Here is a 55,143-nt window from a genome sequence, read left to right as displayed (position 1 = left end):
GGCGCGGGAGGTGGCGGCCGTATGTCGCTGATCGACACCCTCGCCCGTCTGGAGGCCGTGGGCAGCGGGCGGGCCCAGCCCGTCGCGACCGTGCGGCACCGGCATCTGTCCGCCCGCCCCCTGGTGTTCGTGCCGCTCACCACCGCGGGCGAGGCCGGCGCCCCGCTCGGCGCGCTGGTCGGCACCGACCGGGAGGCCCCCCGGCTGCTGGTCGTGCCGCAGCCCCGGGACCGCGATCTGCGCTTCACGTTCCTCGCCGAGCTGGCCGACGTGATCCTGCCGTACATCGACTCCTACGCCACCGAGGTGGAGGCGGCCGAGCGCACCGAGACCGACCCGGAGACCGGCAAGCGGGTCAAGGTCGAGACGGAGCTGTGCGCGGACGCGCCCCAGCTGATCGTGCCGAGCCGGGCGGGCCTGGCGTTCGTCCGGCTGCTGGGCCGCTCCATGCGGTTCCGCCGCACCGCCGAACAGGACCCGCAGGCGCCCTATCCGGCGCCGCCCCGGGTCCCGCTGCTCGGGCGCTGGCTCACCCACTACGGGGAGCGCTCCCGGGTCCCCGGCTCCGCGCTGCTGCTCGCCCTCACCGATGTGCTCTCCCGGCACTGGGCGACCGGCCAGTCGGGTCTTGAGGACCAGCATCTGGGCGCGCTGCTGGCCTGGCTCGATTTCCCGGCGGGCAGCAGCGGCGCCGAGGCCGCGCGGGCCGCCGAGCTGGACCGGGACCCGGCCGGACAGCTGCGGTGCCCGCCCGCAGGACCGGCCACCGACCCGGCGTTCGACAACAAGCTGCTGGCCCCGGCGATCGAGCGGTACGACCGGGCGCGGACCGCCCTCGCCGCCGCCGAGGACCCGCTGGAGGCCGACGACCGGCTGGCCGCGCTCAGCCGGGCCGAGCGGGAGATCCGGGAGCTGATCGAGAGCCGGACCCGGCCCACCTGGGACGCGGTGTGGCGGGGCCTGGACCTGCTGCGGGCGCTGCCGGAGGGCGGGCGGGCCGAGGAGCGCTGGATCCGGGACCGCTGGTCGTTCACCGGGCACCGGGACCGGGTGCTGGCCGGGGAACCCCCGCAGCCGCGCCGGGACGACGCGGTGACGGCGGCGAACAAACTGGCCACCCGGGAGCGGGAACAGGCCCGTCTGGAGGCGCAGGAGGCGCTGGACGATCCGCTGGTGATGGCGGGGCGGCGGCTGGCCGGGGAGGCGTTCGCGGGCGAGGTGACCGAGGTCGTCATGGCGTACAGCGAGGGCAAACGGCCCAGTCCGCGCCCGCTGGTGACGGTCCGCACCGACGACCGGCCGCGGCTCGCGGAGCGGGTGAAGGTGTACCGCTCGCCGGCCGGCCGGCCGCAGTCGGCGGAGTTCGTGGAGCAGGCGGCCGAGGACGTGGTCGTGCTGCGGATCCTCGACAAGATGGGCCGCGGCAAGGAGCCGGAGCCGGGCTCGGTGCCGGAGAAGGGCGACCGGGTCTGCTTCACCCTCTTCGAGCACGAGCAGCGCGGTGGGGCGAAGCTGCCCGACCCGGAGGAGACCCCGTGGACGCACGGCGGGCCGCCCGGCGAGGGGGCGGCGGAGGCCGCCGATCCGGTCACCGAGGAGGATGTGCTGTGACGACCGTGGACATCGACCCCGGGGCCGCCGCCGCCCGCGCCACGGACGCGATCCTCCGCGACACGCTGGCCGCCACCGAGCGGGGCGTGGTGGTCGACTCGCCGCCCGGCGCGGGCAAGTCGACCCTGGTGGTGCGGGCGGCGCTCGAACTCGCGGACGCGGGGCGCCCGTTGATGGTGGTGGCGCAGACCAATGCCCAGGTGGACGACCTGGTGCTGCGCCTCGCCGAGAAGAACCCCGAGCTGCCGGTGGGCCGGCTGCACAGCAGCGACGCCGAGGCGTACGACAAGGCGCTGGACGAGCTGCCCCAGGTGCGTACGTCGGCGAAGGCGGCCGACCTCGCCGGGCTGCCGGTGGTGCTGTCCACGGCGGCGAAGTGGGCGCATGTGAAGGTGGACGAGCCCTGGCGGCACGCGATCGTGGACGAGGCGTACCAGATGCGCTCGGACTCGCTGCTCGCGGTGGCCGGTCTGTTCGAGCGGGCGCTGTTCGTGGGCGACCCCGGTCAGCTGGACCCGTTCGCGATCGTCGGCAGCGAGCAGTGGGCGGGGCTGTCGTACGACCCCTCGGCCTCCGCCGTCACCACGCTGCTCGCCCACAACCCCGGGCTGCCGCAGCACCGGCTGCCGGTCTCCTGGCGGCTGCCCGCGTCCGCGGCGCCCCTGGTCTCGGCCGCGTTCTACCCGTACACCCCGTTCCGCAGCGGCACCGGGCCCGGTGACCGCCGGCTCGCCTTCGCCGTGCCCGGCGACGGCTCGGGCCCGGACCGGGTGATCGACGAGGCGGCCGTCACCGGCTGGGGCCTGCTGGAGCTGCCCGCCCGGCACACCCCGCGCACGGACCCGGAGGCGGTGCGCGCGGTGGCCGCGGTGGTCCGCCGCCTGCTGGACCGGGGCGGCGCGGCGGTGTCCGAGCGCTCCCCCGACCCGGCTCCCCTGACCGCCGCCCGGATCGCCGTCGGCACCGCCCATCGCGACCAGGCGGCCGCGGTCCGCTCCGCGCTGGCCGACCTGGGCGTCTTCGAGGTGACGGTCGACACGGCGAACCGGCTCCAGGGCCGCGAGTACGACATCACGGTCGTCCTGCACCCGCTCTCCGGCCGCCCCGACGCCACCGCCTTCCATCTGGAGACCGGCCGCCTGTGCGTCCTCGCCTCCCGGCACCGGCACGCCTGCATCGTGGTCTGCCGCGAGGGCGTGAGCGACCTCCTGGACGACTACCCCTCCACCGAACCGGTCCAACTGGGCACCCTGGTCAAGTTTCCGGACGGCTGGGAGGCGAATCACGCGGTGCTGGCACATCTGGCCGAGCACCGGGTGCGCTGGCGACCATGACCGACACCCCGGAGCCATGGCAGCCGACGCCACCGCAGTTCCCCAGGGGCGCGGGGAACTGCGCGACCAGCCACGGCGGACCCGCGGAACACGACGGCGGGTGGCAGGCGGCGGGCGGCGCAACGGTTCCGGCGCGGCAGCGCCCTTGCGCACGCGCGAGACAATGGACGGTGGCCCGGCAGACCCGCGGGGTCCGGTTGTCAGAGCCGTACGAGGAGGAGATGAAGACATGGCGGAGCCCACGCCGCGTCGGAACGAACCGCGGCTACGCCCCGCGCCCCTGATCTTCGAGCCCGCGGAAGCGGCCGCCGATCCCGAGCACTTCTTCCAGCTGGAGTCCATCGAGGATCCCCGGGCGCTGCTGTCCCGGGCGACGGAGCTGACCCAGGCGTTCCGCGCCGCCGCCGACCGTGCCGTGGAGTTCCAGGCCATCGCCGCGGCCCAGCTCGCCGATCCGCGCAGGTTCGACCGGCTGACCACCGCCGACATCGCCGAGCGCGCGGAGTGGACCGAGGACTATGCCAAGCGGATGGTCGAGTTCGGGCGGGATCTGATGCGCGGGAGCAGCGAGGGCCGTACCACCGCCGATCCCGTGTGACCCCGCGCGTGATCCCGGTGCGATAAACCGACGTGATCGTCATCTGGCATATGCCAGGCGGGCAAGATACCCCCTCCCCTCTCCCCCTGTCCCGGTTTTCCGCAACTCAGCAGAACCGGTTGCTCACCGCCGGTAGACCTGATCGGCATGAGCGGTACTCCGAACGTCACCCGCGTCACCTCCGACGGCGCCGCCTGGCTCGCCTCGGCCGGGCCGTACCCGCGGCGCGCGCCCGCCCCGGCCGTCCTGCCCTGCGGGGGCGTCTTCGACGTGGTGAGCGCCCCGGTCGTCTTCGGACGCCGGATGCTGGACCGGCTCTGGGACAACGGCCCCGGCTCAGGCCCGGTCGCGATGTCCCGTGGCCGGATGCTGCTGTTCTGCGCCCCCGGCACCGCCCACCGGCTGCCCTCGCTGCTGGCCTGGGAGGAGTGGGGCTCGCACCGGGCGGCGGCCGTACCGCCCCTGCTGTGCCACGGCACGGGCGACGCGGTGACCGTCCCCGCGCCGGACGGCGACCCCTCGGCCGATCCCCGCTGGCTGGTCGCCCCGGACACGCGTCACCCCTGGTTACCGGGCCCGGAGGTGCTGCTGTGGGCGGCGGTGCGGGCGGCCAGGGCGGCGGTGCGGATATCGATTTTTCCTCCTGCCGACCAGGATGCTAAGGTCTACGACGTCAGCAGGCGCCGCTAGCTCAGTTGGTTAGAGCAGCTGACTCTTAATCAGCGGGTCCGGGGTTCGAGTCCCTGGCGGCGCACGCGCAAGAGGACGGCGGGTCCGATTCGAAAGAATCGAACCCGCCGTTTTCGCATGCACTCAAAGGGGTCACACACCCCCGAACCGGACCGGTCAGCCCCTGATCTTCTGCGTGATCCGCACCGTCCACGCCCCCGAAGCCGTCCTGTCCTCCACCTCGACCTTCACGCCCTCCCCCGGCACGGTGAAGCTCTCCCCCAGGGCGACCGGGGCGTCGGCCAGCGGCGGGTAGACGGAGTCGTCGGGGCAGGCCGAGGTGTGCGGATGGGCGTCGACGACCTCGATGGGGCCGCCGCCCGACTCCGCGCCGCTGCGCACCCGGTAGACGAGGATGCCCTCGCGGCAGGTCGCCCGGTCGTTGCCGGCGGCGGTACGCGCCTCGAAGGCGAGCGCGCTGTCGGGGCCGGTGCGCACCACCGCCAGCTTCACCCCGTCGCCGAGCCCGAAGGCGGGCGCCCCGCCGGTGCCCTGCACGGGCACGCCCGGCCCCGCGGCGAGGGGTTCCAGGGTGATCCGGGTCGGACCAGCGCCCCGTACGCACGTCACCTGGCGCGGGTCCAGCCACCCCAGCCGCCACTTGTGCCAGGCGAACAGGTCGGGTGAGAGCCCGAACTGGCTGCCCATCAGGTCCCAGTCGCCGACGTACGTGTCCCAGTCGCCCTTGCCGTCGGCCGGACGGTGGTACAGGTCGGGCAGATCGAAGACATGGCCGCTCTCATGGGCGAGAACCAGCCGATCCGGCGGATGCTTCTCGAACACCGTGACGACCCGTCGTACATCAGTGCCGTCCACATGGAGGGGCGTATCGAGGTTGACGACTTTGGTGGCGTCGGAGTCCACGCCGGGCGCGTCCGGATCGGCGACGAGGTACACCACCTGATAGCGGGAGAAATCCACCACCTTGTCGGCCACTTTGAAGGCGTCGTTCAGATATGCGGCCCGGTCCTCGGCGGCCCAGTCCCGCCGTATGGCGTACGCCGTCGACGGACGGGGCATACGCAGCCAGTGCGTCAGTGGATGCGGGTGGACGGTGAATCTGCCGTAGGAGGCCTGCTCGAAGTAGCGGCTGGTCTCCGGGAAGTGATCGGCGGTCAGTTCCGCCGGGGTGGTGCGCGGGGTGCCGTCCGGGAAGGACAGGAAGATCATCACCGCGTCCAGCGTCCGGGTGGGGCGCGTGTAGTCGGAGTTCCAGGTGTCGACGCCCTCGGAGTGGTGGGCCTCGGTGCGGTGCAGGGCGCACGGGGCGGTGGAGAAGGGCTCGGCGACCGACGGGCCGGTGAAGATCGAGGTCGCGGCCAGCGCCGACAGCGTGGTGCACACGGCGGCGGTGCTGCGCAGCAGGGGCACGGACATGACCTCCGGACGCGGTTCGACAGACCCGCACCCAGATTGCTGGTTTTCGCCACTCGATGCCCTGTTTGTCTGCACCAGAAGGGTGAGCGCTCCCCATTTGGGCGCCGGCGCACTACGGCGCTCGACACCCCCGATTCACTCACGGAACGTCACAACTGGTCGATGGGCTCAATAACCCGTCCAGGTGCGGGCAGAAACGATCTGTCAGAAAGTCTGTCCGGTCCGGGACACTGGACGATGGCTGGAAGGGCCCGGGGCCAGCCTCTATGATCGGCACACTTTCCGGCACGGACAGAGATCGAGTGCACTGCGGGAGCGAGCGGTGAGCGGAACGTCCGAAGGGCCGACGCCCGCGGCAGACCTCGACCGGTCAGCCGTCACAGACAGTGATCACAACACCTACGACCGTGTCTTCGGAGCGGCGCCGCTCGCCATGGCCGTCGTGGATCGCGAGGGATTCGTCCTGCGCGCGAACCCGGCCTTCGGCGAGCTGCTCGGCACCGACTGCGACACACTCTCCGGCCGGTCAGCCGCCGATCTGGTGGACCTGACCGCCGACGCGCGTTCCTGGCACGCCTATCGGGAGGTGCTGTGCGGGCGGCAGTCCAGGCTGCGCTGCACCCGCAGACTGAAGCATCCGGGGGGCACCTCGGTGTGGGTACAGCTCACCGTGGTCCCACTGGCCGACGGCGAGGCGGGCGTGCTGCTGTCCGTCGCCGACATCAGCGCCCGCCGTGAACTCCAGGCCCGGCTGCGGCACTTGCAGATGCACGACCCGGTGACCCGGCTGCCCAACCGCACCCTGTTCTTCGAGCGCCTCTCGGCCGCGCTGGAGGCGGAGTCGTACGAGCAGAGCGGCACCGGCCGGATCGGGCTGTGCTATCTGGACCTCGACGGGTTCAAGGCGGTCAACGACACTCTCGGCCATCGTGTCGGGGACCGGCTGCTCGCGGCCGTGGCCGAGCGGCTGACCAGGGTCGCCGACGAGGCCGGGTACGCGCGCGCCGCGACTCCCCTGGTGGCCCGGCTCGGCGGGGACGAGTTCGCGCTGCTGGTGGAGGACTCCACCGGCACCGAACAGCTCGCCGATCTGGCCGAGTCGGCGCTGGGGGCGCTCCAGGAGCCCTTCGAGCTGGCCGGGCAGCGGCTGTCGCTGACGGCGTCCATCGGGGTCGTGGAGCGCCATGCGGCGGGCACCACGGCGACCGGTCTGATGCAGGCGGCGGACACGACGCTCTACTGGGCGAAGGCCGACGGCAAGGGCCGCTGGACGCTGTTCGACCCCGAGCGCAACGCGCACCGGATGACCCGGCAGGCGCTGTCGTCCACGCTGCGGCCCGCCATCGAACGGGGCGAATTCGCCCTGGAGTACCAGCCGTTGGTGGGCATGGAGGACGGCCGGCTGTCCGGGGTGGAGGCGCTGGTGCGCTGGCATCATCCGCAGTTCGGCACGCTGACGCCGAATCGGTTCATCGGGCTGGCCGAGGAGGACGGCTCGATCGTGCAGCTCGGCCGCTGGGCGCTGGTCACCGCGTGCCGGCAGGCCCGCCGCTGGCAGTTGGCGCATCCCGGCGAGCCGCCGATCTTCGTCAGCGTGAACGTGGCCGTGCGCCAGGTGTGGGACTCCGACCTGGTGGCCGATGTGGCTCAGACCCTGGCGGACACCGGACTGGCCCCGCATCTGCTGCAGTTGGAGCTGACCGAGTCCGCGGTGATGGGCTCGGCGGGCCGCCCGCTCCAGGCGTTGCAGGCCCTCAGCGACATGGGGGTGCGCATCGCCATCGACGACTTCGGCACCGGCTACTCCAACCTCGCCTATCTCAGCCGGCTCCCGGTCTCGGCACTGAAGCTGGACGGCTCCTTCGTCCGCGGCTTCCAGTACGAGGAGGCGTCCAAGGGGGCCGCGCCCAACCCCGCCGACGAGGTGATCGTGGAGGCGATGATCCAACTCGCCCACCGGCTGGGCCTCACGGTCACCGCCGAGTGCGTGGAGACCTCCGCGCAGGCCACCCGGCTGCGCCGCATCGGCTGCGACACCGGGCAGGGCTGGCTGTACTCCCGGCCGGTCCCGCCGGACCGCATCTCCGAGCTGCTGGGGGCGCGGGCGTACACGGCGACGACGTGAGGCGGGCCCCGCGCCGGGACGGGTGACGCCTGCCTCCCGTCCGCCGTCGCGGGCCCACGTCGGGTGACCGCCGCGCCCCGCCGCCCGGCGGTTACCCGGCCGTCGGCAACTCGTAGGCGTCCGCGATGAGTTCGTACGAGCGGACCCGGACCTCGCCACGATGGGCGTGCGTGGTGAGCATCAACTCGTCGGCGCCGGTGCGCTTCTGGAGGTCGTTCAGGCCGGAGCGCACCTCGTCGGCGGTGCCGTGGACCACGTTGGCGGACCAGGAGGCGATGAACTCCTCCTCCATGGCGCCGAGTTCCGCCTGTTCGGCCTCGGCGGGGTCGGGGAAGAGGCCGGGGCGGCCCATCCGCAGGCGGAGCATGTTGAGGGCCATCGCGCGGGTCTGGCGGCGGGCCTCGCGCTCCTCGTCGGTGGCGAGGGCGGAGACGCCGATGAGGGCGTACGGCTCGGCGAGCACCGGGGAGGGGCGGAAGGTCTGGCGGTACAGGTCCAGCGCGGGGACGGTGTTCTGCGCCGAGAAGTGGTGCGCGAAGGCGAACGGCAGGCCGAGCATTCCGGCCAGCTGGGCGCTGAAGCCGGAGGAGCCGAGCAGCCAGACCGGCGGTCGGTGCGCGGACTGGACGCCGCCGGGGGCGCTGCCCTGCACCGGGCCGGGGATCGCGTGGATGCGCCGGTAGGGGTGGCCGTCGGGGAAGTCGTCGTCCAGGAAGCGGATCAGCTCGGCGAGCTGCTCGGGGAAGTCGTCGGCGCCCTCGTTCAGGGTGTCGCTGCGGCGCAGGGCGGCGGCCGTGGCCCCGTCGGTGCCGGGGGCGCGGCCGAGGCCGAGGTCGATCCGGTGCGGTGCCAGCGCCTCCAGCGTGCCGAACTGCTCGGCGATCACCAGCGGGGCGTGGTTGGGCAGCATGACGCCGCCGGAGCCGAGCCGGATGCGCTCCGTGTGGGCGGCGAGGTGCGCGAGGATCACGGCGGGCGAGGAGGAGGCGACGCCCGGCATGGAGTGGTGTTCGGCCACCCAGTACCGGTGGAAGCCGCGGGCCTCGGTACGGCGGGACAGCTCGACGCTGGTGCGCAGCGCGTCGGTGGCGGTGCGGCCCGCGCCGACGGTCACCAGGTCCAGGACGGAGAGCGGGACGGGTGCGGTGCCGTGCGCCGTACCCCGGATGCCGTCCGCGGCCTCGCGGTTCTCGTGTGTCTGAGCTGCCTCGTCTGCCGACACGGTGGGGGCCTCCTGTTTCCGGCGTGAGCTGTGCCGGAGTGTCGTAACAGGTGGCTCTCCCCGCTTATTCCACGGCTTCCACCGCGCTCCCCCTCATCGCACTCATCCCGTCCCGTCCCTCAGACCTGGACGAGCGGCTCCCTGGTGAACAGCGCCCCCAGCTCCGGCGCGTTCACCCGGCGGTCGGCGAGCCGCAGCCCCTCCCACACGGTGACCTGGTTCGCGGTGAGGACGGGCTTGGACAGGGACTTCTCCAGCAGGCCGAGGTGGGCGGCCGTGTGCAGGGCGGTGTCCGGCAGCAGCACCGCCTCCGCGTCCGCGTCGTCCGCGGCCCGCGCCAGCGTCAGTACGTCCTCCTCGCCCCAGCCCGCGGCCTCGGCGGCCGTACCGACCCCCGAGGAGCGCGTCCCGGTCACCTCCAGGCCCCCGGCCCGCAGGAAGTCCGCGAACAGCGCGGTGATCTCCTCGGGGTAGGTGGCGCCGACGGCGACCCGTCGCACCCCCAGCTCACGGGCCGCGTGCACAAAGCCGAAGGACGTCGAGGAGGCCGGCATCCCGGCCAGCCGGGCCAGGGTGCGCACCTGGTCCTGGGCGCCCTGCCAGCCGTGCACGAAGCCGCCGCCGGTGCACGCCCACACCACGGTCTCGGCACCGGCGAGCCGCAGCCGCTCCATGCCCGCGCCGAGCCGCTCGGCGGAACCCGTCCCGCGCAGCGTCTCGACCCGGAGCGCGTCCTCGCCGATCTCGGTGTGGACCAGGTCCACCCGGATGTCGCTGCCCAGAAGCTGCTCGATGCGCGGATAGTCGTCCTCGGCGAAGTGGCCCGGATAGAGGAATCCGAGTGCGGTCATGTCCAGCCTTCCTGCGTGCGATCGGGCGGTACGGGACGCCCGCGCGCCGCCGTGGCAGCGGCGCCCGGTACGGCCCCGAGGGCCCGAGTACCCAGCCTTCGCGAGGCAGCCCGCCTCCTGACCTGATCGGCCGAGGCCGCCGCTCGCGGGCGGGGCGGGCGATGGCGGACCCGGCCGTGTTGACGCCGGTGGTTCCGGGTGCGAGCGTGGGCGATCCGTGCATCCCGGGCGGTCGGAGGGCACCTCCGGGGCGTCTCGGAAGCACCCGCCACGGATCGCCGGGAGCCGCGCATGTCGGACGTCGGGAGCCGTTCCGCCGGACGCCGGGAGCCGCCCCGCACGGGGAGCGTCCCCACCCTGCTCGTGCTGGACGCCGAGCCGCCGCCCCGGCTCGGCCGGCTGACCGGGCGGGCCCGGATCGTGCACACCGACGCGGCGCACCTGGCCGAGCGGCTGCCGGGCGCGGACGCGCTGCTGGTGTGGGACTTCACCTCGACCGCGGTGCGCGAGGCATGGCCCGGCGCGGGGCCCCGGCCGCGCTGGGTGCACACGGCGAGCGCGGGCGTGGACCATCTGCTGTGCCCGGAGCTGGCCGCGTCCGCCACGGTGGTCACCAACGCGCGCGGGATCTTCGACCAGCCGGTCGCCGAGTACGTGGCGGCGCTGGTGCTGGCCGTGGCCAAGGATCTGCCGCGCACCCTGGAGCAGCAGCGGGAGCGGGTGTGGCGGCACCGGGAGAGCCGGCGGGTGGCCGGTACCCGTGCCTGTGTGGTCGGGTCGGGGCCCGTCGGGCGGGCGATCATGCGGCTGCTGAAGGCGCTCGGTGTGACGACGGCGCTGGTCGGGCGGGTGCCGCGGACCGGCGTGTACGGTCCGGCCGACCTGGACCGGCTGGTCTCCCGCGCGGACTGGGTGATCGCGGCGGCGCCGCTGACGGAGGCGACGTACCGCATGTTCGATGCCCATGTCTTCGGGGTGATGCAGCCCTCGGCGTTCTTCGTGAACGTGGGGCGCGGCGATCTGGTGGACGAGGACGCGCTCGCCCGCGCCCTGACCCGGCGCTGGATCGCGGGCGCCGCCCTGGACGTGTTCGCCGCCGAACCGCTGCCGCCCGGCAGCCCGCTGTGGGACCTCCCCGGTCTGATCGTCTCCCCGCACATGAGCGGGGACACGGTGGGCCGGCGGGACGAACTCGGGCGGCAGTTCGTGGAGTTGTACGAGCGCTGGGCGGCGGGCAGACCCCTGGTGAACGTGGTCGACAAGAGACGCGGGTACGTGCCCGGCCACTGACCCGGCAGGGCCCCGGCAGCTCTTCACCAGGTTCACCCGTGGGAGTTGTGTGGAGGTACGGGGCGGGAAGCGGGGATGCGTCGTCCGGCCGGAAAAGCGGGGCGCATACCTCGGATCGGCCTGGGTAGCGGCGCCGCCATGGCTCCACCACATGGGAACGACGGACACAGTTTTCGGCCAGAACTCAGACCCAGCCGACGGATGTTGCTCGGCTCGATCGCGGCGCTCGGGGCACTGGGCGCCGCGGGCTGTACCCGGGTGGCCGCCGCGAGCGGGAACGGCGGCGAACTGCTCGACCGGCTCCGCGCGCAGGGCGTCGTACGCCTCGGGATCGCGGGCGAGATCCCCTTCGGGTACATCGACAAGGACGGCCGTCTCACCGGTGAGGCACCGGAGTTGGCGAAGGCGGTGTTCAAGCGGCTCGGCGTCGACCGGGTGCAGCCGGTGCCGACCGAGTTCGGCTCGCTCATACCCGGCCTGAATTCACAGCAGTTCGATGTCGTCGCGGCCGGTATGTACGTCAACGCCGACCGCTGCGAACAGGTCATCTTCGCGGACCCCGACTACCAGATGCTGGATTCGTTCATCGTCCGCAAGGGGAACCCGAAGGGGTTGCACTCCTACAAGGACGTCGTCGCGAAGAAGGCGAAGTTCGCGACCGGCACCGGCTACGCCGAGATCCAGTACGCCGTGGAGGCGGGCTACAAGCAGAGCGACATCCTGATCGTGCCGGACCAGGTGGCCGGTCTGAACGCGGTCGAGGCGGGCCGGGTCGATGTGTTCGCCGGTACGGCGCTCACCACCCGCGAGGTCGTGAAGAAGTCGGCCAAGGCGGAGGCGACCACGCCGTTCGCGCCGCTGGTGAAGGGCGAACGGCACGTCGACGGCGGGGCGTTCGCGTTCCGGCCGACCGAGACCCGGCTGCGGGACGCGTTCAACACGGAGCTGCACCAGCTCAAGCGGACCGGTGAACTGTTCCGGATCCTGCGGCCGTTCGGCTTCACCGAGGCCGAGATGACGGACCTGACCGCGAAGGAGCTGTGCGGGCAATGACCTCGGGGCTCTGGGAACTGGTACTCAAGGGCGTCTGGACCACCGTCCAACTGCTGCTGTTCAGCGCGCTGCTGGCCGCCGCGGTGTCCTTCGTGGTCGGCCTGGCGCGCACCCACCGCCGGTGGATCGTGCGCTTCGTGGCCGGCGTCTACACCGAGATCTTCCGCGGCACCTCCGCGCTGGTGATGATCTTCTGGGTGTTCTTCGTGCTGCCGATCGCCTTCGGCTGGCAGCTGGTGCCGATGTGGGCGGGCACGCTGGCGCTCGGCCTGACGTACGGCGCGTACGGCTCCGAGATCGTGCGCGGCGCGCTGAACTCGGTGGACCCGGCGCAGAAGGAGGGCGGGATCGCGCTGAGCTTCACCCCGGCGCAGCGGATGCGGCTGATCGTGCTGCCGCAAGCGGTGCCGGAGATGATCCCCTCCTTCTGCAATCTGCTGATCGAGCTGCTCAAGGGCACCGCGCTGGTGTCGGTGATGGGCATGGGCGATCTGACGTTCAGCGCCAACCTGGTGCGCCTCGCGCTCCAGCAGAGCGCGGAGATCTACACGTATGTGCTGGTCATCTACTTCGTGATCGCCTTCGTGCTGACCCGGCTGATGCGCGGCCTGGAGAAGCGGCTGAAGGCCGGGCTCGGCCGGGACCCCGGCACGGAGACGGCGGCACATGAGCCGAAGCGGGCGCGGACGACCGGGGTGGGCGGTGGTGTCGTATGACATGGGACTGGCACGCGGTGAGCGACTTCATGCCGCACTTCTGGGACGGCCTGCTGGTCACCCTTCAGGCGCTGGCCCTCGGTTCGCTGCTGTCCTTCACCCTCGGCCTGGTGTGGACGCTGCTGATGCGGGCGCCGACCCGGTGGGTGCGCTGGCCGGTCGGGGTGGTCACGGAGTTCGTGCGCAACACCCCGCTGCTGGTGCAGCTGTTCTTCCTCTTCTACGTGCTGCCGGAGTGGGGCCTGACCTTCTCCGCGCTGTCCACCGGGGTCTTCGCGATCGGGCTGCACTACTCGACGTACACCATGCAGGTCTACCGGGCCGGCATCGAGGCGGTGCCCGTCGGCCAGTGGGAGGCGGCGACCGCGCTGAACCTGCCCAGGCGACGGACCTGGACCGCGGTGATCCTGCCGCAGGCGATCCGCCGGGTGATCCCGGCGCTCGGCAACTACGTGATCTCCATGCTCAAGGACACACCGATGCTGATGGTGATCACCGTGCTGGAGATGCTGGGCCAGGCCCGGCTCTTCTCCCAGCAGCGCTTCCAGTTCACCGAGCCGCTCACCGTGATCGGCGTGGCCTTCATCCTCATCTCCTACCTGGCCTCCCTTCTCCTGCGAGCCCTGGAGCGACGCCTTGTCCGTTGAGACCCGTACCGAGCCCTCCGCCACCGCCGCCCAGCCGGCCGATCTGATCCGTCTGGAACAGGTCACCAAGCGGTTCGGCGCCCACACCGTGCTCGACCACCTGGACTTCGCGGTCCGGCCGGGCAGGCACGTGACCCTGATCGGGCCCTCCGGCTCCGGCAAGACCACGATCCTCAGACTTCTGATGACCCTGACGAAACCGGACGAGGGGACCATCACCGTCGACGGCGAACCGCTGTTCCCGGCGCCGGAGAAGCAGGTCCGGGAGGTGCGCAAGAAGATCGGGATGGTGTTCCAGCACTTCAACCTGTTCCCGAACATGTCGGTGCTGCGCAATCTCACCGAGGCGCCGGTGCAGGTCCTCGGTCTGTCCAAGGACGAGGCGGAGGAGCGGGCGCGGGAGCTGCTGGAGCTGGTGGGTCTCGCCGACAAGTGCGGGGCGCGCCCGGCGCAGCTGTCCGGCGGGCAGCAGCAGCGGGTGGCGATCGCGCGGGCGCTGGCGATGCGGCCGCGGGTGCTGCTGCTGGACGAGGTGACGTCCGCGCTCGACCCGGAGCTGGTCGCGGGCGTGCTCGATCTGCTGCGGGACATCGCACGCAGCACCGACATCACGATGCTCTGCGTGACCCATGAGATGGGCTTCGCCCGGGACATCTCCGACCAGGTACTGATGTTCGACGGCGGCCGGGTGATCGAGTCCGGCACCCCGGAGAAGATCTTCAGCGAGCCGGAGCAGGAGCGCACCCGGGAATTCCTCGGCGCGGTGCTGTGAGCGCGGCCGTGTGAGGTTCGCGGACAACGGGCGAGGTCCAGCCACTGGGGCATGACTTTGGCATATGCCACTGGGTCTTCGCCGCAGTTGGGGACGGCCGCCGGGACGAGGGGGACGAGCCGGAAACTTGTCAACGCCCTCTCCCCGGCGGCCGTTCGCCCGTTATCGTGGTAGCGCCGCACCGTCCGCAATCCACGGCCCAGTAAGCGAGCGCAGGGGGGACCCACCGTGGCGCTGAAGCACGAGCCGACCGCCCCGTACCACTCCGCGCAGGACGCGCTGCGCGTGCTGGAGACCGTTGCGCACACCGCCGCCGGGGTCACCGAGACCGAACTGGCCCGGCACACCGGCCTCGGCCCCGAGCGACTCACCGTGCTGCTGCGGATGCTGCGCCGCGAGGGGTATGTGGAGCAGATCGGCGGCGGGGCGTACATCACCGGCGACACGCTGCGCCGGCTGACCTCGGCCCAGGACCGCGAGCGGGCCCTCACCGACAAGCTCCAGCTCATGCTGGACCGGCTGCGCGACTCGGTCGGCGCGGCGGTCTACATCAGCCGGTACGTGGACGGCGAGGTCAAGGTCACCCAGTACGCGGCCGGGCCCGCCGCCCCCGCGGTCAACGAGTGGGTGGACTTCCGCTACTCGGCCCACGCCACGGCGGTCGGCAAGAGCCTGCTGACCCAGCTGGACCACAACGGGCGCCGCGACCATCTCGCCCGGCACAAGATGGCCCGTCTCACCTCGCGCACCATCACCAGCGACAAGCTGCTGCTGTCCCGGCTGGAGTCCCAGCCGCCGACGGTGCCGGTGCTCGACCTCCAGGAGTACGCGGTGGGCACGGTCTGCGCGGCCGTCCCGATCACCGCGGGCGCCTCGGTGGGCTGCCTGGCCGTGTCCCTCCCGGTGGAACACGCGCACCGCCTGAAACAGGCCGCGGACACGTTGAACCGGAACGCGGCGCCGGTGCTGCTGTCGCTGGCCATCTGAGCGGATCCCGGTCGGCCTCTCGGGTGGTCGGGAGCACCCCCGAGGACCAGGTAGTATTTTCTTCGTCGCCGGCCGCGAGAGCGGAAGGCGAGAGTCACGCGCCGCTAGCTCAGTTGGTTAGAGCAGCTGACTCTTAATCAGCGGGTCCGGGGTTCGAGTCCCTGGCGGCGCACAGAAGAAGGGCCCCTCACCTCGGTGAGGGGCCCTTTGGCGTGCTCAGAAGTCGACGTCCGAGCAGGCGTAGAACGCGTTGCCCGTGTCGGCGATCGTCCAGACCGCGAGGATCACGTGATGTCCGGACAGGCCCGTCGGCAGGACGCCGCTGTGGCTGAGGGTGGCCGGCGGCTGCTGGCCGTTGTAGGGCACCGTCAGGAACGGCGTGAGGTTGAGGTCCGAGCGGGACAGCGGGTGGTTCTGGTTCCAGCCCTGCTTGGTGACGTAGTACTTGAAGTCCGTCGTGGCGTGCCGGGCCGTGAACTGCCAGCGGAAGGTGTACGACTGCCCGCCGGTCACCTGGGTGGTGGGCCAGGCGGCACCGGACGGCGTGGTCGGCGAGCTGAGCTGGGCGAAACGGTCCACGCTGCCGTTGCAGAGCTGGCCGTCGGCGGGCCCGGTGGCCGGGAAGCCCTTGGGCCCCTCGACGCTCTGCGGCTCGTACTGGATGTCGCCGCAGCCCTTGACCGTGCCATTGGCGCACAGCTTCTGTCTGCTGATGGGGAGGTCGGTGTAGCCGTGCCCGCTGGCGCCGCCGGTGGAGAGCGCGAACGCTCCGGCGGTCACCACTCCGAGCACGACTGCGGACATTTTGGTCTTGATGCGCATACTGCTGCTCCTGGAGAACGTGGGGAGTTCACTGAGCCGTGCAGGGGAAGGTCTAGACCAAGTCACAGATTATGGGCGGCACTTGAGCATGTCCATACCAGTGGCGGAGACGGTGGCACCCAGCTCCCCGCGCCCGGCGCAGAACGCCACCGTGAGATCCCGCACCAGCACCTTGCGCTCGCCCTCGTCCAGCTCGACCAGACCGCGCGTGGTCAGCCGGGTCACCGTGTCCTCCACGGAGTCCACCACCGAGCTGAGCATGCTGGCCCGCTGCCGGGCGTCCAGCGCGGCGATCTGGCGGCGCTCCATCGCCGCCGCGACCTCCGGGGCGTACTCCACCCGCAGCGGCCGCACGGAGAACACCTCGAGACCGGCCGGCGCGGTCTCCGCCGTCACCAGCCGGGTCAGCGTCTCCCCCGCCACCGCGGGCCCGCCCCGGCCGCCGCCCGCGGGCTCCACCGGCACCCGGGCCAGCGCCGCCTCCACGCACTCGCGCAGATACCGCTCATGGTCCTCAAGGCCGAGCACCGCCCGCGCGGTGTCCCGCACCCGCCACACCACGAGCACCACCACCCGCAGCGGCGTGCCGCCCGGATCGGTCGCGGGGATCGCCTCGCTGCGCCAGTGCCGCAGCCGTACGTCGACCCGCCGGCGCCGCAGCAGCGGGTTGACCCAGAGCAGCCCGGTGCGCCGTACCGTCCCCCGGTAGCGGCCGAACAGGCCCACCACCCAGGCCCGTCCGGTGCGCCCCCGGGCCAGCCCGCCGAACCCGGCCGCGCCGAGCAGTCCGGCCCCGGCGTACGCCGCCCACTGCGCGGGGCCGAGCCCGGTGCCCGCGGGCTGCGGCAGGCGCAGCGCCTGGGCGGCGAGCGGCGGCAGCACCCCCGCCCACCAGGAGGCGGCCAGGCAGCCGGTGACCCCGCAGGCCCCGGCGAGCACCCCGGCCGCCCCGGGCAGCACCCGCGCCTCCCGTTCCGTCAGCTCCACATCGATCCGGGGCAGCGGGCGCCCGCGCGCCGGTGCCGGGCGGCCGGCGCGCGGCAGTTCACCGGTGCCCTGCCGGCGGCCGACCACGGCGGGCTTGGGCGGCACCCGTACGGGATCGTCCCCCTCGGGGCGGTCGCGGCCCCCGGGGTCGTCGCGGAAGAGCAGATGGACCGGGATCTCGGTGGTGGACTCGTTGTGGATCAGCCGGGCCGGGCGGGTGCCGGCGGCCGTGGCCGGGTGGGGTCGCCCCTCGGACTCGGACGGTGTGTGGGTGGTCGTACTCATGCGTGCCTCCAGCCTCCGCGCCAGATGCGTCATGAACGTGAACTGATGGGTGGGATACGACAGTTGGAGCAGTCAGTTGGAGCAGATCAGGAGAACAGGCGGCGCCAGGTCTCGGGGCCGACCGAGCCGTCGGCCGCGCCGCCCCGCCAGCCCTGGTCGCGCTGGAAGGCCGCCACCGCCTGCCGGTCCGCCTCGCCCCACCGCGGTCCCGGACCGTCGCCGTAGAACCGGCCGAACCCCTTGCGGGTCAGCTGGACCCCGAGCCGGGTGACGTAGTCGTTGCTCTGCCCCGGGCGGAAGTAGCCCTTGCCGGGATAGCCGGGGACGCCGTGCGAGGCGGGCTCCGCCGCGTCCGGGGCGATGTCCCGGCCCCGGCCGGAGGTGAGCAGGTCCCAGGTGCGCGGTCCCGGCAGCCCGTCGGCCTCCTCCTCGTCCCAGCCCTGGGCCCGCTGGAACGCCTCGGTGGCGCGCCGGTCCGCCTCGCTCCAGGCCGGGCCCGGACCGTTCGGGTAGTACGGCTCCGCGCCCCGGGCCATCAGCATCCGGCCCAGCTCGGTGACGTACGCGTTGACCGCGCCCAGCCCGAAGGAGTCGGCGCCGGGGAACTCCGGGGAGGTCTTGCCGCCGGTCGCCTCGGCGCCCGCGCTGCCGGTGGCCAGCCCCTTGTAGCGGTAGGGGACGTACTTCCCGGCGTGGCTCCAGTAGGGGTAGGGCGTGGTCTGGCTGCGGGTGTGCGGGGGTGTCTGCTCGTAGACCTTGTAGTGGGTGTGCGCGGAGTCCGTCCAGCCGCCGAAGATCACCACGTGCGAGCCGTTCTGGGGGTTGGCGGTGTTGTGGAAGAGCAGCATGTCGCCGGGCTGGAGCTGGGACTTCTTGATCTTCACGCCGTACTTGGCGAGGCTGCCCGTCCACTGGTTGCTGTTCAGGCCCCAGGCCATGGAGACATAGCCCGAGCAGTCCTGCCGGTAGCCGTCGGTCCAGTAGCGGCCCATGCTGTACGGCACCTTCGCGGTCACCCAGGACTTGGCCCGCTTGATGATGGCGTTGCGGGTGGTGCGCGGGGTGAGGACGCCGCCGGGCCGGGTGGAGCCGCTGTCGGGGCCGTGCAGAGGGGCCTCGGCGCCCTGGGGGGTGTCGGGGCCGTCGCCGGGGACCGCCTGGCGGTGCGGGAAGTGGCCGGCGGGGAGGGCGACCGCCGGGGTCACCACGCCGAGGGCGGCGGACACGGCGGCCACGACGACCATCCCGCGCCGCGCGGGGAGGCGGGCGGGGCGGCAGGGAGGCTGGCGGGGACGGGGGCGCCGCCGGTGGACACAGCCGGGACAGCCGCAGTCGCGCGCGGGTTCGAACTCCTCGAACGCCGGAGCGGTCATGCGATCTGCCTCACATTCATGGTGTTTTTGTCCGCTTGTGTGCACGTTGATCAGTTTCCCAACTGTCTGCGCAACGCGCACTTTGACGGTCCGAATGATGTACGGGCCCCTTCGAAGCCCCCTCCCGGTGGTCCAGAGCACTCTCACAGGTCGGGTAGAGTTCTCCTTGTCAGCAGGCGCCGCTAGCTCAGTTGGTTAGAGCAGCTGACTCTTAATCAGCGGGTCCGGGGTTCGAGTCCCTGGCGGCGCACAGACGGAGAAGGTCCCTCGCAGCAGCGGGGGACCTTTTCGTATGCCTCTGTTCATGGGGCCGCTACTCTCTGGCCATGGCAGCGCGGGACCTTCAGGAACGGATCAAGAAGCTGATCGTGGACCGGCGGCTGCCCCCCGGGGCTCCGCTGCCGACCGAGCCGGAACTGATGGAGTTCCTCGGGGCGAGCCGGAACTCGGTGCGCGAGGCGCTCAAGGCGCTCCAGGCGATGGGCATCGTGGAGATCCGGCACGGCTTCGGGACGTACGTCGGCCCGATGTCGTTCGCGCCGATGATCGAGGGCCTCGCCTTCCGCACGGTCGTCGGCCACTACCGGGGCGAGGACTCGCTGCTCCAGCTCCTCGAACTGCGCGAGGCCGTGGAGACCGGCCTCGTCTCCCGGCTCGCCGGGCGGCTGCCGCAGGCGGACCTGGCCGAGCTGGACGCGCTGGTCGACCGCATGGAAGAGCAGGCGGCCCAGGGCGCGGGGCTCGCCGACACCGACCGCGCCTTCCACGCCACGCTCTACCGGGGCCTGGACAACGCCCTGCTCAGCGAGGTTCTTGAGGCGTTCTGGGACGCCTTCCACCGGGTGCGCCGGGATCTGCTGGACGTGCCGCAGGACCCCCGGGTGACCTGCCGCCAGCACCGGGAGATCCTGGACGCGGTCCGCTCCGGGGACTCCCCGCGCGCGGAGCGCGCCATAAGGGACCACTTCGGGAACGTACGGGCGCGCCTGTCGGGGTGAGCCCGCCGCCGGGGGCTCAGCGGGTACGGCGGCCCCGGCGGGTGCGCAGGCCCACGGCGACGGCGGCGATCGAGGCCAGCGCGAGCCCGGTCACGGCCTGCGCGGTGTCGGGTCCGGAGCCGCTGGTGGCCACGGTGGCGAAGTGCGCGGTGGCGTCGACCGGGGCGGCGGACACTCCTTTGACCTTGGCCGCTTTGCCCGTGGCCGCTTTGCCCATAGCCGCTTTGTCCGTAGCCGCTCTGCCCATGGCCGCGACCGTGATCCTGCCGTCCACCACCCGGTCGGCGCAGGTCACCCTGATCTCGTAGGCGCCCGGCCCGACGGTGGAGGCGACGCGGGCGCTCCCCGAGAGGGCGCCCCGAGCGCCGGTGAGGCGGGCGTCAGCGGTGAAGGCGCGCGAGGCGGCGACGGCCTGGCTCCCGGTGCAGCCGCCGACCTTCAGGGTCACCTCGGCCCCCGGTGCGGGGGCGGCGGGGGCCGCGGCGAGGGTGCCGCCGTCCGTCGCGTGGGCGGCCTGGGCCGCCGGGCCGAGCGCGGCTACGACCAGCAGGCCGCTGCACACAGTGAGGGGAAGTGAGCCCATCGTGAACCTCCAGACACGTAAGGAGGTTCTCCCGGCCGGGGCGCCCCCGCATCCCGACAGGCGCCCCGCTGCTCCGTCCGGGTGAGACCGGGTTTGAGCCGCCGACGTCAGATGAGGTCGACCAGGTCGGCGATGGAGTCCACGACCTTCGAGGGCCGGAACGGGTAGGCGTCCACCTCCTGCGGCTGGGTCACCCCGCTGAGCACCAGGAAGGTGCGCATCCCGGCCTCCAGGCCCGCCAGCACATCGGTGTCCATCCGGTCGCCGATCATCGCGGAGGTCTCGGAGTGGGCGCCGATCGCGTTCAGGCCCGCGCGCATCATCAGCGGGTTGGGCTTGCCGACGAAGTAGGGCTTGCGGCCGGTCGCGGCGGTGATCAGGGCGGCGACCGAGCCGGTGGCGGGCAGCGCGCCCTCGGTGGAGGGGCCGACGTTGTCGGGGTTGGTGGCGATGAACCGGGCCCCGTCGTTGATCAGCCGCACGGCCTTGGTCATGGCCTCGAAGGAGTAGGTGCGGGTCTCGCCCAGGATCACGAAGTCGGGCTCGTGGTCGGTGAGGACGTAGCCGACGTCGTGCAGTGCGGTGGTCAGACCGGCCTCGCCGATGACATAGGCGCTGCCGCCGGGCCGCTGGTCGTTCAGGAACTGGGCGGTGGCGAGCGCCGAGGTCCAGATGTTCTCGGCCGGCACGTCCAGGCCCATCCGGCGCAGCCGGGCGTGCAGATCGCGGGCGGTGTAGATGGAGTTGTTGGTGAGGACCAGGAAGGGGCGGCCCGAGTCGCGCAGCTTCTTCAGGAAGTCCTCGGCACCGGGGATCGGCACGCCCTCGTGGATCAGGACGCCGTCCATGTCGGTGAGCCACGATTCGATCGGCTTGCGGTCTGCCATGTTGTGCGTCTCCTGGCATGCGTGAGATCTACGAGCGGGGGCCGGAACCACGGCGTACCGACGCCCCCAGCCTAATCAGCCCCGGCTGATCCGTACCCCCTCGATCAGCGGGTGGCCGCCGGCGCGCGCAGGGGGCGCCCGTCCAGGTCCCAGGCCGGGTCGAGGGCGAGGCCGAGGTGGGTGAGGGCGGTGGCGGCCACGTCCGGCATCGTCACGTCCGTGCGGAGCGAGCCGGGTGCGAGTCCGTCGCCGACGGCGATCAGGAAGGTCCGGCGTTCCGGGAGGCTGGGGCCGCCGTGGCCGCCGGCGTCGGTGTGGCCGTGGTCGGCGGTGACCAGGACCAGCCAGTCCTCGTCCGCGGGCCGCGCCCGAACCGCGGCCACCATCCGCCCGACCTGCGCGTCGGCGCCGCGGATGGCCTCCAGGTACCGCGGGGAGGCGGCGCCGTGCCGGTGGCCCGCGTCGTCGATCCCGTCCAGCTGGACGAACAGGGCGTCCGGGTCCCCGTGTCGCAGCTCGGCGACCACCCGGTCCGTCGTACCGGCGTCGTACTCCGCGTCCGGCGTGGCCACCCGGGTGCCGACCCGCGCGGAGAAGACCTTCTCGGCGAGCGGCGCCCAGGAGGTGATCACGCAGGTGTCCAGGTCGCGCCCGGCGGACGCGAGGCGGGTGAGGAAGTCCGGGTAGCGCGTGAACGCGTTGCCGGTGAAGGAGTTGTCCCGCACCCGGTGCTTGGCGGGCCGGACCCCGGTGAGGATCGTGGCCCAGCCGGGCCCGGACAGGGTGGGCGCGCCCGGCTCGATGAGGCTCGGCGCGGTGAGCCCGGCGGCGGTCAGCGCGGCCAGGTGGGGCGCGTCGGCGTCCTCGATGCGGGCGAGGAGGGCGCCGTCCAGGCCGATGACGAGCACTTTGGGCGTACGGGGCACGGAAACCTCCGGGGGAGAGGGCGGCAGGGCACCGCCCCCGGCGCGGGCCGGGGGCGGTGCCCTGCCAATCAATCAGCTCCCGGTCGCCGACTTCCAGTCCTCGACGTACGACGTCAGGTTCTTGTCGATGTCGTTCCAGTCCGGCTGGAAGAAGTCGACGCCGTCCATCAGCTTGGTGAGGGCGATGGCGTTGGCGTCCGTGGCCTTGACGTCCTCGCGGGCCGAGAAGCCGCCCCCGATGGAGCTGACCTCGGCCTGTGCCCGCTGGGAGAGCATGAAGTCGAGCAGCTTCTTGCCGTTGGCGCTGTGCGGGGCCTTCGTGACCAGGCCCGCGGCGTACGGCAGCGCGAAGGTGGAGGGCTTGCCGTCCTTGCCCGCCGGGAACCAGATGCCGAGGTTGGGCATGGTCTTGGACTGGGCGTAGTTCATCTGGACATCGCCGTTGGCGACGAGCAGTTCGCCCTTGTCCACCTTGGGCGCGAGCTTGCCGGTGGAGGCGGACGGGCCGACGTTGTTGGCCTGGAGCTTCTTCAGATAGGCGAGGGCCTGGTCCTTGCCGCCGAGGTCGTGCATGGTCTGGATCAGCACGGCCGTGCCGTCACCCGCGACGCCCGGGGTGGAGTACTGGAGCTTGTTCCTGTACGACGCGTCGAGCAGGTCGTCCCAGGTCTTCGGCGCGCTCTTCAGCTCCTTCTTGTTGTAGACGAAGCCGAAGTAGTTGTTCACGACGGAGGTCCAGGTGCCGTCGGGCGCCTTGTCGGCGCCGCTGACCGCGGTCGAGCCCTCGGGCTCGTACTTCTGGAGCAGGCCCTTGGTGTCGGCCTCCTGGATGAACGGCGGCAGCGTGACCAGCACATCGGCCTGCGGGTTGCTCTTCTCGCGGACGGCGCGCTGCACCACCTCGCCCGAGCCGCCCTCGACGTACTTGACCTTGATGCCGGTCTTCTTGGTGAAGTTCGCGAAGACCTTGTCGTACCAGCCGTCCCCGTTCTCGCCCTTGAGGCCGTCCGCGCTGTAGACGGTGACCTCCTTGGCGTCGGAGGCGGCGGAGGAGGAACCGCAGGCGGACAGCGCGGGGGCGGCGAGCAGGGCGACGGCTACGGCGAGCGAGAGTCTGGTCCTGGACATGGCGAGACGAACTCCTGGCGTTCTCAAGGCGATCGGGGGGTACGGGAGTGGCTGGTCAGCGGTACGACGCCCGGGTGCGGACCCGGGAGACGGCGAACAGGACGAGCAGGGTCGCGGCCATCAGCACCACGGCGACGGCGGAGCCCGTGAACAGGGCGCCGCGGTCGGTGGCCGCGTAGATCAGGACGGGCAACGGGGTCCAGTCCGGCGGATAGAGCATCATCGTGGCGCTCAACTCGCCCATGGACAGGGCGAAGCAGAGGCCGGCGGCCGCGGTCAGGGAGGGCAGCAGCAGGGGCAGCCGTACCCGCCACAGCACATAGGAGGGCCGGGCGCCGAGGGCGGCGGCGGCCTGTTCGTAGGCCGGGTCGAGGCGGCTGATCGCCGCCGACACGGACTGGTGGGCGAAGGCGGTGACCAGCACGGTGTGCGCGAGGATCACGATCCACCGGGTGCCGTTGAGCAGCAGCGGCGGCTTGGAGAAGGCCACCAGGATCGACAGGCCCACCACCACGGAGGGCACCGCGACCGGCAGCACGAACAGGGCGTCCAGCATCCGCTTGCCGCGCTTCTTCAGGGCCGCCCCGGCGAGCGCCGCCCAGGTGCCGACGGCCAGCGCGAGGAGGCTGGCGCCGGTGGCGGTGAGCAGGCTGGTGACGAGCGCCTGGAGGGCCTCGCCGCGGGTCGCGGAGCGGTAGTTGGCGAGCGTCGGGCCCGAGGGCAGGACGCTGGACCAGTGGGTGGCGAAGGAGGCGCCGAGCACCACGAGCAGCGGCAGCGCGAACAGCGGCAGGAAGAGGACGAGGAACACCGCCCACAGGGCCCGTCTGGCCCCTCGGCTATGCACCAGCACGACGGCTCACCACCCGGTAGAGGCCGTAGAGACCCACGGAGATCAGGACGTTGACGACGGCGACCACACAGGCGCCCGGGTAGTCGGACTCCAGGATCGCCTTGCTGTAGACGAGCATCGGCAGGGTGGTGACCCCCTTCGCGCCGGTGAAGAGCACGATGCCGAACTCGTTGAGGCAGAGCACCAGGACGAGGCTGCCGCCGGCCGCGAGCGCGGGCAGCGCCTCCGGCAGGATCACCTGGCGTACGATCCGCGGCGCCCGCGCCCCCAGCGAACTGGCCGCCTCCAGCTGGGCGGTGTCCAGCTGCGAGAACGCGGCGAGCAGCGGGCGCATCACGAACGGCGTGAAGTAGGTGATCTCCGCGAGCAGCACGCCCCAGGGCGTGTTCAGGAACTGGAAGGGCCCCTGCGCGGCGCCCGTGAGCCCGGTCCAGGCCCCGTTGGCCATGCCGACGCCGCCGTAGATGAACAGCAGGGCCAGTGTGATCAGGAAGGACGGGAAGGACAGGAACACGTCCACGAACCGCGCCACCGCCTTCGCCCCGGGGAACGGCACGAACGCGATCACCAGCGCCAGCAGGAACCCCAGCACCAGGCACCCGGCGGTCGACGCGAGCGCCAGCCACACCGTGGTCCACAGCGCCCCCCGGAACGCCTCCGAGGCGAACACGTCGGCGTACGGCTGGACGGAGGTCCCCCCGCTGTCCGGCCGGAGGGACTGCTGGACGACGAGGGCGAGGGGGTAGAGGAAGAAGAGGGCGAGGAGGGCGACGGGGGGCAGGGCCCACAGCACCGCCCCGAACGACCGTGGGCGGCGCACCGGTTCGCCGCTGACCGGCGCCGTCTGGACGGCCTCAGCCATGACCGACCCCCGCGGGCAGCAGCACCGCGTCATCGGGCGCGAAGTGCAGCGTGACCTCGTCGCCCCGCCACGGCGGATCCCGCAACTCCCGTACATCGGCCATGACCTGGTGGCCGCCGACCTCGACGTACAGCCGATGCGTGGACCCACGCCACTGGATCTCCCGTACGACACCGGCGAGTTGATTGGGGCCCTCGCCGATCCCCACGAGATGCGGCCGGACACACAGCGTGGCCCGCGCCCCCGCGGCCACGCCCGCCGTGTCGACCTTCACCTCCCGGCCCGCGAACTCGACGCGTCCCGAACTCACCGTCACCGGCAGCAGATTCGCGCCGCCCACGAACGAGGCCGTGAACGCGTCGGCGGGCGCCCGGTACAGCTCCTTCGGCGTCCCGCAGGCCCGCAGTCGCGCCTTGTCCATCACCGCGATCCGGTCCGCCAGGGTCAGCGCCTCGACCTGGTCGTGGGTGACGTACAGCATCGAGACCTCGGGCAACTCCCGGTGCAGCCGGGCGAGTTCGGCGAGCATCCCGGACCGCAGCTGTGCGTCGAGCGCGGACAGCGGCTCGTCCAGGAGGAGCACGCCGGGCCGGATGGCGAGCGCGCGGGCGATGGCGACGCGCTGCTGCTGGCCGCCGGACAGCTCGCGCGGATGGCGGCGGGCGTAGCCGGCCATGCCGGTCATCTCCAGTGCCTCGCCGACCCGTTGCCGTATCTCGCCCCGGGCGGTGCCGCGCGCCTTGAGCCCGAAGGCCACGTTCTCCTCGACGCGCAGGTGCGGGAAGAGCGCGTACTGCTGGACGACCATCCCGATGCCCCGCCGGTACGGCGGCAGGTCCGTCACGTCCCGGCCACCGAGGAGCACCCGCCCGGACGCGGGCCGGACGAACCCGGCGACCGCCCGCAGCGCGGTGGTCTTGCCGGAGCCGGACGGCCCGAGGAGCGCCATGACCTCGCCGGGCTCGACGGTCAGATCGAGGGAGTCGAGGACGACATTGCCGTCGTAGGCGACCGTGACGGAATCGAAGCGGATGCTCATCTCACCGGGCTCCCGTGAGCAGCGCGGGCAGGTCGGCCACCGAGTCCAGGACCCGGGTGGCGCCCGCCGCGTGGAACTCCGCGTCGCCGTGGGCCCCGGTGCGCACCCCGGCGACCAGCCCGGCCCCGGCGCGCACGCCGCTGAGCACGTCGTAGGAGGTGTCCCCGACCACGGCGACCTGTCGTACGTCCTCGGCGGCCTTGGTGCGCAGGAACGCCTCCAGGACCATGTCGGGGAAGGGCCGCCCGCGCCCGCCGGCGTCCGCCGGGCACAGGGTGAGCGGCACCAGGTCCGCCCAGCCGAGGGCGGCGAGGATGGCGTCCTGGGTGACCCGGGCGAAGCCGGTGGTCAGGACGACGCCGCGGCCGCTCGCGAGCAGTTCCTCGATGGCCTCGCGGGCACCGGGGACGGGGGCGATCAGGCCGCCGTCGACCAGTTCGCCGTACGCCTTCTCGAAGGCGGCGTTGGCGCGCCGGGCCCGCTCCTCGTCCCCGAACAGGTGCCGGAAGACGGAGATCTTGGACTCGCCCATGGTGGCGCGGACGTAGGCGAGGTGCTCGGCGTGCTCGGCCGTGCCCTCCCGGACGCCGAGTTCGGCGGCGGCCACGGCGAAGGCGCGCTCCACGAGCCCGCCGTCGGCGACGGTCGTACCGGCCATGTCGAGGACGACGAGCCGGATGTCGGGGGAAGTGTCGGTCATGGGGGTGCTCACCAGCCCAGTTCGTTCGCGGTGGTCTCGGCTATCGCGGGGGAGCAGGTCATGCCGCGCCCGCCGGGCCCGGTGACCAGCCATACCCCGTCGGCGACCTGCTGGCGGTGCACGACGCGGGAGGTGTCGGTGCACTGCGCGTACACGCCCGCCCAGCGGTGCCGGATCCGCGGCAGCGGCCGGCCCAGCAGGTTCTCCACGACGCCGGTCAGGTGCTCGTACGGCTCCTCGACGGTGTCGAACGCGAAGGGGTGCTCGTACTCGTGGGTGTCGCCGATGGTCAGACCGCCGTCGGCGCGCTGCACCATGAGCAGCTGCATCTTGTGCGCGGCCGCCGTCTCGGGCTGCGGCTGGCCGGCGTTGAGCGCGTCGAGCGCCTTTGAGGCGTAGGCCGGGTAGTAGCGGAAGCTGTCGCCGTCCGCGACCGAGGTCGGCAGCGGCTCGCCCAGCGGGTCGGTCTGCATCATCTGGAGCCGGACCCGGCGCACCGGCAGGTCGGGACCCGCCAGCTCGCGGACCAGGCCGCCGAGCCAGGCGCCGGTGGCCAGCACGACCGCGTCGGCGTGGTGCACGTCCCCGTGGTCGTCGCGGACGGCCCCGGCCCCGACCACCTCGCGGACCTCGCGGCCCGGCAGGAAGGTGTAGTCGGGGGACTTGCGCAGTTCCTCGCGCAGGGCGAGCTGCGCGGTGCGTGGCTCGACGGCGGCGTCCCGCTCGCAGAAGAGGGCGGCGCCGAACTCGCCGCGCAGGGCGGGGTTGATGGCGCGGGCCTCGCCCGGGGTCAGCAGCTTGTAGCCGCGGGCCGCGGCGTCCGGGCGGGCCACGGCGGCCTCGGCGACGGCCAGTTCCAGCTCCGTGCGCACCGGGGTCAGGGAGCCGGTGGCGCGAAAGCCCAGCTTGGCCACCCGGCCGCCGATGCCCTCCCACAGCTCCCGCGCCCGCAGCGCGGTCTCCAGCTCTTCTCCCCCGGCCCGGCCACTGACCCAGATCTGTCCGAAGTTGCGCAGCGAGGCGCCGCGTGCCTCGGCCTCCCGCTCGATCTGGACGACCTCGTGGCCACGTTCGATTGCTTGCCAGGCGTGCATGGTGCCGACCACGCCGCCTCCGACGACTGTCACTCTCACGACGCCAACGGTGCTCGGGGACGGGTAACCAAAGACGTCCGCCGGTCGACGGGGGCGTGAACTGCCCATCACGTTTGGGCTAGACCCGTTATCTTCTCGTGACCATAAGAGGGGTGGCTATGTCCGGATCTCCGCACCGAAAAGGGACTTTCCTCAGCCCTGGAGGTGGGCGGTGAAGGAGAACCGGTCCCCCCGGTACAGCGACCGCACCCGCTCCAGCGGACGGCCGGCGGTGTCCCGGGACACCCGGTGGATCAGCAGCATCGGCAGGGCCGGCGGGGTGCCGATGAGCAGCGCCTCGCGGGGCGTGGCGAGCACGGTCTCCAGGCGCTCGTCGGCGTCGCCGAAGCCGATGCCCTGGGCGGCGAGATAGCCGTAGAAGGAGGAGTCGGCGTCGAAGTCGGCGTCCAGCCGGGGCACCCGCTCGACCGCGACGTAGGTGCTCTCCAGGCCGACCCGCTCCTCGTCCGCGAGCAGCACCCGCTCCAGGTGCCAGACCGGCTCGCCCTTCGTCAGCCCGGTCTCGGCGGCCAGGGGCGCCGGGCAGGGGAAGCGGTCGAGGGTGACGAGGGTACGGCCGGGCGTACGGCCCTGGCGGCGCACGCCCTCGGTGTAGCTCGCCAGCGACAGCGGCTGGGCCAGCTTGGGCCCGGCCACCACGGTCCCGCGCCCGCGCCTGCGCAGCCGCCCCTCCAGCACCAGCTCCCGCACCGCCTGACGCACCGTCTCGCGGGCGACGTCGTACCGCTCGGCGAGGTCCCGCTCGGTCGGGATGACGCTGTCCTCCCCCAGCTGCTCCAGCAGCCCGGCGATCCTCGCCTTCACCGCGTAGTACTTCGGGATCCGGCCGTGCTCGGGGATGCCGGACCGGACGGGGGCACCTGGGGCCTGCTCATACGGGTAGTCCACGCAGGGATCGTTGCAGACGGAGGTGGGGGCACCTCAACTCAGCGGCGCCTGCGGGCCAGGAGGAACGCGGCACCGGTCACACAGAGCAGGGCACCGGCGGCGGCGAGCAGGCCGTGGGTGAGGGCGGGGCCGGTCCGGGCGAGTTCACGGGCGCGCCGGCCGGCCTCCTGGGCGTCCTGGGCGAAGGGGAGGGAGGGGTCGGGGGCGGAGGCCGTGGGGCGCGGGGTGCCGGGCCCGGCGGAGCCGGTACCGGGGGCCGGGGTGCCGGGGCCCGCGCTGCCGCCGGTGCCCTGAGTCTGCTCCGCGCCCGTACCCGTACCCGTGAGGTCCTGGGCCACCGGGGTGCCGTCCTGGTCCCCGGGCGGCTCGGGGGCCGGGGACATCGGGGTGCCGACCCCGAACCGGTAGGCGTTGGACTCGCCGACCCAGTCCCCGTCCTGACCGCGCCGCTGCACGGCGGCCGCGTTGGCGGTGACCTGGTCGGGTACGGCGGCCTCCTGGGTGAGCGCGAGGCGGACCCGCACGCTGACCGTCTTGCCGGGCCCCACGGAGAAACCGCCGAATCCGGGTGCGTCCAGCACGCCGACCAACTCCTTCTCATCGGTGCTCTCGAACGTCACCGGGTGGACGCGGGAGCCGTCGTCGAAGTCCAACCGGGCCTGCCCGGCCTTGAGTTCATGCCGGTCGTCGACGAGGACGACGACCGGGTGGATGCCCGCGCAGGAGCGGCGGGTGGTGTTGGTGAGATCGATGTACCAGGTGCTGGAGCCATCGCCGGGCTGGTACTCGGTGGGGCCGCCGCGGATCCGGGTGGCCAGCGGAAAGGCGTGCTCACCGGGCGCGGCACAGGAGGGCGCGGGGGTGGCGGCAGCGGCCGGGAGCGGGCCGCCGAGGGCCGACGCCGGGAGCGGGGCGCCGAGAGCCGACACCGGGAGGGGGCCGCCCAGAGCCGACGCCGGGAGCGGGGCAAGAACGGCGGCCGGGAGCGGGACGAGGACGGCGGCCGCGGCGAGGCCGAGGGGGCGGAGGGAGATGCGGCCGGGGAACAGGGACGTACACAGTCGCATGAACACATGACCATGCCGGGTCAGGGGCGGGGGGCCGGGCCGCCACTCCGGGCCGGGCCGGAATGCCGCTCGATCGGCCGAGACGGTCGGTCAGGACGCGCCGGCGCAGACCCGCTCGGCCTCCGTGGACGTCGAGTTCCGTACGCTCTCGGCCTTTTGCAGCGCCTGCCGCTGCGCGGTGCCGGGGTGTCCGCCGTTGGCCATGCTGCGCAGCAGGTCGGTCTTCAGGCCGTCGTAGTACCGCTCCGCCTGCTGGGCGGCGGCGAGGGCCTTGTCGCAGTTGGTCCGGGGGGTGGCGGCGTGCGCCGCGGGCACGGCGAAGGAGAACGCGAGAAGCGCGACGGCACCGGCCGCGAACGTTCGCATGGACCTCATGGGAACCTCCGGTTGACGGATCGTTCGGGTCGTACATACAGCTACGGCTACAGCTCAGGAGGACAACGTGACGACGCGCCCGCCGCCCTTCACCTCCACGCATGCCTGGTACGGATCGGGGTTCCCCCGCCGTTCCCCGCACTTCCAGCGGGCCCCGGCCGCGTGCACCTCGGCGCCGGCCGGCGCGCCGTGCCAGACCTTCGTATAGGCGGCCGCGACCTGGCGGGCCACCCCGCAGGTCACCCGCTCGCCCGCGAGCACGCCGAGCCCGGAGAGGGGATCGGCCCCGCAGTACCGGACGCTCGCGCCCGGGGCCGCGACGGCCGTGCCGCCCCCGGACACGCAGAGCAGACCGATCCCGATCGCTCCGACGAGCACTCTGGCCTTCATCGACCCCACCGGGCACCTCCGTCCCACGAGCAACCCCCACAGCATGAGTACCCACATCCGGCCCCGGCGCTCGCGCGGCGCGCCCGAGATCCGACGGTCCGGCCCGGCCCCCGTCAGCCCCTCACCCCTCGCCCCTCCCGAAGACCCCCGCCCCCAGCACCATCTCCGCCGCCCCCTGGGCCACGACCCCCTCCCCCTGCCGCACCACGTCCACCGCGACGCCCTCCCGGAGCCCCTCCCGCCGTGCCCGCGCGTCCAGCTCGGCCGACACCCCCCGTATGAAAGGCCCGGGATCCGCCAGCACGGTCCGCCCGCCGAGCAGCACCCGGTCGATGTCCAGCAGCCCCACCAGATTCCCGGCCCCCACCCCGAGGACCCGCGCCGCCCGCTCCGTCTCGCCCCGTGCCACCGCGGACAGGCACAGTGCCTCCAGACACCCCCGGTCCCCGCACTCGCAGCGCGGCCCGTCCAGCTGGACGACCTGGTGCCCGAACTCCCCGGCCCCGGTCCGCGCGCCCCGGTGCACCCGCCCGCCGATCACGAGCCCGGCCCCGAGCCCCGTACCGAGGTGGAGATACGCGAAGGATCCGCCCGCGCCCCCGACCGCGAGCCCCACTGCCGCCGCGTTCGTGTCCTTGTCCACGACCACCGGCACCCCCAGCCGATCGCCCAGCGCGTCCCGCAGCGGGAAGCCGTCCCAGCCCGGGAACCCGGTCACCCGGTGCAGCACTCCCCGCACATGGTCGAGCGGCCCCGGCAGGGCCACCCCCGCCCCCAGCAGCGACCCGGCCTCGGCGAGCTCCCCGAAGGGCCCGAGGCACGAGCGGACCAGCCCTGTCACCGCCTCCACGACCACTCCGAGCACGGTCTCGGCGCCCGCCCCGAGGTCCAGTTCCGCGCGCCGCTCCCCCACCACGGCGCCGTCCAGCCGTACGAGCACCGCCCGCAGCGCGTCCCGGTCCAGCTGCACCCCCACCGCGTGGCCCGCCTCCGGCACCAGCCGCAGCACCGTGCGCGGCTTGCCGCCCGTGGACGCCCGGCGGCCCGCCTCCGCCGCGAGCCCCGCCTCCCGCAGCCGTCCGGTGATCTTGCTGACGGCCTGCGGGGTCAGCCCGGTCCGCTCGGCCACCTCCAGCCTGCTGATGCCCTCCGTCCCGGCCCCGCGCAGCAGACCGAGCACGAGCGCGCTGTTGTGCGACCGCACCGCCCCCAGGTTCGCTCCGGCCCGCCCGCTGTTCACCCTGTCCTCGCTCACACGCCCATTCTCCTCGTCACTTGCACTTTGGCAACAGCGTTGCGAAAGTGGAGGGCATGAGCACTCCCCTCCGCGTCGGCCTGGTCGGCTACGGCCTCGCCGGCTCCGTCTTCCACGCCCCTCTGATCACCGCCACCGAGGGCCTCGTCCTCGACACGGTCGTCACCTCGAACCCGGAGCGGCAGCGGCAGGCCCGCGACGCGTTCCCGGAGGTGACGCTCGCCGCGGCCCCCGAGGAACTCTTCGCCCGCGCGGGCGAGTTGGACCTGCTCGTCATCGCCTCCCCGAACAAGACGCATGTCCCGCTCGCCACCGCGGCCCTGGAGGCGGGCCTGCCCGTGGTCGTGGACAAACCGGTCGCCGGCACCGCAGCCGAGGCCCGGGCGCTCGCCGCCCTCGCCGAGGACCGCGGCCTGCTGCTGTCCGTCTTCCAGAACCGCCGCTGGGACAACGACTTCCTCACCCTGCGCGCCCTGCTCGAAGACGGCGCGCTCGGCGACGTACGCCGTTTCGAGTCCCGCTTCGAGCGCTGGCGCCCGCGCCCCAAGGGGGGCTGGCGCGAGTCCGGCGACCCCGCGGAGATCGGCGGTCTGCTCTACGACCTCGGCAGCCATGTCGTCGACCAGGCCCTGGTGCTGTTCGGCCCGGCGGCCGAGGTGTACGCGGAGGCCGACGTGCGCCGTCCGGGCGCCGAGGCCGACGACGACACCTTCATCGCGCTCACCCACGCGAGCGGCGTCCGCTCCCATCTCCACGTCTCCGCGACCACCCCCCAACTCGGCCCGCGCTTCCGGGTGCTGGGCTCCGAGGCCGGCTATGTGAAGTACGGCCTCGACCCCCAGGAGGGCGCCCTGCGCGAGGGCCTGCGCCCCGGCCCCCGGTGGGGCGCAGAACCCGAGGCCCTGTACGGCCGGATCGGCGCCGGTGAATCCCCGCTGACCGGCGGCGGCACCCCGGTGAAGACCCTGCCCGGCGACTACCCCGCCTACTACGCGGCCGTCGCCGCCGCCCTCACCGGCGCGGGCCCCAACCCGGTGACCGCCCTGGAGGCGGCCGCCGCCCTCGATGTACTGGAGGCGGCCCGCAGGTCCGCCCAGGAGAAGGTGACGGTGACCCTGTGACCACACAGCAGCAGCAACTCGCTCCCTCCATCGATGAGTTGGAGGAGCAGGAACAGCGCCTGACGTTCGACCGGTTCACGTACGACGACGCCTGGGCGCTCGGTTCCCTGATGGTCGAGCTGGCCCGTGAGCGCCGGCTGCCGGTGGCGATCGACATCCACCGCGGCGGGCAGCAGCTCTTCCACGCGGCCCTGCCCGGCTCCGCCCCGGACAACGACGCCTGGATCGTCCGCAAGCGCCGGGTGGTCGAGCGCTACGGCGCCGCCTCCTATCTGGTCGGCTCCCGCTTCCGCGCCAAGGGCACCACCTTCGAGAACTCCTCCCGCCTCGACGCGGACACCTACGCGGCCCACGGCGGCTCCTTCCCGATCCGTCTGGAGCAGGCGGGCATCATCGGCGCCGTGACCGTCTCGGGCCTGCCCCAGGTCGAGGACCACCGGCTGGTGGTGGCGGCGCTGGAGAAGTTCCTCGGCCGCCCGGCCCGGTCCCCCGGCGGTTCGACCGACTGAGGGAACCGGGCGACCAGACCGAGGGAACCCGGGAATCAGCCAGAACGCCCTCCGGTTGGCAGTGGGCACAGACGTGATGATCACGACAGCACCGCCCCACCCTCCGGAGGGATCGCCCGCATGAGTCAGAGCACCGGCACGCTGAAGGAACACCTCGGCCGGCACGGCGTCTGGGACGTCGCGCTGCGCGCGGAGGACCCCGCGCGCCGCGGCGAGCAGGAGGACGCCGCCGCCGAGCTGGAGGAACTCGACTTCGGCGCGATCTGGCTCGGCGGCAACAGCACCGCCGCGAACGCCACCCCGCTCATCGAGGCCACCCACCACATCACGGTCGGCACCAGCATCCAGAGCGTCTGGCAGCGGGACGCCGCCACGACCGCGGCCGACTTCGCCCGGCTGGAGTCGTCCCACCCCGGCCGCTTCCTGCTGGGCCTCGGCGTCAGCCACGGGCCCCGCGTCGAGGGCTACCACCGCCCCTACTCCGCGATGGTCGACTACCTGGACGAGCTGGACAAGGCCGGTGTCCCGGCCGGCCGCCGCGTCCTCGCCGCCCTCGGCCCCAAGATGCTGAACCTGGCCGGGGACCGCGCGGCCGGCGCCATCCCCTACCTCGTCACCCCCGAGCACACCGCGCAGGCCCGCGAGATCCTCGGCCAGGGCCCGCTGCTCGCCCCGGAGTTCAAGGTCGTCCTGGAGCAGAACCCGACCCGCGCCCGCGAGATCGCCCGCGCCTATCTGGCCCGCTACCTCGAACTCCCCAACTACACCGACAACTTCCTCCGCCTCGGCTTCGACGAGTCCGATGTCGCGGGCGGCGGCAGCGACCGGCTCATCGACGCGGTCTTCGCCTGGGGCGACGACGACCGGATCCGCCGCCGTGTGCACGCCTTCCACGAGGCGGGCGCCGACCATGTGGCCCTCCAGGTCGTCACGGAGGAGACGGGCCGCACCATCCCCCGCGAACAATGGCGCAGGCTGGCCTTGCTGCTGCGGTGACCGGGCCACCCCCCTTGGCTGGAGGCGTTCTCCCCTGCCCTGAGCCGGGTGGGGCCCGCGGCACGCGCGCCCCGGCCCCAACCGGCTCAGGGGCGCGGGGCTGTTCCGGCGTACGACTCCGCCGTCGGGCGCGACGAGCCGCGAACCGCCCGCGCCCGACGGCGAAGCCCCGCCCCCGGCCGCCCCGGCGGAGCGCCTACGCGTCCTTGAACTCCTGCCGCTGCCGCCCGAGCCCCTCGACCTCCAGCTCCACCACGTCCCCGGCCCGCAGATACGGCTTCGGCTCGGCATGCCCCATCGCCACTCCGGCCGGCGTCCCCGTGTTGATCACATCTCCGGGGTACAGCGTCATGAACCGGCTGACGTAGCGCACCACTTCGCCGACCGGGAAGATCTGCTCCGCCGTCGTGCCGTCCTGCTTCAGCTCCCCGTTGACCCACAGCCGCAGCGACAGCCGCTGTGGATCGGGGACCTCGTCCGCCGTCACCAGCCAGGGTCCGAGCGGGTTGAACGTCTCGCAGTTCTTGCCCTTGTCCCAGGTCCCGCCCCGCTCGATCTGGAACTCCCGCTCGGAGACATCGTGCGCGACCGCGTACCCCGCGACATGCGCGAGCCCCTCCTCGGCCGACTCCAGGTACCGGGCCGTCCGCCCGATGACGACGGCCAGCTCCACCTCCCAGTCGGTCTTGGCGGAGCCGCGCGGCACCAGCACGGTGTCGTGCGGTCCGACCACCGTGTCCGGCGCCTTGAAGAAGACGACCGGCTCGGCGGGCGGCTCGGCGCCGGTCTCGCGCGCGTGGTCGTGGTAGTTCAGCCCGATGCACACGATCTTCCCGATCCGCCCGAGCGGCGGCCCGACGCGGGCCCCCGCCGCGTCCAGTACGGGCAGTCCACCGGCGGCGGCCGCCTCCCGCACCCGCCCGAGCGCGGCGGCGTCGGCGAGCAGCGATCCGTCGATGTCGTCCACGAGCGCGGACAGGTCACGCAGGGTTCCGTCGGCGTCGAGCAGCGCGGGCCGCTCGGCCCCCGCCGTACCGACTCGCAGCAGCTTCATGGTCACCATCTCCCTCGATCGCGGGCGCCCGGCCGACGGGTGCGGCCGTCGGAGGGCTGGACGATCCTCCGATCACCCCGTCCACCCGGCAAGACCCTGTTCACGTACTGGACCGTAACCCCGGCGGGTCCGGCCACTACGGCTGCCGGTACAGCGCCGCCCGCTCCACCGCGCTCCACGTCGTACTGGTGACGACGTACAACGCGGCGGCCAGCGGTACGACGGCCACACTGACCAGGGTGAGGAAGGACAGGAACGGCATCACCTTGCCGACCGCGCCGAGCCCCGGCACCTGCTCCTCACCACCGGCGGCGGCCATGACCGGGTTCTGCGCCATCTGGCTCTTCGTGCGCAGGTAGTTGAAGGTGGCGACGCCCGCGACCAAGGCGAACAGCACCAGGTAGACCACTCCGGCGCCGCCGAACAGCCCGTCCCCGGCGAGCGCGTCGGCCCACCGTCCGCCGAGCGGCGCGGCGAACAGCCGGTGGTCGAGCAGCGCGTTGCCCGAGGTGCTGGAGAACAGGTGGTAGAGGAGGAAGAACGCGGGGAGCTGGAGCAGGCTCGGCAGGATGCCGGACAGCGGCGAGACCTTTTCCTCGGTGTGCAGTTCGAGCAGCGCCTTGCGGAACCGCTCCTGGTCCTTACCGTGCCGCTTGCGCAGTTCGGCGATTCTCGGCTGGAGCGCGGCACGGGCCCGCTGGCCCCGGGCGGCGGCGCGGGAGAGCGGGTGGACGAGGAGTCGTACGAGCGCGGTGAACAGGACGATCGCGGCGGCGGTCGCGGAGCCGTGGCAGAGCGGTGCGAGCAGGTCGGCGAGCCGCTCGACCAGGTGTGCGAACACGGAGAAGACGGACATGGGTGAGCCCTCCGGGGGTCTCGTCGTGCCGGGGAGAGAGGAGATCGGCAGGACGACCCGCGCGGGGTCACGGCATACGGGGTGCGTGCCCTACGCGGCGGTCGCCGGAAGGGTCCGTCCGGGCGCCCGGGGCCTGCGGCGGCCGCGCGCGTCGGGATCACGCTGGGGCAGGAAGGCCGTGCGCCGGGCCCGGTCGCGTATCGCCGTACGGATACGGGTGGGCGGTACGGCGGGTGCGCGGCCGGCGGCGATCAGGGTGCACAGGGCGAGCGCGGAACCGGCGGCGGCGGTCGCGGCGAGGGCGACGGCGGTGGTGAGGCCACCGGTGTCGAGGAGCGCGAGGGGGAGCAGGAAGAGCAGGGGGGCCAGCAGGAACGCGACGGCGCGGCCGGGTCCGCGGTCGCTGGTCCGGCTCATCGTCATCCCCCTCCCCCACTCCATTGGTCGGTGCTCGCCTCGCACCGGATTATGCCTGGTCGCTCTCCATGGGCTCCAGCAGCCGCCGCGGCTTGAGCAGCGCGCGGCTGATCGGATCCACCGGGTCCGGATCGAGTCCGGGGCCCGGCTCCATGACAACGTCGGCGACCGGCACGATGGTTCCGCACCGGGCGCATTCGCCGTACGGGCCGAGTTCGGTGCCGCAGGCGGCGTGCCGGAAGTAGCGCAGCCGGGCGTCGGTGAAGTGCTCGCGGCCCCAGGTGCCGAGGGCGCGCAGGGTGGGCCACAGGGCGATGCCGCGCTCGGTGAGCACGTACTCGTCGCGGGGCGGCGACTCCTGGTACCGGCGCTTCTCCAGGATCCCCTCCGCGGTCAGCGTCTGGAGCCGGGCGGCGAGGACGGCGCGCGGGATGCCGAGGTGGACGAGGAAGTCGTTGTAGCGCCGTACGCCGTACAGCGCGTCCCGTACGACGAGCAGCGTCCAGCGCTCGCCGACGATCTCGAGCGCGCGGGCGATCGAGCACTCCTGTGTCGCGTAGTCCTTGCCCAGTGCCATGCCCTCCACTGTAGCCACTTTCCGGCTTCAGGTTCAGTCATCGAACCGACCGTGTTACGGTGGCCGGGACAGCTAGGTTCAATGACCGAACTGAGGACTTGCCATGACCGGGCTCGATTCCGCCGCAGTGGGCGAGGCGCGCGAGGCGCAGGGAGTGCGAGAGGTGGCGCGCGGGGCGCGCGAGGCGCAGGGGGCTGGGGCGGGCGGCGCTCATGGATCGAAGCCGGGCGCGGGTGCGATCCCGGACGGGGGCCCGCACCCGGCCCCGCGCTCCGGCCCGCACCCCGGACCGGACTCCACCGCCCCCTCCCCCGTCCGCCCCCGTGCCACCCTCGCCCTGGTCAGCGCGGCGACCGCCGTGACCCTGATGAACTACACGGCCCCGATGGTCACGCTCCCGGGGACCGCGGCCGCCCTGCACACCCCGCTCTCCGGCCAGGCATGGCTCCTGAACGGCACCCCGCTGGGCCTCGCCGCCCTGCTCCTGGTGGCCGGCAGCCTCGCCGACGACTACGGCCGCCGCCGGATCTTCCTCGCCGGCACCCTGGCCCTCGGCCTGACCAGCGCGCTCGGCGCGCTGACCACCACGACCTGGCAGTTCACCCTGGCCCGTATCGCCCAGGGCGCCGCCAGCGCGGCCCTGCTGGCCAGCGCCCTCGGCCTGATCGTGCACGCCTTCCCCACTCCGCGCGGCCGGCTGCACGCGACCGGGGTGTGGGGCGCGTTCGTCAGCGGCGGCATCGCGGCGGGCCCCCTGGTCGCGGCCGCGCTGCCGAACTGGCGCACCGGCTACGGCGTCCTCGGCGCCCTCGCCCTGCTGCTGGCCGCGCTCGGCACCCGTACCCTCGCCGAGTCCCGCGCGCCCCGCGGCGGCCGCCCCGACATACCCGGCGCGCTGACCTTCGGACTCGCCCTGGTCGCCCTGGTCGCGGCCCTGACGCTGGGCCGGGACGGCTGGCTGCGGGCACCGGTGGGCCTGCTCCTGGCGGCGGCCGTGGCGCTGATCGCCGTCTTCGTCGCGGTCGAACGGCGCTCCGGCACCCCGATGATCGACCTGGGCCTGCTGCGCCACCGCCGCTTCCTGGCCTCCTCGGCGGGCGGCCTGTTCACGGGCCTCGCGGTGATCGCCGTCTTCAGCTATCTGCCCTCGGTCGTCCAGCGGACCATGCACCTCTCCCCACTGGCCACCGCCGGTCTGCTGCTGCTCTGGTCCGGTCTGAGCTTCGGCGTCGCCCTCCAGGTCAAGCGCCTGACCGTCCCCCCGCGCGGCCAGCTCGCCCTGGGCTTCGCCCTGCACGCCGTCGGCGCCCTGACCATGCTCGGCGCCATCGGCTCCGGCTCCTGGACCCGGCTGCTGCCCGGTCTGATCATCGGCGGTGTGGGCAGCGGCCTCCTCAACGGCGCGCTGCCGCTCCTCGCCGTCGAGTCCGTCCCCCGCGAACGCGCCGCCATGGGCTCCGGCGCCCAGCAGACCCTGCGCTACATCGGCTCCAGCGTCGGCGTCGCCCTGACCATCGCCCTCGCCACCTCCGGCGGCCACCTCGCCCACGGCACGGACCTCGCCCTGCTGGTCTCGGCGGGCCTGGCGGTGACGGGCGCGATCGGCGTGCTGGTGCTGCGGGACCGGAAGTAGGCCGCTACCGGGGGCGGGCGCTACCTGGGGTCGCTACCGGGGGCGTACCGACACCAGCTTCCCCCACACCGCCATCCGGTACCGGGAGGTGAACTCGGGCGTGCAGGTGGTGAGGGTGATGTAGCGGCCCGGCTCGCGGTACCCGTACCCGGGCCGGACGAGGGAGCGCGGAACGGCCCGTACGACCCCGGAGTCCGTCGCCGAGGTCCGCGGCAGCACGCTGTCCACGTCGTATGTGTACGTCGCCGTCCGCGTCTCCACCTCGATGGCGTCCCCGCGCCGTAGCCGGGGCAGATACCGGAAGGGCTCCCCGTGGGTGTTCCGGTGCCCGGCGAGCGCGAAGTTCCCTTCCTGGCCCGGCTGTTGGGTACCCGGGTAGTGGCCGACGTACCCCTTGTCCAGGACGTCCGCCTTGCCGACGCCCTCCGCGACGGGGACGCGCAGCCCGAGCCGGGGGACGACGAGGACGGCGTACGCCTGGGCGGGACGGGGGCGGACGGCGGTGGCGTACGACGGCCGCCGGGAGGGTTGCGGGACAGCGGGCGCCGGGGTCGCCGGACTTCCCCCGGACGCGGGCGAGTCGGTGGACGGCGGTATGGACGGCGGGATCATGGACGGCGGGCTCCCCCACTCCCGCTCCAGCACCGCTACCTTCCGCTCGGCGCCCTGCCGTGCCTCCCAATTGGTCCACCACAGCTGGTGCACCACCAGCAGCAGGAGCAACACCCCGGCGGTGACCAGCAGTTCGCCACCGCCCCAGAGGATCCGTCGGCGCCGGGCACGCCTGCGCCGATCCCCGTGCCCGACGACCCGGACGCCCGCCGCGGTCCGCATCCGCACACCACCTCCACCACCGGGAGCCGCCCGCACCATAGGCGCGCCACCCTCAACTGGCCAGAGGAGAGGCCGATCTCAGGGGGTGCGCGCGGTGGGCAGCGGAAGGGCGTCCTGGTAGCCGTTGATGGGCCGGGGCACCTTCTTGACCGTACGGGCGTCCAGCGCGACCGCCGCGGAAGAGGTGCCCAGCGTGCCTGCGGGGTGCCAGACGCCGGTGACCGTGACCCAGGTGTTCGCGGGCAGCACCGGACCGCCGTAGACCCGTACCTTCACCGACTGGGCGTCCGCCGCACAGCAGTTGATGATGATCCGGGTGAGGTCCCAGCTGCCCTTACCGTGCGGTGTGACGATGCCGGTCATCAGGACGGTGCGCCCCTTGATGGCCCGCGCGCGGTCCTGCTGGACCCGGCTGGTGAAGTCGGACAGGGTCATCGGCAGCGGGGAGATGGCGGCCAGCGGCGCGAACTCGCTCTGCTGGGCGACGGGTTTGGGCGGCTGCCGGGAGGCGGTGTAGGCGCCGAGGGCGGGCGGGGCGTAGCAGAGCAGGCTGAGCGCGGGCAGCAGCAACAGCCAGGCGACGCGGGGCACATGGGAGTGGTCGTGCCCGTGCGTGTCGTACTCCCGCCGCCGCCCCCGCCGATCGAGAATCGCGCTCACGACCCCCAGCAGCACCAGGACGCACCCGGAGGCGATGAGCAGGGGCCGCATGCTCTCCTTGACGTACCGCAGGCACAGGTCGGTGACGAGGGAGATGCGCAGCAGGCCGAGCCCGCACAGCACCAGCAGCCCCGATTGCAGGGTCCGCTTCACAGCAGGGCACCTCCGATCAGCGCGCTGCACGCGACGGCGACGACGAGGGTGGCGGCGGAGAACCGTACGGCGAAGGCCCGCCCGAACGTGCCCGCCTGGAGGGCGATCAGCTTCAGGTCCACCATGGGCCCCACCACCATGAACGCCAGCCGCGCCACCGGCGGGAACCCGGTGAGCGAGGCGGCGAGGAAGGCGTCCGCCTCGGAGCAGACGGCGAGCAGCACCGCGAGGGCGGCCAGGAAGAGCACGGCCAGCCAGGGCGTGCCGGTGAAGGTGGCGAGCACGGAGCGCGGCACGCCGACGTTGAAGGTGGCGGCCGCCATCGCGCCCAGCACCAGGAACCCGCCGGCGTGCAGGAAGTCGTGCTGGAACCCGGCCCGGAACTCGTCCCACCTGCTGTGTCCGTCCTGGTGCCCGGTGTGCCGTACGGCGGGCCGCAGCCACTCGCTGCGCCCGAACCGCAGCCACAGCCACCCCATGGCGACGGCCGTCGCGAGGGAGGCGAGCAGCCGGGCCAGCACCATCGCCGGGTTGCCGGGGAAGGCGATCGCGGTGGCGGTGAGGACGACGGGGTTGATGGCTGGCGCGGACAGCAGGAAGGCGAACGCGGCGGCCGGGGTGACCCCCCGCCCGATGAGGCTGTTGGCCACCGGCACGGACGCGCACTCGCAGCCCGGCAGCACCACCCCCGCGACCCCCGCCACCGGCACGGCGAGCAGGGGCCGCCGGGGCAGCATCCGCCGGAACACCCGCTCGGGCACGAAGGCGTTGATCGCTCCGGACAGGGCCGTACCGAGCAGCAGGAACGGCAGCGCCTGCACCGTCACCGCCAGGCACACGGTCCGCCACGCCTCGACGGCCGGGGCGTCCCCCCACCGCCCGACGAGGAAGAGCAGGGTGCCGGGCACGACGGCGGCCCCGACGAGCAGCAGCGGCCAGTGCCGGGGCAGCGCCCCCGCGCCCTCGCCCTCCGCCCGGGCCGCGTCCAGCCCCTCCCGCTCGGCGTGGACCAACTCCCCCGTCACGCGCATCCCGACCCACGACCCCACGTCCAGATGTCCACACGGACCGGATGTCTGCGTGGATGTCGATGTACGCACAGAAGATAGCGAGTGGTCCTGTGTACGGCGGGCCGGGACGGGGCGAGGCGTGACGTCCCCGGCACCCCCACACACCCACGGACCGGTGGACCGGTATATCCCGACAGCAGCCGTCATATGCGAGATGTCCCTCTCAAGGACCACCCCACCGGACCGCCCTCACGTTTGTCGGCGCCCGGCAGTACGGTGTCCCCCATGCGCCCCGACACGCCTGCCGAGAACGTCGACCACACCGCCGAAGCGGCACGCCTGGAGCGGACCGCCGGCCTGTACCCGGAGGACGCCGAGGCCCTGCTCCTGCGGGCTGCCGCCCACCTGGAGCTGTCCGGCGACCGCCCCGCGGCCACCACCCTCTACGACCGCCTGCTGTCCACCCCGGCCGCCCTGGAGAACCCGTCGCTGGTACGGGCCCTGAAGGCGTCCAACCTCTGGGAGTACGGCCATGAGGCCGAGGCCCGCGCGATCATCGAGGGCATCCGTACGACGGCCCCGCGCGAGCCGGGCCCCTGGGTGATCGTCGCGGAATCCCTGGAGGCCCACGACGAGCTGGAGTCGGCGGAGGAGACGTTCACGGAGGCGGCGCGGCTGCTGCTCCCGGACGCCGCGGAGCCCCCGCAGGCCCTCCACCCCCTGCTCTACGGCCGCCACCGCGTCCGCCGCATGCGGGGCCTGCCGCACGACGACTGGGACACCCTGGCCGACACCCTGCACACCGCGCCGGTCACCCTGGACGAGCTCCATGACCCCAAGCGCGTCTGGTCCCTCGGCTCGGACAACCCGGCCGAGCTGGAGGCCGAGATCTCCCGCCTGCGCACGGAACTGGGCGCCTATCGCGAGGCCCTCTCCCGCCCCTTCCCGGTGGCCGTCCTGCACTGGCCGGCCCCCGAACTGGCCGAACTCCTCTCGGCCTACCCCACCCTCGCCACGGAGTACCCCTCCCACGAGACCCACCTCACGACCATAGAGTCCTCCCTGCGCGAACTCTCCACCTCCGGCACCGGCAACCTCGGCATCGTCACCGGCACGGTCCCCTCCTACGAAGCCTTCGCCGCCTCCGAAGCAACCTCCCCCGACGACCCGACCCTGCTCCCCCAGTACGCAACGACGCTCGCGGCCCGAGGCAGGGCGGCGGCTTGGCCTCCGGGGAGGGGGGCGGGGTGCTGGTGTGGGGAGGGGCGGGGGTACGACACCTGTCACGGCGTCTAGCCCCGCCTGGGGCCCCCGATGCCTATCCATGGCTGCGTTGTCAGTAGCTGCTGTTAGAACTGATCCTGTCGGCACGCTGAGTCGTGCACGAGACGGATGAGGGGGCAGCCGTGGCAGAGCCGATGGACGTGTCGGAGCCGATCGCGGGCGTCTACGAAAAGCTGATCACGCATGACGTGTGTGATCAGCTAGCACGGTTCGAGGCCGCCGGCTGGAAGGCCATCGATGCCGAGGTCAGCGCCGAGTCAGCGCCCCATGTCCTAGCTCGCCACATCGGTGATGCAGTCGGCCAGACATTGGCCCAGCTTCCGGCCGAGGAGCGCGTCAAGGTGGCGAATCGTGTCCTTGAAGCGCTAGCAACGGCAGGGCCTACGGACACGAGCAGTTCGGACGAAGCGTCAAGCAACGCGATTGTCGATGGTCCGCGGCAGCTCTTGACGTTGGCGAAGCAAGAGGCGCCCGGGGTATACGCGTTGCGCCCCTTGACACCGCTGTCCGAGACCTCACTCATCACCAACTCGCCCGAAGACCTGAGCCTTGGCGCCGAACTGAGGGCGGAGCTCGCCACAGCGGACCGCATCGATTTGCTCTGCGCGTTCGTGAAGTGGTATGGCATTCGCGTCCTAGAGAATTCCCTGCGTGCGGCGCGGGACCGCGAAGTGCCCATTCGTGTCATCACGACCACCTACATTGGCGCCACCGACCGCCAAGCGCTCGACCGTCTGGTCCGGGACTTCGGCGCTACCGTCAAGGTCAACTACGAGATCCGCTCCACCCGACTGCACGCCAAAGCGTGGCTCTTTAGGCGAAAGACGGGCTTTGACACCGCATACGTCGGCAGCTCAAACCTGTCGAAGGCGGCTCTCCTCGATGGCCTGGAGTGGAACGTACGGCTGTCATCCGTGGCAACACCTGCCGTACTGGACAAGTTTGAGGCAACCTTCGACGCGTACTGGAACGACCCCGCCTTCGAGAGGTATGACCCCGACCTCCATGACACCCGCCTCGATGAAGCACTGGCTCAAGCGAGCGGGGTCAGCTCCGGCACAGACGTAAAGATCAGCCTCTCTGGCCTTCAGGTGCGCCCATACCACCACCAGCAGGACATGCTGGAACGACTCACTGTCGAGCGGGAGCTTCGCGACCGGCACCGCAATCTCCTGGTCGCGGCAACCGGCACCGGGAAGACGGTGATGGCTGCACTGGATTATCGTGACCTCTGCGCCAAGGAAGGTAGCGCGGCGGCCCGACCGCGGCTGCTGTTCGTGGCCCACCGCAAGGAGATCCTCAAGCAGTCGCTGCGCACCTACCGCGAGGTGCTGGACGATGCATCGTTTGGCGAGCTACTGCACGCAGGGCAGGACCCGCGGGAGTGGAACCACGTCTTCGCCAGCGTCCAGTCCCTCAACGTTCGGCGTCTGGAGCAGCTGGCCCCCGATCACTTTGACATCATCGTCATCGATGAGTTCCACCATGCCACCGCCACCACCTATCGGCGAGTGATCGACCACTTCACGCCGAAGGAACTGCTGGGCCTGACGGCCACCCCGGAGCGGATGGACGGGCTGAACGTCCAGGACGAGTTCTTCGAGGGACGCATCGCTGCCGAGATGCGGCTCTGGGAGGCCCTGGAAAATGATCTGCTCTGCCCCTTTCACTACTTCGGCATCCCGGACGGCACGGATCTGACCAACCTTGGTTGGCAGCAGGGCTCATACACAGACCGGGACCTGGGCAATCTCTACACCGGCAATCACGCGCGCGCCCGAATCGTGGTCAAGCAAATCCGGGACAAGGTCTCCAACCCGGGGGCCATGCGGGCACTGGGCTTCTGCGTGACCAAGGCGCACGCTCGCTTCATGGCCGACTTCTTTCAGCAGGCCGGCCTCCATGCGGTGGCGCTCGACAGTGACTCGCCCGCCGAGGTGCGCTCCCGGGCGCTGGACGACCTGCGGAACGGCAAGCTCCAAGTGATCTTCTCGGTCGACTTGTTCAACGAGGGACTCGATATCCCCGACGTCGACACCCTGCTGCTCCTGCGCCCCACCAACAGCGCCACCGTCTTCCTTCAGCAGCTGGGCCGAGGGCTCAGGCGAACCCCAGCGAAGCCTGTCCTCACGGTCCTTGACTTCATCGGACAGCACCGGGCGGAGTTCCGCTTTGAGGAGCAGTTTCGCGCCCTGACCAATCTGTCCCGAAACCGGCTCCTGGACCACATCCAGCACGACTTCCCTCAACTGCCGTCCGGGTGCCAGATCATCCTGGAGGGCAAGTCGAAGGACATCGTCATCGAGAACATCCGGACTCAGCTGGGTGCCACGGTGAAGACGCTGGTGAAGGAGGTCAAGGATTACGGCACTCCTCGCCTCGCCGACTACCTCCGCGAGAGTCGCCGGGAGATCAAGGAGCTCTACAAGAGCGACAACTCATGGACGACGGTGTTGCGCCGCGCCGGTCTCGTTGACGAACCCGCGTCCCCCGCAGAAGCTGCACTCCTCAAGCGGGTCCATGCCTTCCTGCACGTAGACGATCCAGACCGTGCACTCGCCTACCTGCGGCTTCTCCATGACGATGCGCCGTCATACGAGAACCTGAGCCCAGCCCATCAGTCGTACGCCCGCATGTTGTTCTTCAACCTCTGGGACAACGCAGGTGGCTTCACCAGCTACCAGGAGGGCTTGGAGACGCTGCGTACCCAGCGTGCATTTCGGGATGAGCTCCGACAGGTGTTGGCACATGTCATGGACCAGGCCGACCATGTCCCCCTCCCCCTGACCGGCCATCTGAGCACGGTCCCGCTGAGGGTGCACAGCTCCTACAACCGCTCGGAGATCCTCGCCGGCCTCAACGTCGCCCGCTTCGGTGGCCAGATGCCCCGCTCCTTCGCTCAAGGGGTGCAATGGGTCGAGGACCTGCAAACGGATGCCCTCCTCATCACCCTTGAAAAGAACGAGAGGGACTTCTCGCCCACCATTCGCTATAAGGACTACGCGCTGAGTCAGACACTGTTCCACTGGGAGTCCCAGAACGCGACGGCTGCGAACTCCCCCACCGGCCTGCGCTACCAGCAGCACAAAGAGCGTGGCAGCCACGTCCTCCTCTTCATGCGGCGCTACAAGAACACTGACATCGGCAAGTCTCAGCCCTGGATGCTCCTAGGCCCCGCCACCTACGAGCAGCACACCGGCAGCAAGCCCATGTCCATCACCTGGCGCCTGGAAAACGATCTACCGGCCGACGTCTGGACTTATGCGGCCATCAACGCCAGCTAGTCGAGCATCTTCGATGTCAGTGTGATCAGTTAATGTCAGGGTATGGGCATACCTTCGATCACCCCTGGGCAGCTGACCACCCGAGCAGAGATGGACAAGCTGTTCGGCGGGGGGAGTCAAGGGGGGATCATTCCTTCCAAAACTACCCCAAACATCCTCATTTACGTCGATCACAACAGTGGTAAGAAGTACGGCTACGAGGACGGCTGGCTGGCAGAAGAAGACGAGCTTGGGCCGATCTTCGAGTACACGGGCCAAGGCACCAGTGGAGACCAAACGTTTATGGGCCAGAAGGGGTCTCGAAACGCTGCTGTCCTCTACCACGCGGACCCCGAGAAAGCTAGGGCCCTGCACGTCTTCGTCGCGGAGGGAAGGATCCCTGGCTCGAAGTCCGGCGCCAAGCAGCAGCGGTACATCGGCGAGTTCATCTTGGATGTCGAGCAGCCCTACACCGTACGCGAGGCCCACGGCGAGCATGAAGCACAGCGCCGCATCATCGTTTTCCGCCTACGCCCCAAGGGTGCGTACGAGCGTCTCGCCAAGGATGCCATCACACCCGCACAAGAGACCGTCACACAAAAGGTTCTGGCGTCCGTCGCAGCGACAAGGCTGTCCGAGCCCAGGATGCCCGAGGTGAGGCTGGTCGCACCGAAGAAGGGGCGGGCCTCGGAGAGCAGGCGCGCGGCTCAGCCCAGCGTCATCGCGGAGCACCGCCAGTCGGACTTCTGCGAGTTGTACCTCAAGGAGCTCATCGCGCAAGGGCACGAGGTCTTTGCCTACACGATAAAGATCGCCAACACCACCACCATCCTCAAGACTGATCTCTTCGACGCCACCACGCACGAGCTCTATTCGGTGCGTGGCGAGAGCTCCCGCGATGAGGTACGCGCGGCAATAGGTCAACTCAAGGACTACGTACGGCACATCAAGCCACATCGCCCCAAGCTGACTGCGTTGCTCCCAAAGCAGCCACAGGATGACTTGATAGACCTTCTTCACACAGAGGGAATCGACCTCGTCTATCAGACGGACAACGGCTACACCAGAATCCCAGCCAAGTAAGGTTTCCCGTCGCCCTCTTGGAGTAACCATGCCAACCTCACCAGAGCATGAATACCTCTCAAATGCAGCGCTCCGCATCATGGAGAGCGCGTCAAACTCTGGCCTCTTCGGCTACACCGAAGGCCAGCGCAAGCTCTTCGACTTCTCCTGTGATCTCAAACAAGACTGGTCGAAGGTCATCATAGGGCAGACGCTGTGGAAGCATGGCGGCGACGGAATCGACAAGGATCTCAGAACCCTGCTCAATGAGCGCGATATAGCAGCCGCCGTCTATATCGCGCGCCACGAAAGCAAGCTCCGCTCTCGCTTTGCTGAGGTGACCCAGTCCTACCTCGACACACCGATGCGGGACCGCCTGTCCCGCTTGCGGGTCTTCTGGGTCCCGGCCGACTTCGAGGCCAAGGACGAGAACATCAAGGAGTCCATTTACAACGCTCTGAAGGAAGAGATCACCAAGGATCTCCTCCTTCATGTGACTCTCGGTGGCCTCACCCCGCGTGACGCCACACGCTTCGCCTCTGCCAAGCGCCCAGGGTTGCCGATCGCCATCCTCTCCTACATCAAGAAGCACGGGTACCGAAACAACACCAGAACCGCGAAGGATCTCGACAGAAACCCAAACGCCGTGAAGTACGAGACTGAACGGCTCTTCATACTCGGCTTCCTGGAGAGCGAGAGTCTTCAGGGCGGCATCTACCAAGTCACCGCGAGCGGCCAGGCAATGCTTGATATCTGCTCACGCCTACGCGACTACCTCAAGGGAAACCTTGGCGAGGAGAACACGAACAAAGAACTCGAACACATATGCAGCCTGCTAGACATAGAGTATCCCTCGATACCGATAACAACGCCCCTGGTAGACAAGGACGTCCAACCGCAACTGCAAAACCCCACCTTCCTCCTCTTGCAGCATGTGGCTCAAGCTGATTCAGATGGATCCGTGGACTGGCCTGCCCCTTACTTTGCATTGCCTTCGACCACGGATATTGCGACTGCGAGTTAGCGGAACCCGACACCCGTACGTGCACGCCGGCAGTCATGCCATAGCCGCCACCAGCTCCGCCCTCCCGAACAACAACGCATACCCCCGCGACAGTTGAGACAGCACCTGGTCCGTCAGGTCGGGGCCGATCGCGGTGGAGACCGCGGTCAGGACCGAGCTGACGTCCCAGCGGGCCGTTGCCGGGGTGGAGTCGGGGATCTCGGTGGACAGCGAGTCCACGAATGCGCGGGCCGTCAGGGGGTGGGGGCGGGGGATCTGGGCGGCGATCAGGTGGCCGGCCTCCGGGGGCAGGGACTGGGCCAGGGCGACGCGTTCGTCGCCGGTGAGGTGGGTGCCGAGGGCGGTGAGGACGAGGCGGGTGAGGTGTTCGGCCTGCGCCCGGGTCGGGTAGCCGCCCGTCTCCCGGACAGCCTCGGTCAGGGCCTCCCAGGTGGTCCGCGGCGCGGGCCCCGGTGCCGCCGTGTCCTTCGAGGCCGTTTTCAGGGCGCGCTCCCGCACCCTCGGGTTCTCCCAGGCGGGCTGCGGCGCCGTCGCGTTCTTCCCGGTGGGCCGCACAGCGGGCTTCGGCACCGTCGTGGTCATCGTCATGGCTCCTTCCGCGCCCCTTCCGCGGGGGCGCGCGCGGGTGTCCGGTAAGTCCAGTGGTTCGGTACCCCGTCGCCGTGCGGGTGGATCGGGACGGGTGGGCAAGTGTGCGGGGCCGAACGGGCCGGGGAGGGGCGGGACTTATGGGTACCGCCCCTCCCCGGAGGGGTCAGCCGGCGAGCTGCTTGCGGGAGGGGGTGCCGCCGGTGATCTGGATGCGGCGCGGCTTCGCGCGTTCGGCGACCGGGATGCGCAGGGTCAGGACGCCGGACTCGTACGAGGCGTCGATGCGGTCCGTGTCCAGGGTGTCGCCGAGGAAGAGCTGCCGGGTGAAGGTGCCCGTCGGCCGCTCCGCGACCAGTGGCTGCGCGTCCTCGGGGGCGGGACCCCGGCGCTCGGCGCGGACATTGAGGACGTTGCGCTCGACGTCCAGCTCGATCGTCTCCGGATCGACGCCGGGGAGGTCGAAGTGGACCAGGAATTCGTCACCGGAACGGTAGGCGTCCATCGGCATCGCCGACGGACGAGCGCTGCCACCGAGTGCCTGCTGCGCGAGTCGGTCGAATTCGCGGAACGGGTCGGTACGCATGAGCATCACGGGTCACTCCCTTCTCAAGGTACTGGGTGCGATGCCCTTCGCGTATTTATATAGCGCGCAGCCGGAAAGTTGACAAGCTGCGACTCAAGTTAGGTAAGCGCCGCCGCCTGCGCGTTAGCCTCGGCATCCTCTACGGACATCCGGATACGACGTTCGGATACGACATTCGGAGGCATGCATGGCCAGGGTTCCCAGCGCTGTCGTCGCCGCGAGCGGGCTCGTCGGTGGGTACGGAGTCGCCCGGTGGACGAAGAAGCGGCCGCTCGGCGGGGCCGTACTCGCCGTCGCCGGTGCCGCCGCCGCACAGCAGTGGCGCAAGCAGGCCGGGAACGCCACCGCCGGTGTGCTGACCGCCGCCTATGTCGGCGCCTTCGCCGGCTCCCACCCGCTCGCCAAGAAGATCGGCGCCTGGCCCTCCGTCCTCGGCGTCGCCGGTGCCGTCGCCCTCGCCTCCTGGGCCGTCGCCGACCGCAAGGCCTGAACCGGACAGCCGGAAACAGACCCAGGGCTCAGGCTCACGGCCTGCCCACCGTCGGCGGGCCCTGGGTGCCGGCGCCCGGACCCGGTGACGCCGCCGTACCCTCCGCCACCGCCGTCAACGGCGTCGCCACCTCCTCCAGCGGCCGCCGTTCCGCCCGTACCGCCAGCGCCGCCGCCACCAGGCCCGCCGCGCACATCAGCGCCGCCCCGATGGAGAAGGCCAGGACCGTGTCGCCGACCCGGCCCGTGCCGGTGAGGTCGGCGAAGAGCAGCGGGCCGCTGATGCCACCGGCCGCCGTACCCAGGGCGTAGAAGAAGGCGATGGACATCGCGCGCGTCTCCATCGGAAAGATCTCCGACACCGTCAGATAGGCGCTGGACGCGCCCGCCGAGGCGAAGAAGAGGACCGCGCACCAGCACGCCGTCAGCGTCGTCGCGCTGAGCACACCCCGGTCGAACAGCCACGCCGTGCCGAACAGCAGCAGGCCCGACAGCAGATACGTCGAGGAGATCATCACCCGGCGGCCGACCGTGTCGAAGAGCTTTCCCAGCAGCAGCGGGCCGCAGAAGTTTCCGACGGCGATGACCGCGAAGTAGTAGCCCGTACGGTCCGTCGGCACCGCGAAGAACTTCGTCAGGATCGCGCCGAAGCCGAAGGTGATCGCGTTGTACAGGAACGCCTGCCCGATGAAGAGGGAGAAGCCGAGCACCGCGCGCCTGCGGTACCGCCCGAAGACCGTGTGGGCGATCTCCCGGAAGGTGACGCTCTTGCGCTGGTGGATGGCCAGCCGCGCGTCCGTCGCCGGCAGCCGGATGCCCTTCTCCGCCTCCACCTGCCGTTCGATGCCGGTGACGATCTCCTCCGCCTCCTCGTCCCGGCCGTGGATCAGCAGCCACCGCGGGCTCTCCGGGACGTGCCGTCGTACGAGCAGGATCACCAGCGCCAGTACGGCGCCCAGCGCGAAGGTCAGCCGCCAGCCCACGTTCATCGGCAGCAGGCCGGTGTTCAGCGCCACGATGGACAGCAGCGAACCGCCCACCGCGCCCAGCCAGAAGCTGCCGTTGATGATCAGGTCGACGCGGCCGCGGTAGTGGGCCGGGATCAGCTCGTCGATCGCGGAGTTGATCGCCGCGTACTCACCGCCGATGCCGAAGCCGGTCAGAAAGCGGAAGAGGAAGAACCACCAGGCCTCCCAGGAGACCGCGGTCAGGGCCGTCGCCACCAGATACACCGCCAGGGTGATCATGAACAGCTTCTTACGGCCGTAACGGTCGGTCAGCCGCCCCCAGAACAGCGCGCCCACGCACGCGCCCGCGACGTACAGCGCGGCGGCCGTGCCCGTGATCTGACCGGATGTGATCGACAGGCCGCTGCCCGGTTCGGCCAACCGGCTGGCGATGTTGCCGACGACCGTGACCTCCAGGCCGTCCAGAATCCATACGGTGCCGAGGCCGATCACGATCGTCCAGTGCCAGCGGGACCACGGGAGGCGGTCCAGGCGAGCGGGGATGTCGGTCCTGACGGTCCGCCCGCCGTCACCCCTCCGCCCGCCATCACCCGTCCCGCCGCCATCACCCGTCCCGCCGCCGTCACCCCTCCGGCCACCGCCGTACGACCCACCGCCGTCACCCGCCCGGCCACCGCCGTACGACCCACCGCCGTCGCCCATCCGGCCGCTGCCGTACGACCCGCCACCGCCACCCGCCCGGCCGCCCGCACCGGCCTCCCGGGATGCCCCCGCGGACGCCCCCGCGGACGCCTTCTCGGCTCCTGTCATCGGCTTCCTCCTTGTCGAGGACGCCCCCCGAAGCGGGAGGACGGCAGGACGACGGATACCCCCGCGCCGCCGTTCCAGGCGCCGGATGACCCGCCGTCAGCCACCCACCGCCCGCGACACCGTGAAGATCAGCAGCCCCGCCAGTGATCCCACCACCGTGCCATTGATCCGGATGAACTGCAGATCGCGACCGATGTGCGCCTCGATCTTCCGGGTGGTGTGCTCGGCGTCCCAGCCCGCCACCGTGTCCGTGATCAGCGAGGTGATCTCCGCCCGGTACGTGGTCACGACATGCACCGCCGCGCCCTCCAGCCAGCTGTCCACCTTCTCCTGCATCTTCGGCTCACTCGCCATCCGCGCGCCCAGGGACAGCAGCGCCGACCGCAGCCGCGTCCGCAGCTCGCTGCGCTCGTCCTCCGCCGCCGCGACGATCATCGACCGTACGGCCGTCCAGGCGGACGCGATCAGATCCTGCACCTCGCCCCGGCCCAGCACCTCGCCCTTCAGCCGCTCCACCCGCGCCCGGGTCTCGGTGTCCGACTGCAGATCGGAGGCGAAATCGGTCAGGAAACGGTCCAGGGCGCCACGCGCCGGATGAGACGGCATGTCCCGCATCTCCGCGCAGAACCGCAGCAGCTCCTTGTAGACCCGCTCACCGATCTTGCGGTCCACGAACCGCGGCGTCCAGCCCGGCGCCCCGCCCTGCACCGCGCCCATCACATTGTCGCCGTGCAGCACCAGCCAGTCATGGGCCCGCGAGACCACCAGGTCCACGGCCCGCTTGTGACCGCCGTCCGCGACGACCTTCTCCAGCAGCTTGCCGAGCCCCGGCGCGATCTCCCGGGTCCCGGCCCGCCGGGTGATCGCCTCCCCCACCACCGCCTGCACATCCGAGTCCCGCAACACCGTGAGCGCGCCCCGCAACGCGGTCGCCAGCTCCGCCGTCACCCGGTCCGCGTGCTCCGGCTCGGCCAGCCAGGCACCCAGCCGGGCCCCGACGCCGACGGCACGCAGCCGCTGCCGTACGACATCCTGGGACAGGAAGTTCTCCCCCACGAACTCGCCCAGCGAGACACCCAACTGGTCCTTCTTGGTCGGAATGATCGCGGTGTGCGGGATCGGCAGCCCGAGCGGGTGCCGGAACAGCGCGGTCACCGCGAACCAGTCCGCCAGCGCACCCACCATGCCCGCCTCCGCCGCCGCGGAGACGTAGTCCGCCCACGCCCCGGCGCCCGCGTTCCCGGCCAGCTTGGCCAGGACGTAGACCACGGCGACGAACAGCAGCAGGCCCGTCGCGGTGAGTTTCATCCGCCGCACCCCGCGCCGACGCTCCTCGTCGGCAGGGGTGAAGGCCGTCATCGTCCGGTACGACGACACGGCCGATCCGGCAGTTCCGGTCTCGGTAGGTTCCATCAGCTCCACCCGTTCGGTGATCCCGCGCACAATTGTCCCCTCCTGACCGACTCCCGGAACGGAACAGGAGTTCCCGGCGTCTGTTCCGGCGGGGGCCTGGGCCCCGGGGCCCCGACGGTGCGGCCCGGCCCATGAAGCATCATGACCCCATCAAGATCGGAGCCCAGAGGTCCCTCCCCGAGGAGACCCGGGACTCCCCTCCCGAGGAGAACGGCACGAGCGTGACCACGCGCCCCGACGGAGCCCCCGAGGCCCCCCGCGCACAGCACCGCACCAAGTACCTCGCCCTGCTCGGCGCGCTCGTCGCGCTGGTGGTGGCCGTCAGCGCCGGTATCTACGTCACCGCCGCGGCCGGCGACCACACCCGCGGCGGCAGCCTCGCCGACGACCGCCCGCACCGCGGCTCCGCCGCGCCCGTCTCCACCGGCACCTGGGTCGGCTCCTGGGCGAGCGCCCCCGTCGGCGGCGAACCGGGCACCGAGACGGCCGGCCTCGCGGGCCACTCCGTGCGCAACGTCGTGCACGCGGACGCCGGGGGTACGAGTGCCCGGATCACGCTCTCCAACCTCTACGGCCAGACGCCGCTGGACATCACCCACGCCACCCTCGCGCTGTCCGCGGGGGACGCCACGGCGGCGGCCGACGAGGACACCATGCGGCGGCTCACCTTCGGGGGCGCCACCCGTGTCGTCATACCCGCGGGCGAACAGGTCGTCAGCGACGCGGTGCGCCTGCTCATACCCCACGACACCGACGTCCTGGTCACCACGTACTCCCCCACCCCCTCCGGGCCGGTCACCTACCACCCGCACGCGCAGCAGACCTCGTACGTCGCCACCGGGGACCGCACCGAGGACTCCACCGGTGCCCCCTACACCCAACGGACGCCGTACTGGCGGTATCTGACCGCGCTGGACGTGCTCAGCAACGAGGCCGACGGCACGGTCGTCGTCTTCGGTGACTCCATCACCGACGGCATCACCTCCACCGTCGGCGCCAACCGCCGCTGGCCCGACGTCCTCGGCGACCGGCTGCGGTCCGCGCTCGCGGGCGGGCAGCGGCTGCCGCGCTACAGCGTCGTCAACGAGGGCATCAGCGGCAACCAGGTCCTCGCCGACGGGCTCGGCCGCCCCGCGGAGAACCAGAGCGGACTGAACCGCTTCGGGCGCGACGCGCTCTCCCGCACCGACGTCAAGGTGGTCGTCATCGACCTCGGCATCAACGACATCCTGCGCGATCCGCGTCTCGACGGCCCCGACCGCATCCTCACCGGCCTGCGCACCCTGGTCCGCGAGGCCCACGCGCGCGGTCTGAAGGTCGTAGGGGCGACCCTGATGCCGTTCAAGGGCCACCGGGGCTGGACCCCGGCCCGGGAGGCCGTACGGCAGCAGATCAACGCGCAGATCCGCGCGGGCGGGGTGTACGACGCGGTCGCCGACTTCGACAAGGCCCTCCGCGACCCCTACGACCCCCGCCGCCTGCGCCCCGACTACGACTCCGGCGACCACCTCCACCCCAGCGACCTCGGCTTCGCCACGATGGCCAAGGTGTTCGACCTGCGGACGCTGAAGGGCGGCGGGCAGACGGAGTTGTGAGGCGGAGCGGCCGACACCCGGAGGCGGGCGTCGGCCGCTCGGAACCTGGCGCCGGTGGCGTGTCGGCGGGCGTGCCGGGCGTCGGCGATTCGGGGGCCGGCGATTCGGGGGCCGGCGCCGATGGTGGACAGCGGGCGTCAGTCCGCGGGTACGACGGCGGCGGTACTCGGAGCCGAGGCCGGCGTCGGCGTCGGCGGTCCGGTACGGGCCTCGGCACTCGGAGGCGGGCGTCGACGGTCCGTTGCGGCGAGGAATACTGGGCGGCATGACCCGCCTGATCCTCGCCACCCGTAATGCCGGAAAGATCATCGAGCTGAGGGCCATCCTGGCCGATGCCGGGCTCCCCCATGAGCTGGT

At 71.8% G+C, this 55,143-nt stretch carries 55 protein-coding genes and 3 tRNA genes (2 of these 58 running past the window's edge); 27 read left to right on the top strand and 31 right to left on the bottom strand.

Translation table 11 applies throughout. The features are described from left to right. The 6 genes from AB0N90_RS11055 to AB0N90_RS11030 form a co-directional block, all read left to right on the top strand. Window positions 1–31 carry the 3' end of a hypothetical protein gene (locus AB0N90_RS11055; protein WP_365195778.1) on the top strand. Its footprint begins 1,061 nt before the window's first position, so 31 of the gene's 1,092 nt are visible here — the last part of the coding sequence; its start codon lies off the left edge, out of view; it ends in the stop codon at window positions 29–31. Next, on the top strand, window positions 22–1,611 hold the full coding sequence (locus AB0N90_RS11050) for a hypothetical protein (protein WP_365194973.1): 1,590 nt from the start codon (window positions 22–24) through the stop codon (window positions 1,609–1,611). Before AB0N90_RS11055 ends, AB0N90_RS11050 begins: the two co-directional genes overlap by 10 nt. Continuing rightward, a complete protein-coding gene (locus tag AB0N90_RS11045) occupies window positions 1,608–2,945 on the top strand; it encodes an AAA domain-containing protein (RefSeq protein ID WP_365194971.1) in 1,338 nt (445 codons plus the stop codon). Before AB0N90_RS11050 ends, AB0N90_RS11045 begins: the two co-directional genes overlap by 4 nt. 229 nt (window positions 2,946–3,174) lie before the next feature. Then, window positions 3,175–3,543 (top strand): hypothetical protein, encoded by a 369-nt coding sequence (locus AB0N90_RS11040; RefSeq protein ID WP_365194968.1) that lies wholly within the window; start codon window positions 3,175–3,177, stop codon window positions 3,541–3,543. A 147-nt stretch (window positions 3,544–3,690) separates the two neighbouring features. Further along, entirely contained in the window at window positions 3,691–4,233 is a 543-nt protein-coding gene (locus AB0N90_RS11035) for a hypothetical protein (RefSeq protein WP_365194965.1), read from the top strand. Beyond that, window positions 4,224–4,297 (top strand) — tRNA-Lys (locus AB0N90_RS11030). The genes AB0N90_RS11035 and AB0N90_RS11030 overlap by 10 nt, the downstream gene beginning before the upstream one ends. A gap of 92 nt (window positions 4,298–4,389) precedes the next feature. Here AB0N90_RS11030 and AB0N90_RS11025 read toward each other — a convergent pair. Further along, window positions 4,390–5,649 carry a M6 family metalloprotease domain-containing protein gene (locus AB0N90_RS11025; protein WP_365194962.1) on the bottom strand — a complete coding sequence of 420 codons (1,260 nt, stop codon included), beginning with the start codon at window positions 5,647–5,649 and terminating at the stop codon, window positions 4,390–4,392. A 322-nt stretch (window positions 5,650–5,971) separates the two neighbouring features. On the opposite strand from AB0N90_RS11025, the gene AB0N90_RS11020 reads away from it, so the two are divergent. Beyond that, window positions 5,972–7,774 (top strand): EAL domain-containing protein, encoded by a 1,803-nt coding sequence (locus tag AB0N90_RS11020; protein ID WP_365194959.1) that lies wholly within the window; start codon window positions 5,972–5,974, stop codon window positions 7,772–7,774. A 91-nt stretch (window positions 7,775–7,865) separates the two neighbouring features. Here the strand turns inward: AB0N90_RS11020 and AB0N90_RS11015 are convergent, their stop codons facing one another. Together AB0N90_RS11015 and AB0N90_RS11010 are read right to left on the bottom strand one after the other, a co-directional pair. Next, window positions 7,866–8,996, bottom strand: a complete 1,131-nt coding sequence (locus tag AB0N90_RS11015; protein WP_365194957.1) for an LLM class flavin-dependent oxidoreductase — start codon at window positions 8,994–8,996, stop codon at window positions 7,866–7,868. 119 nt (window positions 8,997–9,115) lie between these two features. Continuing rightward, complete coding sequence (locus AB0N90_RS11010; protein ID WP_365194955.1) at window positions 9,116–9,847, bottom strand: decarboxylase; 732 nt, start codon at window positions 9,845–9,847, stop codon at window positions 9,116–9,118. 291 nt (window positions 9,848–10,138) lie between these two features. Here AB0N90_RS11010 and AB0N90_RS11005 point away from each other — a divergent pair, with 291 nt between their 5' ends. The 7 genes from AB0N90_RS11005 (at window position 10,139) to AB0N90_RS10975 (ending at window position 15,484) form a co-directional block, all read left to right on the top strand. Beyond that, entirely contained in the window at window positions 10,139–11,137 is a 999-nt protein-coding gene (locus tag AB0N90_RS11005; RefSeq protein ID WP_365194952.1) for a D-2-hydroxyacid dehydrogenase, read from the top strand. A 201-nt stretch (window positions 11,138–11,338) separates the two neighbouring features. Then, the gene (ehuB, locus tag AB0N90_RS11000) at window positions 11,339–12,190 is read left to right on the top strand and encodes an ectoine/hydroxyectoine ABC transporter substrate-binding protein EhuB (protein WP_365194950.1); all 852 of its coding nucleotides are present in this window, start codon (window positions 11,339–11,341) and stop codon (window positions 12,188–12,190) included. Then, window positions 12,187–12,906: an ectoine/hydroxyectoine ABC transporter permease subunit EhuC gene (ehuC, locus tag AB0N90_RS10995; protein WP_365194948.1), complete on the top strand. Its 720-nt coding sequence runs from the start codon at window positions 12,187–12,189 to the stop codon at window positions 12,904–12,906. The genes ehuB and ehuC overlap by 4 nt, the downstream gene beginning before the upstream one ends. Next, a complete protein-coding gene (gene ehuD, locus AB0N90_RS10990) occupies window positions 12,903–13,553 on the top strand; it encodes an ectoine/hydroxyectoine ABC transporter permease subunit EhuD (RefSeq protein ID WP_086806791.1) in 651 nt (216 codons plus the stop codon). Before ehuC ends, ehuD begins: the two co-directional genes overlap by 4 nt. Next, window positions 13,543–14,325: an ectoine/hydroxyectoine ABC transporter ATP-binding protein EhuA gene (gene ehuA / locus AB0N90_RS10985; RefSeq protein ID WP_365194945.1), complete on the top strand. Its 783-nt coding sequence runs from the start codon at window positions 13,543–13,545 to the stop codon at window positions 14,323–14,325. Before ehuD ends, ehuA begins: the two co-directional genes overlap by 11 nt. 228 nt (window positions 14,326–14,553) lie before the next feature. Next, on the top strand, window positions 14,554–15,312 hold the full coding sequence (locus tag AB0N90_RS10980) for an IclR family transcriptional regulator C-terminal domain-containing protein (RefSeq protein ID WP_365194942.1): 759 nt from the start codon (window positions 14,554–14,556) through the stop codon (window positions 15,310–15,312). 98 nt (window positions 15,313–15,410) lie between these two features. Next, window positions 15,411–15,484, top strand: a tRNA-Lys gene (locus tag AB0N90_RS10975). 44 nt (window positions 15,485–15,528) lie between these two features. On the opposite strand, the gene AB0N90_RS10970 is transcribed toward AB0N90_RS10975, so the two are convergent. From AB0N90_RS10970 to AB0N90_RS10960, 3 genes are all read right to left on the bottom strand, one after another. Beyond that, complete coding sequence (locus AB0N90_RS10970; RefSeq protein ID WP_086806788.1) at window positions 15,529–16,134, bottom strand: lytic polysaccharide monooxygenase; 606 nt, start codon at window positions 16,132–16,134, stop codon at window positions 15,529–15,531. A gap of 69 nt (window positions 16,135–16,203) precedes the next feature. Continuing rightward, entirely contained in the window at window positions 16,204–17,406 is a 1,203-nt protein-coding gene (locus tag AB0N90_RS10965; RefSeq protein WP_365194940.1) for an SPFH domain-containing protein, read from the bottom strand. Between the two features lie 86 nt (window positions 17,407–17,492). Beyond that, window positions 17,493–18,779, bottom strand: coding sequence for a peptidoglycan-binding protein (locus AB0N90_RS10960; protein WP_365194937.1), 1,287 nt, complete (start codon window positions 18,777–18,779; stop codon window positions 17,493–17,495). 176 nt (window positions 18,780–18,955) lie between these two features. Here AB0N90_RS10960 and AB0N90_RS10955 point away from each other — a divergent pair. Both AB0N90_RS10955 and AB0N90_RS10950 read left to right on the top strand, forming a co-directional pair. Further along, a tRNA-Lys gene (locus AB0N90_RS10955) sits at window positions 18,956–19,029 on the top strand. A gap of 76 nt (window positions 19,030–19,105) precedes the next feature. Next, window positions 19,106–19,777: a FadR/GntR family transcriptional regulator gene (locus AB0N90_RS10950; protein WP_365194935.1), complete on the top strand. Its 672-nt coding sequence runs from the start codon at window positions 19,106–19,108 to the stop codon at window positions 19,775–19,777. Between the two features lie 16 nt (window positions 19,778–19,793). Here AB0N90_RS10950 and AB0N90_RS10945 read toward each other — a convergent pair whose 3' ends face one another. From AB0N90_RS10945 to AB0N90_RS10880, 14 genes are all read right to left on the bottom strand, one after another. Then, entirely contained in the window at window positions 19,794–20,360 is a 567-nt protein-coding gene (locus AB0N90_RS10945; protein WP_365194933.1) for a hypothetical protein, read from the bottom strand. 107 nt (window positions 20,361–20,467) lie between these two features. Next, window positions 20,468–21,247 (bottom strand): HAD-IIA family hydrolase, encoded by a 780-nt coding sequence (locus AB0N90_RS10940; RefSeq protein ID WP_361668544.1) that lies wholly within the window; start codon window positions 21,245–21,247, stop codon window positions 20,468–20,470. Between the two features lie 104 nt (window positions 21,248–21,351). Then, window positions 21,352–22,173, bottom strand: coding sequence for an alkaline phosphatase family protein (locus tag AB0N90_RS10935; protein WP_365194930.1), 822 nt, complete (start codon window positions 22,171–22,173; stop codon window positions 21,352–21,354). Window positions 22,174–22,245: 72 nt separating this feature from the next. Then, window positions 22,246–23,301, bottom strand: a complete 1,056-nt coding sequence (locus AB0N90_RS10930; protein ID WP_365194927.1) for a 2-aminoethylphosphonate ABC transporter substrate-binding protein — start codon at window positions 23,299–23,301, stop codon at window positions 22,246–22,248. Between the two features lie 55 nt (window positions 23,302–23,356). Continuing rightward, on the bottom strand, window positions 23,357–24,154 hold the full coding sequence (locus tag AB0N90_RS10925; protein ID WP_365194924.1) for an ABC transporter permease subunit: 798 nt from the start codon (window positions 24,152–24,154) through the stop codon (window positions 23,357–23,359). Beyond that, complete coding sequence (locus AB0N90_RS10920) at window positions 24,141–25,016, bottom strand: 2-aminoethylphosphonate ABC transporter permease subunit (RefSeq protein WP_365194922.1); 876 nt, start codon at window positions 25,014–25,016, stop codon at window positions 24,141–24,143. Before AB0N90_RS10920 ends, AB0N90_RS10925 begins: the two co-directional genes overlap by 14 nt. Then, the gene (locus AB0N90_RS10915) at window positions 25,009–26,055 is read right to left on the bottom strand and encodes an ABC transporter ATP-binding protein (protein ID WP_365194919.1); all 1,047 of its coding nucleotides are present in this window, start codon (window positions 26,053–26,055) and stop codon (window positions 25,009–25,011) included. The genes AB0N90_RS10920 and AB0N90_RS10915 overlap by 8 nt, the downstream gene beginning before the upstream one ends. Before the next feature lies 1 nt (window position 26,056). Further along, a complete protein-coding gene (locus tag AB0N90_RS10910) occupies window positions 26,057–26,755 on the bottom strand; it encodes an HAD family hydrolase (protein ID WP_361668559.1) in 699 nt (232 codons plus the stop codon). An 8-nt stretch (window positions 26,756–26,763) separates the two neighbouring features. Further along, window positions 26,764–27,888, bottom strand: a complete 1,125-nt coding sequence (locus tag AB0N90_RS10905) for a TIGR03364 family FAD-dependent oxidoreductase (protein WP_365194916.1) — start codon at window positions 27,886–27,888, stop codon at window positions 26,764–26,766. 153 nt (window positions 27,889–28,041) lie between these two features. Beyond that, complete coding sequence (locus tag AB0N90_RS10900; RefSeq protein ID WP_093677461.1) at window positions 28,042–28,797, bottom strand: GntR family transcriptional regulator; 756 nt, start codon at window positions 28,795–28,797, stop codon at window positions 28,042–28,044. Window positions 28,798–28,835: 38 nt separating this feature from the next. Beyond that, the gene (locus tag AB0N90_RS10895; protein ID WP_365194913.1) at window positions 28,836–29,864 is read right to left on the bottom strand and encodes a hypothetical protein; all 1,029 of its coding nucleotides are present in this window, start codon (window positions 29,862–29,864) and stop codon (window positions 28,836–28,838) included. Between the two features lie 90 nt (window positions 29,865–29,954). Further along, window positions 29,955–30,230 carry a hypothetical protein gene (locus AB0N90_RS10890; protein ID WP_365194910.1) on the bottom strand — a complete coding sequence of 92 codons (276 nt, stop codon included), beginning with the start codon at window positions 30,228–30,230 and terminating at the stop codon, window positions 29,955–29,957. A 63-nt stretch (window positions 30,231–30,293) separates the two neighbouring features. Beyond that, window positions 30,294–30,629, bottom strand: coding sequence for a hypothetical protein (locus tag AB0N90_RS10885; protein ID WP_365194908.1), 336 nt, complete (start codon window positions 30,627–30,629; stop codon window positions 30,294–30,296). A gap of 121 nt (window positions 30,630–30,750) precedes the next feature. Continuing rightward, window positions 30,751–31,884 (bottom strand): ROK family transcriptional regulator, encoded by a 1,134-nt coding sequence (locus tag AB0N90_RS10880; RefSeq protein WP_365194905.1) that lies wholly within the window; start codon window positions 31,882–31,884, stop codon window positions 30,751–30,753. 56 nt (window positions 31,885–31,940) lie between these two features. Here AB0N90_RS10880 and AB0N90_RS10875 point away from each other — a divergent pair, with 56 nt between their 5' ends. From AB0N90_RS10875 to AB0N90_RS10865, 3 genes are all read left to right on the top strand, one after another. Next, window positions 31,941–33,005, top strand: a complete 1,065-nt coding sequence (locus AB0N90_RS10875) for a Gfo/Idh/MocA family oxidoreductase (RefSeq protein WP_365194902.1) — start codon at window positions 31,941–31,943, stop codon at window positions 33,003–33,005. Further along, window positions 33,002–33,514: a heme-degrading domain-containing protein gene (locus tag AB0N90_RS10870; protein WP_361668575.1), complete on the top strand. Its 513-nt coding sequence runs from the start codon at window positions 33,002–33,004 to the stop codon at window positions 33,512–33,514. Before AB0N90_RS10875 ends, AB0N90_RS10870 begins: the two co-directional genes overlap by 4 nt. 120 nt (window positions 33,515–33,634) lie before the next feature. Next, entirely contained in the window at window positions 33,635–34,510 is an 876-nt protein-coding gene (locus tag AB0N90_RS10865) for an LLM class F420-dependent oxidoreductase (protein WP_365194900.1), read from the top strand. Window positions 34,511–34,706: 196 nt separating this feature from the next. Here AB0N90_RS10865 and AB0N90_RS10860 read toward each other — a convergent pair whose 3' ends face one another. The 4 genes from AB0N90_RS10860 to AB0N90_RS10845 all read right to left on the bottom strand — a co-directional run bounded on the left by AB0N90_RS10860 (window position 34,707) and on the right by AB0N90_RS10845 (window position 37,414). Next, window positions 34,707–35,564 (bottom strand): fumarylacetoacetate hydrolase family protein, encoded by an 858-nt coding sequence (locus AB0N90_RS10860; RefSeq protein WP_365194897.1) that lies wholly within the window; start codon window positions 35,562–35,564, stop codon window positions 34,707–34,709. Window positions 35,565–35,700: 136 nt separating this feature from the next. Then, complete coding sequence (gene yidC, locus AB0N90_RS10855) at window positions 35,701–36,420, bottom strand: membrane protein insertase YidC (protein ID WP_365194894.1); 720 nt, start codon at window positions 36,418–36,420, stop codon at window positions 35,701–35,703. A 90-nt stretch (window positions 36,421–36,510) separates the two neighbouring features. Next, window positions 36,511–36,837 carry a DUF6412 domain-containing protein gene (locus tag AB0N90_RS10850; protein ID WP_361668584.1) on the bottom strand — a complete coding sequence of 109 codons (327 nt, stop codon included), beginning with the start codon at window positions 36,835–36,837 and terminating at the stop codon, window positions 36,511–36,513. 49 nt (window positions 36,838–36,886) lie between these two features. Continuing rightward, entirely contained in the window at window positions 36,887–37,414 is a 528-nt protein-coding gene (locus AB0N90_RS10845) for a helix-turn-helix domain-containing protein (protein ID WP_365194891.1), read from the bottom strand. A gap of 103 nt (window positions 37,415–37,517) precedes the next feature. On the opposite strand from AB0N90_RS10845, the gene AB0N90_RS10840 reads away from it, so the two are divergent. Further along, the gene (locus tag AB0N90_RS10840) at window positions 37,518–39,047 is read left to right on the top strand and encodes an MFS transporter (RefSeq protein ID WP_365194888.1); all 1,530 of its coding nucleotides are present in this window, start codon (window positions 37,518–37,520) and stop codon (window positions 39,045–39,047) included. Between the two features lie 33 nt (window positions 39,048–39,080). On the opposite strand, the gene AB0N90_RS10835 is transcribed toward AB0N90_RS10840, so the two are convergent. The 3 genes from AB0N90_RS10835 to AB0N90_RS10825 all read right to left on the bottom strand — a co-directional run bounded on the left by AB0N90_RS10835 (window position 39,081) and on the right by AB0N90_RS10825 (window position 41,725). Beyond that, on the bottom strand, window positions 39,081–39,881 hold the full coding sequence (locus AB0N90_RS10835) for a class E sortase (RefSeq protein WP_365194886.1): 801 nt from the start codon (window positions 39,879–39,881) through the stop codon (window positions 39,081–39,083). Between the two features lie 78 nt (window positions 39,882–39,959). Next, on the bottom strand, window positions 39,960–40,694 hold the full coding sequence (locus tag AB0N90_RS10830) for a TIGR03943 family protein (protein ID WP_365194884.1): 735 nt from the start codon (window positions 40,692–40,694) through the stop codon (window positions 39,960–39,962). Further along, on the bottom strand, window positions 40,691–41,725 hold the full coding sequence (locus AB0N90_RS10825) for a permease (RefSeq protein WP_365194882.1): 1,035 nt from the start codon (window positions 41,723–41,725) through the stop codon (window positions 40,691–40,693). Before AB0N90_RS10825 ends, AB0N90_RS10830 begins: the two co-directional genes overlap by 4 nt. A gap of 264 nt (window positions 41,726–41,989) precedes the next feature. Between AB0N90_RS10825 and AB0N90_RS10820 the strand changes: the two genes are divergently transcribed. From AB0N90_RS10820 to AB0N90_RS10805, 4 genes are all read left to right on the top strand, one after another. Continuing rightward, the gene (locus AB0N90_RS10820; RefSeq protein WP_365194880.1) at window positions 41,990–43,000 is read left to right on the top strand and encodes a hypothetical protein; all 1,011 of its coding nucleotides are present in this window, start codon (window positions 41,990–41,992) and stop codon (window positions 42,998–43,000) included. A gap of 122 nt (window positions 43,001–43,122) precedes the next feature. Further along, window positions 43,123–46,272 carry a DUF3427 domain-containing protein gene (locus AB0N90_RS10815; protein ID WP_365195776.1) on the top strand — a complete coding sequence of 1,050 codons (3,150 nt, stop codon included), beginning with the start codon at window positions 43,123–43,125 and terminating at the stop codon, window positions 46,270–46,272. Between the two features lie 42 nt (window positions 46,273–46,314). Continuing rightward, window positions 46,315–47,334 (top strand): hypothetical protein, encoded by a 1,020-nt coding sequence (locus AB0N90_RS10810; RefSeq protein WP_365194877.1) that lies wholly within the window; start codon window positions 46,315–46,317, stop codon window positions 47,332–47,334. A 28-nt stretch (window positions 47,335–47,362) separates the two neighbouring features. Further along, window positions 47,363–48,337, top strand: coding sequence for a hypothetical protein (locus AB0N90_RS10805; protein WP_365194875.1), 975 nt, complete (start codon window positions 47,363–47,365; stop codon window positions 48,335–48,337). 33 nt (window positions 48,338–48,370) lie between these two features. On the opposite strand, the gene AB0N90_RS10800 is transcribed toward AB0N90_RS10805, so the two are convergent. Both AB0N90_RS10800 and AB0N90_RS10795 read right to left on the bottom strand, forming a co-directional pair. Beyond that, window positions 48,371–48,925, bottom strand: coding sequence for a DUF2267 domain-containing protein (locus AB0N90_RS10800; protein ID WP_365194872.1), 555 nt, complete (start codon window positions 48,923–48,925; stop codon window positions 48,371–48,373). 166 nt (window positions 48,926–49,091) lie between these two features. Then, on the bottom strand, window positions 49,092–49,517 hold the full coding sequence (locus AB0N90_RS10795) for an Hsp20/alpha crystallin family protein (RefSeq protein WP_365194869.1): 426 nt from the start codon (window positions 49,515–49,517) through the stop codon (window positions 49,092–49,094). A 181-nt stretch (window positions 49,518–49,698) separates the two neighbouring features. Here AB0N90_RS10795 and AB0N90_RS10790 point away from each other — a divergent pair, with 181 nt between their 5' ends. Beyond that, the gene (locus AB0N90_RS10790; protein ID WP_085564931.1) at window positions 49,699–50,001 is read left to right on the top strand and encodes a hypothetical protein; all 303 of its coding nucleotides are present in this window, start codon (window positions 49,699–49,701) and stop codon (window positions 49,999–50,001) included. 34 nt (window positions 50,002–50,035) lie between these two features. Here the strand turns inward: AB0N90_RS10790 and AB0N90_RS10785 are convergent, their stop codons facing one another. Both AB0N90_RS10785 and AB0N90_RS10780 read right to left on the bottom strand, forming a co-directional pair. Further along, window positions 50,036–51,778, bottom strand: a complete 1,743-nt coding sequence (locus tag AB0N90_RS10785) for an MFS transporter (protein WP_365194866.1) — start codon at window positions 51,776–51,778, stop codon at window positions 50,036–50,038. A gap of 96 nt (window positions 51,779–51,874) precedes the next feature. Further along, the gene (locus tag AB0N90_RS10780) at window positions 51,875–53,191 is read right to left on the bottom strand and encodes a DUF445 domain-containing protein (protein ID WP_365194863.1); all 1,317 of its coding nucleotides are present in this window, start codon (window positions 53,189–53,191) and stop codon (window positions 51,875–51,877) included. 131 nt (window positions 53,192–53,322) lie between these two features. On the opposite strand from AB0N90_RS10780, the gene AB0N90_RS10775 reads away from it, so the two are divergent. Continuing rightward, window positions 53,323–54,786 carry an SGNH/GDSL hydrolase family protein gene (locus AB0N90_RS10775; protein ID WP_365194861.1) on the top strand — a complete coding sequence of 488 codons (1,464 nt, stop codon included), beginning with the start codon at window positions 53,323–53,325 and terminating at the stop codon, window positions 54,784–54,786. A gap of 265 nt (window positions 54,787–55,051) precedes the next feature. Next, window positions 55,052–55,143 carry the 5' end (the start) of an RdgB/HAM1 family non-canonical purine NTP pyrophosphatase gene (gene rdgB / locus AB0N90_RS10770; RefSeq protein WP_361668632.1) on the top strand. It continues 511 nt past the right edge of the window, so the window shows 92 of its 603 coding nt (coding positions 1–92); it begins with the start codon at window positions 55,052–55,054; the stop codon falls past the right edge of the window.

Source organism: Streptomyces sp. NPDC093018, from assembly GCF_040684035.1.
In the GTDB taxonomy this organism is placed as follows: domain Bacteria; phylum Actinomycetota; class Actinomycetes; order Streptomycetales; family Streptomycetaceae; genus Streptomyces; species Streptomyces murinus.
This window is presented reverse-complemented; position numbering and strand designations above follow the sequence as displayed.

Coding starts and splice junctions, on each gene's coding strand:
- AB0N90_RS11050 (WP_365194973.1), top strand. CDS start 22: ATGTCGCTGATCGACACCCTCGCCCGTCTGGAGGCCGTGGGCAGCGGG.
- AB0N90_RS11040 (WP_365194968.1), top strand. CDS start 3,175: ATGGCGGAGCCCACGCCGCGTCGGAACGAACCGCGGCTACGCCCCGCG.
- AB0N90_RS11035 (WP_365194965.1), top strand. CDS start 3,691: ATGAGCGGTACTCCGAACGTCACCCGCGTCACCTCCGACGGCGCCGCC.
- AB0N90_RS11025 (WP_365194962.1), bottom strand. CDS start 5,649: ATGTCCGTGCCCCTGCTGCGCAGCACCGCCGCCGTGTGCACCACGCTG.
- AB0N90_RS11010 (WP_365194955.1), bottom strand. CDS start 9,847: ATGACCGCACTCGGATTCCTCTATCCGGGCCACTTCGCCGAGGACGAC.
- AB0N90_RS11005 (WP_365194952.1), top strand. CDS start 10,139: ATGTCGGACGTCGGGAGCCGTTCCGCCGGACGCCGGGAGCCGCCCCGC.
- ehuB (WP_365194950.1), top strand. CDS start 11,339: ATGTTGCTCGGCTCGATCGCGGCGCTCGGGGCACTGGGCGCCGCGGGC.
- ehuC (WP_365194948.1), top strand. CDS start 12,187: ATGACCTCGGGGCTCTGGGAACTGGTACTCAAGGGCGTCTGGACCACC.
- ehuD (WP_086806791.1), top strand. CDS start 12,903: ATGACATGGGACTGGCACGCGGTGAGCGACTTCATGCCGCACTTCTGG.
- AB0N90_RS10970 (WP_086806788.1), bottom strand. CDS start 16,134: ATGCGCATCAAGACCAAAATGTCCGCAGTCGTGCTCGGAGTGGTGACC.
- AB0N90_RS10965 (WP_365194940.1), bottom strand. CDS start 17,406: ATGAGTACGACCACCCACACACCGTCCGAGTCCGAGGGGCGACCCCAC.
- AB0N90_RS10960 (WP_365194937.1), bottom strand. CDS start 18,779: ATGACCGCTCCGGCGTTCGAGGAGTTCGAACCCGCGCGCGACTGCGGC.
- AB0N90_RS10950 (WP_365194935.1), top strand. CDS start 19,106: ATGGCAGCGCGGGACCTTCAGGAACGGATCAAGAAGCTGATCGTGGAC.
- AB0N90_RS10945 (WP_365194933.1), bottom strand. CDS start 20,360: ATGGGCTCACTTCCCCTCACTGTGTGCAGCGGCCTGCTGGTCGTAGCC.
- AB0N90_RS10940 (WP_361668544.1), bottom strand. CDS start 21,247: ATGGCAGACCGCAAGCCGATCGAATCGTGGCTCACCGACATGGACGGC.
- AB0N90_RS10930 (WP_365194927.1), bottom strand. CDS start 23,301: ATGTCCAGGACCAGACTCTCGCTCGCCGTAGCCGTCGCCCTGCTCGCC.
- AB0N90_RS10920 (WP_365194922.1), bottom strand. CDS start 25,016: ATGGCTGAGGCCGTCCAGACGGCGCCGGTCAGCGGCGAACCGGTGCGC.
- AB0N90_RS10915 (WP_365194919.1), bottom strand. CDS start 26,055: ATGAGCATCCGCTTCGATTCCGTCACGGTCGCCTACGACGGCAATGTC.
- AB0N90_RS10910 (WP_361668559.1), bottom strand. CDS start 26,755: ATGACCGACACTTCCCCCGACATCCGGCTCGTCGTCCTCGACATGGCC.
- AB0N90_RS10895 (WP_365194913.1), bottom strand. CDS start 29,864: ATGCGACTGTGTACGTCCCTGTTCCCCGGCCGCATCTCCCTCCGCCCC.
- AB0N90_RS10890 (WP_365194910.1), bottom strand. CDS start 30,230: ATGCGAACGTTCGCGGCCGGTGCCGTCGCGCTTCTCGCGTTCTCCTTC.
- AB0N90_RS10885 (WP_365194908.1), bottom strand. CDS start 30,629: ATGAAGGCCAGAGTGCTCGTCGGAGCGATCGGGATCGGTCTGCTCTGC.
- AB0N90_RS10875 (WP_365194902.1), top strand. CDS start 31,941: ATGAGCACTCCCCTCCGCGTCGGCCTGGTCGGCTACGGCCTCGCCGGC.
- AB0N90_RS10865 (WP_365194900.1), top strand. CDS start 33,635: ATGAGTCAGAGCACCGGCACGCTGAAGGAACACCTCGGCCGGCACGGC.
- AB0N90_RS10860 (WP_365194897.1), bottom strand. CDS start 35,564: ATGAAGCTGCTGCGAGTCGGTACGGCGGGGGCCGAGCGGCCCGCGCTG.
- yidC (WP_365194894.1), bottom strand. CDS start 36,420: ATGTCCGTCTTCTCCGTGTTCGCACACCTGGTCGAGCGGCTCGCCGAC.
- AB0N90_RS10850 (WP_361668584.1), bottom strand. CDS start 36,837: ATGAGCCGGACCAGCGACCGCGGACCCGGCCGCGCCGTCGCGTTCCTG.
- AB0N90_RS10845 (WP_365194891.1), bottom strand. CDS start 37,414: ATGGCACTGGGCAAGGACTACGCGACACAGGAGTGCTCGATCGCCCGC.
- AB0N90_RS10840 (WP_365194888.1), top strand. CDS start 37,518: ATGACCGGGCTCGATTCCGCCGCAGTGGGCGAGGCGCGCGAGGCGCAG.
- AB0N90_RS10835 (WP_365194886.1), bottom strand. CDS start 39,881: ATGCGGACCGCGGCGGGCGTCCGGGTCGTCGGGCACGGGGATCGGCGC.
- AB0N90_RS10825 (WP_365194882.1), bottom strand. CDS start 41,725: ATGCGCGTGACGGGGGAGTTGGTCCACGCCGAGCGGGAGGGGCTGGAC.
- AB0N90_RS10820 (WP_365194880.1), top strand. CDS start 41,990: ATGCGCCCCGACACGCCTGCCGAGAACGTCGACCACACCGCCGAAGCG.
- AB0N90_RS10815 (WP_365195776.1), top strand. CDS start 43,123: ATGGACGTGTCGGAGCCGATCGCGGGCGTCTACGAAAAGCTGATCACG.
- AB0N90_RS10810 (WP_365194877.1), top strand. CDS start 46,315: ATGGGCATACCTTCGATCACCCCTGGGCAGCTGACCACCCGAGCAGAG.
- AB0N90_RS10805 (WP_365194875.1), top strand. CDS start 47,363: ATGCCAACCTCACCAGAGCATGAATACCTCTCAAATGCAGCGCTCCGC.
- AB0N90_RS10800 (WP_365194872.1), bottom strand. CDS start 48,925: ATGACGATGACCACGACGGTGCCGAAGCCCGCTGTGCGGCCCACCGGG.
- AB0N90_RS10795 (WP_365194869.1), bottom strand. CDS start 49,517: ATGCTCATGCGTACCGACCCGTTCCGCGAATTCGACCGACTCGCGCAG.
- AB0N90_RS10790 (WP_085564931.1), top strand. CDS start 49,699: ATGGCCAGGGTTCCCAGCGCTGTCGTCGCCGCGAGCGGGCTCGTCGGT.
- AB0N90_RS10785 (WP_365194866.1), bottom strand. CDS start 51,778: ATGACAGGAGCCGAGAAGGCGTCCGCGGGGGCGTCCGCGGGGGCATCC.
- AB0N90_RS10780 (WP_365194863.1), bottom strand. CDS start 53,191: ATGGAACCTACCGAGACCGGAACTGCCGGATCGGCCGTGTCGTCGTAC.
- AB0N90_RS10775 (WP_365194861.1), top strand. CDS start 53,323: ATGAAGCATCATGACCCCATCAAGATCGGAGCCCAGAGGTCCCTCCCC.